Annotated in this window: 55 protein-coding genes (1 of these 55 running past the window's edge); 40 read left to right on the top strand and 15 right to left on the bottom strand. The window is 69.8% G+C overall.

What is annotated here, in order from left to right; genetic code table 11:
- Window positions 1–1018: the 3' portion of an MFS transporter gene (locus VPH46_RS00275; protein WP_416607831.1), read on the top strand. The gene continues 227 nt to the left of window position 1, outside the view; 1018 of the gene's 1245 nt are visible here — the last part of the coding sequence; its start codon lies beyond the left edge, outside the window; the stop codon is at window positions 1016–1018.
- Between the two features lie 105 nt (window positions 1019–1123).
- Here VPH46_RS00275 and VPH46_RS00270 read toward each other — a convergent pair whose 3' ends face one another.
- A complete protein-coding gene (locus tag VPH46_RS00270; protein WP_416607829.1) occupies window positions 1124–2872 on the bottom strand; it encodes a class I adenylate-forming enzyme family protein in 1749 nt (582 codons plus the stop codon).
- Between the two features lie 114 nt (window positions 2873–2986).
- On the opposite strand from VPH46_RS00270, the gene VPH46_RS00265 reads away from it, so the two are divergent.
- Window positions 2987–3856 (top strand): acyl-CoA thioesterase, encoded by an 870-nt coding sequence (locus VPH46_RS00265; protein ID WP_416607827.1) that lies wholly within the window; start codon window positions 2987–2989, stop codon window positions 3854–3856.
- Between the two features lie 151 nt (window positions 3857–4007).
- On the opposite strand, the gene VPH46_RS00260 is transcribed toward VPH46_RS00265, so the two are convergent.
- Entirely contained in the window at window positions 4008–5006 is a 999-nt protein-coding gene (locus VPH46_RS00260) for a phosphotransferase family protein (protein ID WP_416607825.1), read from the bottom strand.
- Between the two features lie 205 nt (window positions 5007–5211).
- On the opposite strand from VPH46_RS00260, the gene VPH46_RS00255 reads away from it, so the two are divergent.
- From VPH46_RS00255 to VPH46_RS00190, 14 genes are all read left to right on the top strand, one after another.
- Window positions 5212–5907 carry a glutathione S-transferase N-terminal domain-containing protein gene (locus VPH46_RS00255; protein WP_416607823.1) on the top strand — a complete coding sequence of 232 codons (696 nt, stop codon included), beginning with the start codon at window positions 5212–5214 and terminating at the stop codon, window positions 5905–5907.
- Window positions 5908–6028: 121 nt separating this feature from the next.
- Window positions 6029–6562 carry an EF-hand domain-containing protein gene (locus VPH46_RS00250; RefSeq protein ID WP_416607821.1) on the top strand — a complete coding sequence of 178 codons (534 nt, stop codon included), beginning with the start codon at window positions 6029–6031 and terminating at the stop codon, window positions 6560–6562.
- 83 nt (window positions 6563–6645) lie between these two features.
- The gene (locus tag VPH46_RS00245) at window positions 6646–7365 is read left to right on the top strand and encodes a response regulator (protein ID WP_125960095.1); all 720 of its coding nucleotides are present in this window, start codon (window positions 6646–6648) and stop codon (window positions 7363–7365) included.
- Window positions 7362–8723 (top strand): HAMP domain-containing sensor histidine kinase, encoded by a 1362-nt coding sequence (locus tag VPH46_RS00240; protein WP_416607818.1) that lies wholly within the window; start codon window positions 7362–7364, stop codon window positions 8721–8723. Before VPH46_RS00245 ends, VPH46_RS00240 begins: the two co-directional genes overlap by 4 nt.
- A gap of 99 nt (window positions 8724–8822) precedes the next feature.
- Window positions 8823–9518 (top strand): endonuclease/exonuclease/phosphatase family protein, encoded by a 696-nt coding sequence (locus tag VPH46_RS00235; RefSeq protein ID WP_239434089.1) that lies wholly within the window; start codon window positions 8823–8825, stop codon window positions 9516–9518.
- A gap of 82 nt (window positions 9519–9600) precedes the next feature.
- Window positions 9601–10032, top strand: a complete 432-nt coding sequence (locus VPH46_RS00230) for a LapA family protein (RefSeq protein WP_416607816.1) — start codon at window positions 9601–9603, stop codon at window positions 10030–10032.
- Window positions 10029–10703, top strand: a complete 675-nt coding sequence (pyrF, locus tag VPH46_RS00225) for an orotidine-5'-phosphate decarboxylase (protein WP_416607814.1) — start codon at window positions 10029–10031, stop codon at window positions 10701–10703. The genes VPH46_RS00230 and pyrF overlap by 4 nt, the downstream gene beginning before the upstream one ends.
- 81 nt (window positions 10704–10784) lie before the next feature.
- On the top strand, window positions 10785–10991 hold the full coding sequence (locus tag VPH46_RS00220; RefSeq protein WP_416607812.1) for a hypothetical protein: 207 nt from the start codon (window positions 10785–10787) through the stop codon (window positions 10989–10991).
- 100 nt (window positions 10992–11091) lie between these two features.
- The gene (locus VPH46_RS00215) at window positions 11092–11730 is read left to right on the top strand and encodes a phosphoribosylanthranilate isomerase (RefSeq protein WP_416607810.1); all 639 of its coding nucleotides are present in this window, start codon (window positions 11092–11094) and stop codon (window positions 11728–11730) included.
- Window positions 11731–11789: 59 nt separating this feature from the next.
- Complete coding sequence (gene trpB, locus VPH46_RS00210) at window positions 11790–13019, top strand: tryptophan synthase subunit beta (protein WP_416607808.1); 1230 nt, start codon at window positions 11790–11792, stop codon at window positions 13017–13019.
- The gene (gene trpA, locus VPH46_RS00205; protein WP_416607806.1) at window positions 13016–13828 is read left to right on the top strand and encodes a tryptophan synthase subunit alpha; all 813 of its coding nucleotides are present in this window, start codon (window positions 13016–13018) and stop codon (window positions 13826–13828) included. Before trpB ends, trpA begins: the two co-directional genes overlap by 4 nt.
- Complete coding sequence (gene accD, locus VPH46_RS00200; RefSeq protein WP_125960100.1) at window positions 13825–14682, top strand: acetyl-CoA carboxylase, carboxyltransferase subunit beta; 858 nt, start codon at window positions 13825–13827, stop codon at window positions 14680–14682. The genes trpA and accD overlap by 4 nt, the downstream gene beginning before the upstream one ends.
- 81 nt (window positions 14683–14763) lie before the next feature.
- Complete coding sequence (locus VPH46_RS00195) at window positions 14764–16092, top strand: bifunctional folylpolyglutamate synthase/dihydrofolate synthase (RefSeq protein WP_416607804.1); 1329 nt, start codon at window positions 14764–14766, stop codon at window positions 16090–16092.
- Between the two features lie 72 nt (window positions 16093–16164).
- Window positions 16165–16602 carry a DUF6628 family protein gene (locus VPH46_RS00190; protein WP_416607802.1) on the top strand — a complete coding sequence of 146 codons (438 nt, stop codon included), beginning with the start codon at window positions 16165–16167 and terminating at the stop codon, window positions 16600–16602.
- Here the strand turns inward: VPH46_RS00190 and VPH46_RS00185 are convergent.
- Window positions 16599–17954, bottom strand: coding sequence for an AmpG family muropeptide MFS transporter (locus VPH46_RS00185; RefSeq protein ID WP_416607800.1), 1356 nt, complete (start codon window positions 17952–17954; stop codon window positions 16599–16601). The genes VPH46_RS00190 and VPH46_RS00185 overlap by 4 nt on opposite strands.
- 268 nt (window positions 17955–18222) lie before the next feature.
- Window positions 18223–18654, bottom strand: a complete 432-nt coding sequence (locus VPH46_RS00180; protein ID WP_132881943.1) for a response regulator — start codon at window positions 18652–18654, stop codon at window positions 18223–18225.
- A gap of 123 nt (window positions 18655–18777) precedes the next feature.
- On the opposite strand from VPH46_RS00180, the gene VPH46_RS00175 reads away from it, so the two are divergent.
- Together VPH46_RS00175 and rsmD are read left to right on the top strand one after the other, a co-directional pair.
- Window positions 18778–20358, top strand: coding sequence for a pseudouridine synthase (locus VPH46_RS00175; protein WP_416607798.1), 1581 nt, complete (start codon window positions 18778–18780; stop codon window positions 20356–20358).
- Entirely contained in the window at window positions 20358–20921 is a 564-nt protein-coding gene (gene rsmD, locus VPH46_RS00170) for a 16S rRNA (guanine(966)-N(2))-methyltransferase RsmD (RefSeq protein WP_416607796.1), read from the top strand. Before VPH46_RS00175 ends, rsmD begins: the two co-directional genes overlap by 1 nt.
- On the opposite strand, the gene VPH46_RS00165 is transcribed toward rsmD, so the two are convergent.
- Complete coding sequence (locus VPH46_RS00165; RefSeq protein WP_416608326.1) at window positions 20875–22164, bottom strand: MFS transporter; 1290 nt, start codon at window positions 22162–22164, stop codon at window positions 20875–20877. The genes rsmD and VPH46_RS00165 overlap by 47 nt on opposite strands.
- 319 nt (window positions 22165–22483) lie before the next feature.
- On the opposite strand from VPH46_RS00165, the gene VPH46_RS00160 reads away from it, so the two are divergent.
- From VPH46_RS00160 to VPH46_RS00115, 10 genes are all read left to right on the top strand, one after another.
- Window positions 22484–24769: an ATP-dependent helicase gene (locus VPH46_RS00160; protein ID WP_416607794.1), complete on the top strand. Its 2286-nt coding sequence runs from the start codon at window positions 22484–22486 to the stop codon at window positions 24767–24769.
- A gap of 143 nt (window positions 24770–24912) precedes the next feature.
- Window positions 24913–26415, top strand: a complete 1503-nt coding sequence (locus VPH46_RS00155; protein WP_416607792.1) for a glucan biosynthesis protein — start codon at window positions 24913–24915, stop codon at window positions 26413–26415.
- Window positions 26412–28229, top strand: coding sequence for a glucans biosynthesis glucosyltransferase MdoH (gene mdoH, locus VPH46_RS00150; protein ID WP_416607790.1), 1818 nt, complete (start codon window positions 26412–26414; stop codon window positions 28227–28229). Before VPH46_RS00155 ends, mdoH begins: the two co-directional genes overlap by 4 nt.
- Before the next feature lie 62 nt (window positions 28230–28291).
- The gene (locus VPH46_RS00145) at window positions 28292–28561 is read left to right on the top strand and encodes a hypothetical protein (protein ID WP_125960109.1); all 270 of its coding nucleotides are present in this window, start codon (window positions 28292–28294) and stop codon (window positions 28559–28561) included.
- Window positions 28562–28865: 304 nt separating this feature from the next.
- On the top strand, window positions 28866–29216 hold the full coding sequence (locus tag VPH46_RS00140) for a BA14K family protein (protein WP_416607788.1): 351 nt from the start codon (window positions 28866–28868) through the stop codon (window positions 29214–29216).
- 91 nt (window positions 29217–29307) lie between these two features.
- Entirely contained in the window at window positions 29308–29799 is a 492-nt protein-coding gene (locus VPH46_RS00135) for a pyridoxamine 5'-phosphate oxidase family protein (protein ID WP_416607786.1), read from the top strand.
- Between the two features lie 65 nt (window positions 29800–29864).
- Window positions 29865–30722 carry an alpha/beta fold hydrolase gene (locus VPH46_RS00130; protein WP_416607784.1) on the top strand — a complete coding sequence of 286 codons (858 nt, stop codon included), beginning with the start codon at window positions 29865–29867 and terminating at the stop codon, window positions 30720–30722.
- 107 nt (window positions 30723–30829) lie between these two features.
- On the top strand, window positions 30830–32161 hold the full coding sequence (locus VPH46_RS00125) for an MFS transporter (RefSeq protein WP_132881934.1): 1332 nt from the start codon (window positions 30830–30832) through the stop codon (window positions 32159–32161).
- Window positions 32158–33078 (top strand): cysteine synthase A, encoded by a 921-nt coding sequence (gene cysK, locus VPH46_RS00120; RefSeq protein ID WP_125960114.1) that lies wholly within the window; start codon window positions 32158–32160, stop codon window positions 33076–33078. The genes VPH46_RS00125 and cysK overlap by 4 nt, the downstream gene beginning before the upstream one ends.
- 9 nt (window positions 33079–33087) lie before the next feature.
- On the top strand, window positions 33088–34419 hold the full coding sequence (locus tag VPH46_RS00115; RefSeq protein ID WP_416607782.1) for a cell wall hydrolase: 1332 nt from the start codon (window positions 33088–33090) through the stop codon (window positions 34417–34419).
- A 73-nt stretch (window positions 34420–34492) separates the two neighbouring features.
- Here VPH46_RS00115 and VPH46_RS00110 read toward each other — a convergent pair whose 3' ends face one another.
- The 3 genes from VPH46_RS00110 to hisI form a co-directional block, all read right to left on the bottom strand.
- Window positions 34493–34816, bottom strand: coding sequence for a hypothetical protein (locus VPH46_RS00110; RefSeq protein ID WP_125960116.1), 324 nt, complete (start codon window positions 34814–34816; stop codon window positions 34493–34495).
- A 648-nt stretch (window positions 34817–35464) separates the two neighbouring features.
- Window positions 35465–35953: a hypothetical protein gene (locus VPH46_RS00105; protein ID WP_416607780.1), complete on the bottom strand. Its 489-nt coding sequence runs from the start codon at window positions 35951–35953 to the stop codon at window positions 35465–35467.
- Window positions 35950–36309, bottom strand: coding sequence for a phosphoribosyl-AMP cyclohydrolase (gene hisI / locus VPH46_RS00100; protein WP_416607778.1), 360 nt, complete (start codon window positions 36307–36309; stop codon window positions 35950–35952). Before hisI ends, VPH46_RS00105 begins: the two co-directional genes overlap by 4 nt.
- A gap of 131 nt (window positions 36310–36440) precedes the next feature.
- On the opposite strand from hisI, the gene purF reads away from it, so the two are divergent.
- On the top strand, window positions 36441–37898 hold the full coding sequence (gene purF / locus VPH46_RS00095) for an amidophosphoribosyltransferase (RefSeq protein WP_416607776.1): 1458 nt from the start codon (window positions 36441–36443) through the stop codon (window positions 37896–37898).
- A 47-nt stretch (window positions 37899–37945) separates the two neighbouring features.
- On the top strand, window positions 37946–38656 hold the full coding sequence (locus VPH46_RS00090; RefSeq protein ID WP_416607774.1) for an SDR family NAD(P)-dependent oxidoreductase: 711 nt from the start codon (window positions 37946–37948) through the stop codon (window positions 38654–38656).
- 102 nt (window positions 38657–38758) lie between these two features.
- On the opposite strand, the gene VPH46_RS00085 is transcribed toward VPH46_RS00090, so the two are convergent.
- On the bottom strand, window positions 38759–39997 hold the full coding sequence (locus VPH46_RS00085; protein ID WP_416607772.1) for a class I SAM-dependent methyltransferase: 1239 nt from the start codon (window positions 39995–39997) through the stop codon (window positions 38759–38761).
- Window positions 39998–40050: 53 nt separating this feature from the next.
- Window positions 40051–40950 (bottom strand): histone deacetylase, encoded by a 900-nt coding sequence (locus VPH46_RS00080; RefSeq protein WP_416607770.1) that lies wholly within the window; start codon window positions 40948–40950, stop codon window positions 40051–40053.
- 110 nt (window positions 40951–41060) lie between these two features.
- Here VPH46_RS00080 and VPH46_RS00075 point away from each other — a divergent pair, with 110 nt between their 5' ends.
- The 7 genes from VPH46_RS00075 to VPH46_RS00045 all read left to right on the top strand — a co-directional run bounded on the left by VPH46_RS00075 (window position 41061) and on the right by VPH46_RS00045 (window position 47287).
- Entirely contained in the window at window positions 41061–41978 is a 918-nt protein-coding gene (locus tag VPH46_RS00075) for an alpha/beta hydrolase (RefSeq protein ID WP_416608324.1), read from the top strand.
- Window positions 41979–42020: 42 nt separating this feature from the next.
- Complete coding sequence (locus VPH46_RS00070) at window positions 42021–42509, top strand: RNA pyrophosphohydrolase (RefSeq protein WP_416607768.1); 489 nt, start codon at window positions 42021–42023, stop codon at window positions 42507–42509.
- 62 nt (window positions 42510–42571) lie between these two features.
- A complete protein-coding gene (locus VPH46_RS00065) occupies window positions 42572–43492 on the top strand; it encodes a DUF481 domain-containing protein (RefSeq protein ID WP_339538384.1) in 921 nt (306 codons plus the stop codon).
- Between the two features lie 42 nt (window positions 43493–43534).
- Entirely contained in the window at window positions 43535–44743 is a 1209-nt protein-coding gene (locus VPH46_RS00060) for a hydrolase (protein ID WP_416607766.1), read from the top strand.
- A complete protein-coding gene (locus VPH46_RS00055; protein WP_416607764.1) occupies window positions 44740–45756 on the top strand; it encodes an arginine N-succinyltransferase in 1017 nt (338 codons plus the stop codon). Before VPH46_RS00060 ends, VPH46_RS00055 begins: the two co-directional genes overlap by 4 nt.
- Window positions 45756–47012 (top strand): N-succinylarginine dihydrolase, encoded by a 1257-nt coding sequence (locus tag VPH46_RS00050; protein ID WP_416607762.1) that lies wholly within the window; start codon window positions 45756–45758, stop codon window positions 47010–47012. The genes VPH46_RS00055 and VPH46_RS00050 overlap by 1 nt, the downstream gene beginning before the upstream one ends.
- Window positions 47013–47077: 65 nt before the next feature.
- Window positions 47078–47287 carry a hypothetical protein gene (locus VPH46_RS00045; protein ID WP_416607760.1) on the top strand — a complete coding sequence of 70 codons (210 nt, stop codon included), beginning with the start codon at window positions 47078–47080 and terminating at the stop codon, window positions 47285–47287.
- A 36-nt stretch (window positions 47288–47323) separates the two neighbouring features.
- Here VPH46_RS00045 and VPH46_RS00040 read toward each other — a convergent pair whose 3' ends face one another.
- Window positions 47324–47953 (bottom strand): 2-dehydro-3-deoxy-6-phosphogalactonate aldolase, encoded by a 630-nt coding sequence (locus tag VPH46_RS00040; RefSeq protein ID WP_416607758.1) that lies wholly within the window; start codon window positions 47951–47953, stop codon window positions 47324–47326.
- Window positions 47950–48828, bottom strand: coding sequence for a 2-dehydro-3-deoxygalactonokinase (locus tag VPH46_RS00035; RefSeq protein ID WP_416607756.1), 879 nt, complete (start codon window positions 48826–48828; stop codon window positions 47950–47952). Before VPH46_RS00035 ends, VPH46_RS00040 begins: the two co-directional genes overlap by 4 nt.
- Before the next feature lie 212 nt (window positions 48829–49040).
- Here VPH46_RS00035 and ubiM point away from each other — a divergent pair, with 212 nt between their 5' ends.
- From ubiM to VPH46_RS00020, 3 genes are all read left to right on the top strand, one after another.
- On the top strand, window positions 49041–50219 hold the full coding sequence (ubiM, locus tag VPH46_RS00030) for a 5-demethoxyubiquinol-8 5-hydroxylase UbiM (RefSeq protein ID WP_416607754.1): 1179 nt from the start codon (window positions 49041–49043) through the stop codon (window positions 50217–50219).
- A gap of 16 nt (window positions 50220–50235) precedes the next feature.
- Window positions 50236–51747, top strand: a complete 1512-nt coding sequence (locus VPH46_RS00025; protein WP_416607752.1) for an acetyl-CoA hydrolase/transferase family protein — start codon at window positions 50236–50238, stop codon at window positions 51745–51747.
- An 87-nt stretch (window positions 51748–51834) separates the two neighbouring features.
- Complete coding sequence (locus VPH46_RS00020; protein WP_416607750.1) at window positions 51835–52248, top strand: group II truncated hemoglobin; 414 nt, start codon at window positions 51835–51837, stop codon at window positions 52246–52248.
- A 117-nt stretch (window positions 52249–52365) separates the two neighbouring features.
- Here VPH46_RS00020 and dxs read toward each other — a convergent pair whose 3' ends face one another.
- From dxs to VPH46_RS00005, 3 genes are read right to left on the bottom strand one after another with little or no spacing between them, the layout of a single operon-like run.
- Window positions 52366–54291, bottom strand: a complete 1926-nt coding sequence (gene dxs / locus VPH46_RS00015) for a 1-deoxy-D-xylulose-5-phosphate synthase (RefSeq protein WP_416607748.1) — start codon at window positions 54289–54291, stop codon at window positions 52366–52368.
- Window positions 54292–54351: 60 nt separating this feature from the next.
- The gene (locus tag VPH46_RS00010) at window positions 54352–54810 is read right to left on the bottom strand and encodes a Fur family transcriptional regulator (RefSeq protein ID WP_125960134.1); all 459 of its coding nucleotides are present in this window, start codon (window positions 54808–54810) and stop codon (window positions 54352–54354) included.
- 47 nt (window positions 54811–54857) lie between these two features.
- Entirely contained in the window at window positions 54858–55235 is a 378-nt protein-coding gene (locus VPH46_RS00005) for a MerC domain-containing protein (RefSeq protein WP_125960135.1), read from the bottom strand.
- Window positions 55236–55415 lie beyond the last annotated feature (180 nt).

Below are 55415 nucleotides of genomic sequence, written 5' to 3'. Positions count from 1 at the left end.
CCTGCTGGCGCTGGCGATCTTCGTCGCTGGCGCCTTTTCGCAGATGGTGCCCAGGCGGGGGCTGATGTTCGTGTCGATGGCGGGAGCCGCCGTGCTCAACCTTGCCGCGGCGCTGACGCCGAGCTTCTCCCTGCTGCTCGCGGCGCGCGCGCTGGTTGGGCTGGTGCTGGGCGGCGTGCCCGCGGTGGCGATGGCCTATCTGGCCGAGGAGATCGAGCCCGCCCACCTGGGCCGTGCCATGGGCCTCTATGTCGCGGGCACGGCGTTCGGCGGCATGGCGGGGCGCGTCGGCATGGGCCTGGCGACGGACCTCACCAGCTGGCGCGGGGCGATGGGGCTGCTGGGGGCACTCGACCTGGCGGCGGCGGTGGGTTTCGTGCTGCTGCTGCCGGCGTCGCGCAACTTCGCGGTGGTGCGCGGCTTCGATCCCGGTTTTCACCTCCGCACGTGGCGGGCGCATCTGCGCGATCCCCGGCTGCTGCGCCTGTTCACGCTCGCCTTCCTGCTGATGAGCGTGTTCGTGGCGCTGTTCAACTATGCCGGCTTCCGACTGGCGGCCGCGCCGTACGGCCTGGGGCAGGCCGCCACGAGCATGATCTTCCTGACCTATGCGCTCGGCATGGTCGCCTCCTCCAGCGCGGGGCGGCTCGCCGACCGGCATGGCCGTGCGCGCACGCTGGGCGTGGGGCTGGCGTTGCTGCTCGCCGGAATCGCGCTCACCCTGTCGGCGAGCCTGGTGTGGATCGTGGCCGGCATCACGCTGCTGACGATCGGCTTCTTTATCGGCCATTCGGTGGCGAGCGGCTGGGTCGGGCGGGTGGCGCAGGGCGCCAAGGGCCATGCGGCGTCGCTGTACCTGCTGTTCTACTATGTCGGGTCGAGCGTGACGGGGACGCTGGGCGGATGGTTCTGGGAGCATGGCGGCTGGCATGCGCTTGCGGCACTGACGGCGGTGCTGACGCTGCTGGGGTTCTGGGTGCTGGTGTCGCTGGCGCGGTTTAGCCGGGTGGATCGGTAGCGAGGGAGCAGCACCCGGGGTACGGGATTGAGGATCCTGGACTTCTGTCCGCGGGCGTCGGCGTTCGTGACCCTGGATTCCTGCCTTCGCAGGAGCGCGGTGGCGTCAGCGCTCGGGGGCGAACATCTCGCGGAGCGTTTGCTTCAGGATCTTGCCGTTGGGATTGCGGGGGAGCGTGGCCTCGACGAAGCGGATCGCGACCGGCACCTTGAAGGCCGCGAGGCGCGCGCCGACCCAGGCTTGCAGTTCGGCCTCGTCGGCCTGCGTGCCCGGCGCGAGATGGACGACGGCCGCCGGCTGTTCGCCGAGCGTGCGATGCGGAACACCGACCAGGGCGCAGTCGGTGACCGCCGGGTGCGCGTAGAGCACGTCCTCCACCTCGGCCGCGTAGATGTTCTCGCCGCCGCGGATCACCACGTCCTTTAGCCGATCGACGATGTGGCAGAAGCCGTCCGCGTCCAGGCGGGCGAGATCGCCGGTGCGGACCCAGCCTTCCACGAAGCTGGCGGCGGTTTCCTGCGGCCGGTTCCAATAGCCCTGCACCACCATCGGCCCGCGTGCCCAGAGTTCGCCGACTTGACCGTGCGGAAGCGGCTCGCCGGTTTCAGGGCAGAGGATCTTGAGGTCGGCGGTCGCGACCGGCGGGCCGCAGCTGGTCGGGCGCGCTAGATACTCCTCGGCCGCGTTGCTGGCGACCGTCGCCATCGTCTCCGTCATGCCCCAGCCGTTGCTCGGCATGGCCCCGAGCTCCGCGTGGATGCGGCGGGCGAGCTCGGGCGCGGCCGGCGCGCCGCCATAGGCGGTGCGGACGAGCGAGGAGAGATCGTGCGCGGGGCGATCGGGGTGCTCGAGCAGCTGCCAGGCGATGGCGGGAACGCCGCCGATCGCTTCGATCCGCTCCCGCTCGATCAGCGCCATGGCGGCGGCAGGGTCCCATTTGGGCATCAGCACGATCGTGCCGCCGGTCGCCAGCGCAATCATCAGGAAGGCACTGCACGCGGTGACGTGGAACAGCGGGATTGGCAGCAGCACCGTCTGCGCCGGCGAGCGCTCCGGCAGCGGCGCCCCGCGGCGCAACAGCGTGCGGGCAGACACGAAGCCGGACGAGAGAATGTTGCTCATCAGGTTGCGGTGGGTCCCGACCGCACCCTTGGGCCCGCCGGTGGTGCCGCTGGTGTAGAAGATGGTGACGGGATCGTCGGGGGCGACCTCGACCGCGGGGAACGGAACCTCGGGAAGGTTCGCCCAATCGCCGGGGGTTCCGATCAGGGCCTCAAGCGGTTCCGCGTGGCCAGGAAGCGGGTCCTGCCAGCCGGAGACCAGCACTGCCTCCAGCGCCGGCAACTCCGCGTAGTGGTCGAGCAGCCGTTCGTGACGGCGCGCGTCGGCGATCAGCAAGCGGGCGCCGGTATCGGCGAGCGCGAAGGCGAGTTCGCCGCCGGTCCACCAGGCGTTGAGCGGCACGGCGATGGCGCCCAGGCTCGCGATCGCCATCAGCGCGATCGGCCATTGCGGGCGGTTGCGCATCGCAATCGCCACCCGGTCGCCCCTAGCGATGCCGCGGGCGGCGAGGGCTGCGGCGAGCGTGGCGACCGCGCGATAGCTCGCCTCGAAGGTGACGCGTTCGTCCTCATGGATCAGGAACAGGCGATCGCCATAGGCACGGGACGCCTGGGCGAGCGCGGCGAGGCTGCGGGGTGCGTGCTTCCAGGTGCGGGTCGGCACGCCGCGGATCGCCACCGTCTCCATCTCGTACCGGGCGCCGGGTGCGGTGAGCCGCGCCGTCGCCTCCGCGAGGGTGCAGGCGGGCCAGGCTGAGCCCGGCGGCGGTTCGATCGGTTGGTGCGTGGACACGGCGCGGCTTCAAGACCCGGCAGCCGGCGCCGTCAAGCGGGGCGGATAAGTGCTTGCCGAATACGTAAAGCATGTGCCTATTGGTGCGATCGGATCGAAGGAACGACTATTCCCATGACCTACACCCCGGAACGACTGGTCGAGACGCTGACCGCGCTGCTCGACCTGGAGGAACTGGACACGGACCTGTACCGCGGCGCGCGGCTCCCTGGCGGGCGCGGACGCGTGTTCGGCGGCCAGGTGATCGGCCAGGCGCTCCAGGCGGCGCAGCGCTCCGTCGACGATAAGATCGCCCACTCGCTCCACGCCTATTTCATGCGCGCAGGCGATGCCGAGCATCCGATCATCTTCCGCGTGACCCGCGACTTCGACGGGCGGAGCTTCGCCACGCGGCGGGTGATGGCGTTGCAGCGCGGGCAGCCGATCCTGGTGCTCGCCGCCTCCTTCCAGCACCAGGAGGAAGGGCTGCACCACCAGGACGCGATGCCGGACGTGCCGCCGCCCGAGGCATTGGGATCCGAAGCGCAGGTGCAGGCGGAAATGGCAGGCGAGCTGTCGGACCCGGTGCGCAAGTTCCTTGCCCAGCCGCGCCCAATCGAGATGCGGCCGGTGGCGCCGGGCGACTGGCTGCGCTCCGAGCCGCGGCCGCCGGTGCAGCACAGCTGGTTCCGCACGGTCGCTCCCCTGCCCGACGATCCCGCGCTGCACCGGGCGGTGCTCGCCTATGCCAGCGACATGCTGCTCCTGGGCACGTCGATGATGCCGCATTCGGTACGGCTGGGCGATCCGCGCATGCAGACGGCGAGCCTGGACCACGCGCTATGGCTGCACGAGCCGTTCCGGTTCGACGACTGGCTGCTGTACACGACCGACAGCCCCTGGGCGGGCAACGGGCGCGGGTTCAACCGCGGGCGCATCTTCACGCGGGACGGCCGGCTGGTGGCGAGCGTCGCGCAGGAAGGGCTGATCCGCAAGCGGGGGTGACGGCCAAGCAGAGCAACGACTTGCGGTGCTTGGAACCCTGGGCTCCTGCCTTCGCAGGAGCACGGGGGAAAGCGGCCGACATCACTGCCGCCTTCCCAACTGGGCCCCGGCCTTCGCCGGGGTACGGGATCGTCCGGGTGGGAAAGCGGCCCTATGCGCCGGCGCGCTGGGCGTAGGTCCAGGCGGTGGCGGCCAGGGTTGCGCTGTGGGCGGGGGCCTCTTGCTGCTCCAGGACTGCGAGGCGGAAGAGCGTGTAGGCGAGATGCCAGTCGAGGGCTGCGCCCGCCTGGCGGCCGCTCCCGTGGCAGTAGCGCGCCACCATCTCGTCTGCCGAGGGGATGCCGCTTTCGGGGCCGGCGCGTTCGTCGAGGCCCGGATGCAGCTCCGTGCCGCTCACCCAGCGCGCGAGCACATAGGCAAGGTCGATGCGCGGGTCGCCGACGCCGGCCTGGTCCCAGTCCAGCACCGCGGCCACGCGGACGCCGTCTTGCGAGAAGAGCAGGTTCTGGAGACGGAAGTCGCCGTGGACGATCGCGGGCGGCGCGCGGTCCGGAAGCGCGGCCGGGAGCCAGTCGGCAAGGCGGGCGAGCTCGGGCGTCGCGCGGGCCGCCGGCTTAGTCGTCCAGTGGCCGAGCTTGCGGTCGAGCTCGCATTCGGTGAAGCCGATGGCGTCCAATGCGAGCGGCGCCGGGTCGATCGCATGGAGCGCCGCGAGCGCGTCGATCCATGCGTCATAATGTTCGCGGCGATGGGCGGGCGTCATGCCGGGCATGGTCTCGTCCCAGAGGGTGCGACCCTCCACAAGTTGCATCACGTAGAAGGGCTCGCCGAGCACGGAGGCATCGGTGCAGAGAGCCAGTGGACGCGGCGCGGGGAAGCCGGTCGTCTGCAGCGCCTGGAGCAAGCCGAACTCGCGCTCGAGCGGATGGATAGCCCCCTGCGGCTCGAACGGGCGGCGCCGGAGCACATAGGCGCGCTCGGGCGTGTCGATGCGGTAGGTGCGGTTGCGGCGCCCTCCGGCGAAGCGGACATAGGCGAGCGGCCCTTCGAACCCCTCGACCGCCTGTCCCATCCACTGCGCAAGCGCGGGGCCATCGAGGTCGTCGGCCGGGCGGGTCCCCAGCATCTGCGAGGTGTCGTGGGTGGTCATGCGCGCCCTCCGCGCCAGGACCGCAAGGGTAAGGGCTGCGCCCCTGCTGCCGGGCTGCCGTTCGCCATCGCGCTCTCCCCTTACCGCGCGCGACCGTCACCGCCGCGCCTGGGAACCATACGCGCACGGCCTGTGCGCGTTCCCTCGCCTTGCGCGTGCCAGCCCGCCCGCCCATGTCTCCGCACCGAAACAAGGAGCCCTGCCGATGATCCATCTCCACTATTGGCCGACCCCGAACGGCCACAAGATCACGCTGTTCCTGGAGGAGACCGGCCTCCCCTACACCATCCATCCGGTGAACATCGGCAAGGGCGAGCAGTTCGCGCCCGACTTCCTGAAGATCGCGCCCAACAACCGCATGCCCGCGATCGTCGACGACGAACCGGCGGACGGCGGCGCACCGATCAGCATCTTCGAATCCGGCGCGATCCTGCTCTACCTGGCCGAGAAGACCGGACGCTTTCTGGGGCCCGACCTGCGCACCCGCGTCGAGCAGACGCAGTGGCTGATGTGGCAGATGGGCGGGCTCGGCCCGATGCTGGGGCAGAACCATCATTTCAACCGCTATGCGCCCGAGAAAATCCCTTACGCTATCGAGCGCTACCTCAAGGAAACCAACCGCTTGTACGGCGTCCTTGACCGGCGGCTGGAAGGACGCGCGTTCATCGCCGGCGACTATTCGATCGCCGACATGGCCGCCTATCCCTGGATCGTGCCGCATGAAGCGCAGGGCCAGGACCTGACCGACTTCCCCAACGTCCAGCGGTGGTTCGAGGCGATCCGCACGCGGCCTGCGACTGAGCGCGCCTACGCGCTCGGCGAGACGGTGAACGCGAGCAGCGGCGAGATGACGGAGGAAGCGCGCCGCAACCTGTTCGGCCAGACGGCGAAGCGGGACTGAGTGCCGGGACAATTTGCGACAGTTTTCCGGTCGCGCGACATACCGGTGCGACAGGCCGGGCCCAGATAACGAGCCATCGCCGCGGCACCCTGCCCCGGCAAGCAATGCAGAGGCTTTTGCGATGAAGAAGTTCGTAGTTGCGGCAGCGCTGGGCGCCACCATGCTGACCGGCGTCGCCCAGGCGGGCCAGCAGGACACCCCGGCACCGCGCCGCGCCGGCCCGATGGCCATGATCGACGCCAACAAGGATGGCGTCCTCACCCGCGAGGAGGCGCTGGCAGCCGCCGACGTCCAGTTCGCGCGCATGGACCAGAACAAGGACGGCAAGGTCGACGCGACCGAGATGCGCCCGCCGCATCGTCGTGGCGGCGGAAATGCCCCGGCCGATGCCAACGCCCCGGCCGGCAAGCCTGCACCGGGCATGCACCGGCGCGGCGGCATGGGCGAGCGGATGCTGGCGCGCGTCGACGCCAACAAGGATGGTGCGATCAGCCGGGAGGAGTTCCGCGCCGCGGCAACCACGCGCTTCGAGCGGATGGACGCCAACCGCGACGGCCGCATCGACGCCGCCGAGCAGAACGCGCTGCGCGAGCGGATGAAGGCGCGCTCGGGCCGTCACGCCCCGCCGGCAGCCGCCGAAGGCGCAAACGACTGACGTTCCCCGCCGGGCGGTGCCACGCCGCCCGGCGCTTTCCGCCCGGCTGTCGCCGGGCGGGGAGTGTGATAGGTCCCCTTTCCATGGCCGATATTCCCCACCTGCTGCTGGTCGACGACGAACGCTCGATCCGGGAGCCGCTTGCCCAGTATCTGACCAAGCAGGGCTTTCGCGTGACGCAAGCCGGCGACGCCGAGGGAGCACGTGCGCGCATGGCGGCGTACGCGATCGACCTCGTCGTGCTCGACATCATGATGCCGGGCGAGGACGGGCTGTCGCTGTGCCGCCATATCCGCGAGACCAGCGACACCCCCGTGATCCTGCTGACCGCACGCGCCGAGGAGACCGACCGCATCGTCGGGCTGGAGATGGGCGCCGACGATTATGTGGTGAAGCCCTTCTCGCCGCGCGAACTGGCGGCGCGGATCAAGGTGGTGCTGCGGCGCCTGGCCGCGGGTGGCGTGCGCCAGCATGCGCCGGAAAGCGGCTCCTTCGCCTTTGCCGGTTGGGTGCTGAAGAGCGGCGAGCGCAGCCTGGTCGACCGCGAGGGCGTGTCGGTGCCCCTGTCGACGGGCGAGTACAACCTGCTCCACGCGCTGGTGACGCGGCCCCGCCAGGTGCTGACCCGCGACCAGCTGCTCGACCTGACCCAGGGGCGTGAGGCGGCCGCGTTCGATCGCGCCATCGACAACCAGATCAGCCGCCTGCGCAAGAAGATCGAGACCGACCCCAAGAACCCCGAGATCATCAAGACCGTCTGGGGCGGCGGCTATACGCTGGCCAGCGAGGTCACGCGGCTTTGAACCGGCTGTGGCCCCGCAGCCTCTCCGGCCAGATTGCGCTGCTGGTCGCGATCGCGCTGTTCGTCGCGCAGGCGATCAACTTCGGCATGCTGCTGCGCGAGCGGCGCGCCGTGCGCTTCGCCCAGGTGACGGTGCCCGCCGTGACCCGCATGGTGGACGCGGCGGAGCGCCTGCGCGGCGGCCGGCCCGTGGACCCGCGCGGACCCGATCGGGACCGCCCGCGCGCTGTGCGACTGGTGCCGGACAACCCGCTGACCCACCAGGAACCCAGCGACGGCGAGTTCGAGGCGGCGGTTCGCAGCGCCTTTGCCGACGCTGGGCTTCAGGTGGGCCGCATCGAGACGGAGATCCGGCTGGTCGATCCGGACAGCCCGGTCGTGCGCCGGATGGACCGGGTCCACGCCGAGCGTCTTCGCCGTTTCGGCGCCACGCTGAAGGTGGCGGCCGAGATTCCGGGCCAAGGCTGGCTGGTGCTGGAGACGCCCTGGCCGAACACCCAGCAGGGGCTGGTGTGGCAGCTCGTGGCACAGACGCTGATCCTCTACGGCTTCGTGCTGCTGCCGGTGCTGTGGATCGGGCGCCGCATTTCCAAGCCGCTGCGGGCGCTGGCGCAGGCGGCGCATGACTATCGCCCGGGATCGGCCGCCAACACGGTCGAGGAATCGGGGCCGGGGGACGTGCGCGCCGTGATCGCCGCCTTCAACGGCATGAGCGTGCGCGTGAGCGGCATGCTGGAGGAAAAGGACCGGATGCTGGGTGCGATCGGGCACGACCTGCGCACGCCGCTCGCGGCGCTCCGCGTCCGCATCGAATCGGTCGAGGACGATGCCGACCGTGCCCGCATGGCCGAGACCATCGACGAGATGAACCGCACGCTGGAGGACATCCTGTCGCTCGCGCGGCTGGGCCGTCCGAGCGAACCCGAGACGCAGGTGGACCTGGCGGCGCTGGTGGACGCGGTGGTCGAGGACTTCCGCGACTTGGGCGCGGACGTTTCGTTTGAGGAGGCGGAGCGCCAGCGGCTGCGCCTGCGGCCGACGCTGATGCGGCGCGCGATCCGCAACCTGATCGAGAATGCGGTCAAATATGCGGGCAGCGCGGAGGTGCGGCTGGTCGCCGATCCGGCGCGCGTGCGCATCGAGGTGGCCGACCGTGGCCCCGGCATCCCGCCGGACCAGATCGCGCGGGTGTTCCAGCCGTTCACCCGGCTGGAGACGTCGCGCAACCGCGAGACCGGCGGCATCGGCCTGGGCCTGGCGCTCGCGCAGGCGATCGTCGGCGATGCCGGCGGCGAGATCGCGCTCGCCAATCGCGAAGGCGGCGGGCTGCTCGCCACCATCACCCTGCCGCGCGGATGAGCGGCCGGGCCGCCTCAATCCTTTCGGACGCGGAACCAGTTCGGCGCCGCCGCACTTGTTTCGCATCCCTTCCCGCACTTTCCCCAACAGGCACCCCGGATGATCAAGATCGCGAGCTACAACATGCGCAAGGCCCTGGGCACCGATCGGCGCCGCCGGCCGGAGCGCACGCTGGAGGTGCTGCGCGAGATCGACGCCGACGTGATCGCCCTGCAGGAATGCGATCGCCGCTTCGGTCAGCGCATGGGCGTGATCCCCGAGCATATGCTGGAGGAGCATACCGACTGGCGTGCCGTCCCCTTGGCGGCACGCGCGCAGAGCATGGGCTGGCACGGCAACGCCCTGCTGATCCGCAAGTCGGCGCAGGTGCTGGATTGCGAGCGGATCGAGCTGCCCGCGCTGGAGCCGCGCGGCGCCGTGTCGGCGGACCTCCGCATCGGCGGGATGCTGCTGCGCGCGGTCGGCATGCACCTGGACCTGTCTGGCCTGTGGCGGCGCAAGCAGGCGGCGGCGATCCTGAGCCATTGTGACAGCGCAGCGCGCGCGATGCCGACGGTGCTGATGGGCGATCTCAACGAATGGAGCGCAGCGTCGGGCTGCCTGCGCGACTTTGCGCGGCACCACCGATTTGCCGCGACCGGCCCGAGCTTCCACGCGCGCCGACCGGTGGGCAAGCTCGACCGGATCATGGCCTCCCCCGAACTGCAGATCGTGGACGCCGGCGTCCATGACACGGCGGCGGCGCGCACCGCCTCCGACCACCTGCCGATCTGGGCGGTGGTAGAGCGGGCCTGAAGCGCCCGCTCCCGGCCCTCCCTTGCCCGCGCGGCGCTCCCCGCCTAAGCAGGCGGCGACCGCAAACCATAGGGGCACGGCCATGCAATTCCTGAAAACCCTGTTCTGGGCGCTGCTCGTCGGGGTCGTGGTGGCCTTCAGCCTCAACAACATGACGATGGTGCCCGTCCGCCTGTGGGGCAGCGTCGTGGCGGACGTGAACCTGCCGCTGCTGCTGATCATCACCTTCCTGCTGGGCTTCGTGCCCGCCTATCTGTCGCTGGTGACGGTGCGGTGGCGGGCGCGTCAGCGGATCGCCGCGACCGAGCGGGCGCTGGCGGACCTGCGCGCCGCACAGGCGACGCCGCCGGCCGCGCTGGCGCCCGGCGACCTGCCTGCCGCGCGCGTGGTACCAGCCCCTGCCCCGGCCGTGACCCCGGTCCATGCCGTGGACGCGCCGGTGACCGACAACGCGCTGGGCGAGCACCCGATCACGCCGGGCACCCCGGGCACGATTACCCAGGACCGTTCATGACCTCTCCGATCTACGTCGCTCTCGATACTCCCGATCTCGAACGTGCCAAGGCGCTGGCCAAGCGCGTCCAACGCCACGTCGGCGGCATCAAGCTGGGGCTGGAATTCTTCATGGCGAACGGCCGCCAGGGTGTCCGCGAGATGGCGGACATCGGCTTGCCGATCTTCCTGGACCTGAAGTTCCACGATATCCCGAACACGGTCGCCAAGGCGATCCAGGCGCTGGGGCCGATCAAGCCCGCGATCCTGACCGTCCATGCCGCCGGCGGCCGGGCGATGCTGGAGGATGCCAAGGCGGCAGCGCCGACGGGTACCAAGGTGGTGGCGGTGACGATGCTCACCAGCTTGGACAGCGACGACCTGCGCTCGATCGGCTTGTCGCCGGACCCGCACGAACAGGTCGTGCGGCTGGCGGAACTCGCGAAGTCCGCGGGTGTCGACGGCATCGTCTGTTCGGGCGAAGAGGCGCGCGCAGCGCGTGCCGCCTGGCGCGACGGCTTTTTCGTGGTGCCGGGCGTGCGTCCGGCGCAGGGCAAGGTCGGTGACCAGAAGCGGGTGGTCACCCCGCGCGCGGCGCTGGACTCCGGCGCCTCGATCCTGGTGATCGGGCGGCCGATTACCCAGGCGGAAGATCCGGACGAGGCGGCACGCGCGATCGGCGCGACCCTGTAAGCCCTCCCGGCCAGTATCATCGCGGCGGCGGGCCGGCTCCGTCTGGTTGACAGCCGGACGGTCGAGGCGCAGCTTCGAACGATGCTGGCAGTCGTCCTGGCGCTCCTTGCGAGCCCGCAAAGCTGTGTCGAGGTACAGCAGCAGTGCCGTGCCTGCACGACCGTCGCAGGGCGGCAGCAATGCTCCAACATCGGCATCGCCTGTCAGCCGGTGCGGCGGATCTGCCGTGCGCCCGACAAGCGCCAGACCCCAGCGACTCCCCCGAAGGAGCGTGCGGAGCGGCGCTAAGCGGCCGTTCGCGGCAGAGCTCCCCACCCGCTCAAGGCCGTGAAGCCCATGTGCGCGCTTTCCCCTCGCGCCCACCGTCCGGCTGTTCTATCGGGCTGCCATGCCAGTTTCCGCCAAGATCTGCGGCCTCTCGACGCCCGCCACGCTCGATGCGGCCGTGGCCGGCGGGGCGAGCCACGTGGGGTTCGTGTTCTTCCCGCCCTCCCCCCGCAACGTGGGGCTAGACCTGGCCGCGGGGCTGGCCGCGCGGGTGCCGGCGCAGGTGCGGCGCGTGGGCGTGTTCGTCGATCCGGACGACGCGCTGCTCGACGCGGCCGTGGCGGCAGGGCGGCTCGACTCGATCCAGTTGCACAAGACCGCGCCCGAACGGGTGGCGGCGATCCGCAGCCGGCTGCGCCGGGACACCTGGGCGGCGGTGGCGGTGAAGACCCGCGCCGACCTGGATGCCGCGCGCAGCTATGCCGGGGCGGCGGACCGCATCCTCTATGATGCGAAGACGCCGCCGGGCGCGGCACTGCCGGGGGGCATGGGGCTGCGCTTCGACTGGACGCTGCTCGACGGGTTCCGGCACCCGCTGCCCTGGGCATTGTCGGGGGGGCTCGATCCGGCGAACGTGGCCGAGGCGATCGCGCGAACCGGCACGCCGTTGGTCGACGTCTCGTCCGGGGTCGAGGAGGCGCCTGGCGTGAAGGATTCGGCGCGGATCGCCGCCTTCCTGGGGGCCGTCACCCGCGTCTGAGGGTGGCATGCGCGCGGAAAGGGGTTGAGGGCGTCCCCGCCGCTGCTAAAGCCGGGGCCATGAACGCGCCCAACACCTTCCGCGCCCAGCCCGACGAACGCGGCCATTTCGGCCAGTTCGGCGGCCGCTATGTCGCCGAGACGCTGATGCCGCTGATCCTGGACCTGGAACGCGAATATCGCGCGGCCAAGGCCGATCCGGCGTTCCAGGCTCAGTTTGACGACCTTCTCGAACATTATGTCGGGCGCCCCAGCCCGCTGTACTATGCCGAGCGTCTCACCGAGACGCTGCGCGAGAACGCGGAGCCCGGCATGGGCGCGCAGGTGTGGTTCAAGCGCGACGAGCTCAATCACACGGGCGCGCACAAGATCAACAACTGCATCGGCCAGATCCTGCTCGCGATGCGGATGGGCAAGACCCGCATCATCGCCGAAACGGGTGCTGGCCAGCATGGCGTGGCGACCGCGACCGTGTGCGCGCGCTTTGGCCTGCCCTGCACCATCTTCATGGGTGCCAAGGACGTCGAGCGGCAGCAGCCGAACGTGTTCCGCATGAAGCTGCTGGGGGCGGAAGTCCGCCCGGTGGCGAGCGGCGCGGCGACGCTGAAGGACGCGATGAACGAGGCGCTGCGCGACTGGGTCGCGAACGTCCACGACACCTTCTACATCATCGGCACCGCGGCGGGGCCCCACCCCTATCCGGAGCTGGTGCGCGACTTCCAGTCGGTGATCGGGCGCGAGGCGCGCGCGCAGATGCTGTCGCGCATCAACCGCCTGCCCGACCTGCTGGTGGCGGCGATCGGTGGCGGCTCCAACGCGATCGGGCTGTTCCACCCGTTCCTGGACGACGCCGAGGTGGCGATGCTCGGCATCGAGGCCGCGGGACATGGCCTGGACAAGCAGCATGCCGCAAGCTTGGCGGGCGGTGCGCCGGGCATCCTCCACGGCAACAAGACATACCTGCTGCAGGACGAGGACGGTCAGATCGCCGAGGCACACTCGATCTCCGCGGGACTCGACTATCCGGGCATCGGGCCGGAGCACAGCTGGCTGCACGAAATCGGCCGCGTGAAGTACGAGGCGGTGACGGACGTGGAGGCGCTCGACGCCTTTCAGCTGCTGTGCCGGACCGAGGGCATCATCCCCGCGCTCGAACCCTCGCACGCGATCGCAGCGGTGTCGCGCAAGGCACAGGAAATGCGGGAAGATCAGATCATCCTCGCAAACCTGTGCGGGCGCGGCGACAAGGATATCTTCACGGTCGCGGCCGCCCTTGGGGTGGCGATATGAGCCGCATCGCCGACACCTTTGCGCGCTGCCGTGAGCAGGGTCGCGCCGCGCTGGTCACCTTCGTGACCGCCGGCGATCCGAACCCGCAGGCGACGGGCGCGATCCTGGATGCGCTGGTTGCGGGCGGGGCCGACGTGATCGAACTGGGGATGCCGTTCACCGATCCGATGGCGGACGGGCCGGCGATCCAGCTGGCCAACATCCGCAGCCTGGGCGCGGGCACGACCACTGCCGACATCCTGGCGATCGTGCGCGAGTTCCGCAGCCGGCACGCCGACGTGCCGCTGGTGCTGATGGGCTATGCCAACCCGATGGTCCGCCGCGGTGCCGACTGGTTCGCGGAGGCGGCAGCGGATGCGGGCGTGGACGGCGTGATCTGCGTCGACATCCCGCCGGAAGAGGACGACAGCCTGGGCGTGGCGCTGCGCGCGCGCGGCATCGCGCCGATCCGGCTCGCCACCCCCACCACTGACGTGGCGCGACTGCCCGCGGTGCTCGATGGCGCCGACGGCTTCCTCTACTACGTGTCCGTCGCCGGCATCACCGGCAAGCAGCAGGCAGCGCAGGCCTCGATCGACGAGGCGGTGGCGCGGCTGAAGCAATCGACCGACCTGCCGATCGCGGTGGGCTTCGGCGTCCGCACGCCCGAACAGGCAGCCGCGATCGGCGGCGTGGCCGACGGCGTGGTGGTCGGATCGGCGATCGTGGAGATCGTCGGCGTACACGGCACCGCTGCGGCGGAGCCGGTGCGCACCTATATTCAGTCGCTCGCCGCCGCGCTGGCGAGCGCCCGGAAGGAACTTGCATGAGCTGGATTACCCGCGTTCGCAACGCGCTCCCCTTCGTCGCCCCGCGCCAGACGCCCGACAATCTGTGGCACAAGTGCAAGGGCTGCGGTCAGATGGTCTTCACCAAGGAATTGGAGGAGAACCAGTATGTCTGCCCGATGTGCGATCATCACGAGCGCATCGGCCCCAAGGAGCGGTTCGCCTATCTGTTCGACGAGGGCAGCTGCGAGACCCTGCCGAGCCCGACCGTGCCGGAGGACCCGCTCAAGTTCCGGGACTCCAAGCGCTATGCCGACCGGCTGAAGGCCGCACGCGCCAGCACCGGTGACAGCGATGCGTGGATCAACGCGCTGGGCACGATCGACGGGCACAAGGCCGTGGTGGGCGTCCAGAACTTCGGCTTCATGGGCGGCTCGATGGGCCAGGCCGTGGGCGAGGCGTTCATCGCCGGCGTGGAGAAGGCGATCGAGCAGAACTGCCCGTTCATCGTCTTCACCGCATCTGGCGGCGCGCGCATGCAGGAAGGCATCCTGAGCCTGATGCAGATGCCGCGCACCACCGTGGCGATCGAGATGCTGCACGACGCCGGCCTGCCGTACATCGTCGTGCTGACCGACCCGACCTCGGGCGGCGTGATGGCGGCCTATGCGATGCTGGGCGACGTGCAGATCGCCGAGCCGAAGGCGACGCTGGCCTTCACCGGCCGCCGCGTGATCGAGAGCACGATCCGCGAGAAGCTGCCCGACGATTTCCAGACGTCGGAATATTATCGCGATCATGGCCTGATCGACATGGTCACGCATCGCAAGGAACTGCGCAGCACGCTGGCCGAGCTGATCGACTTCCTGTGCGCGGGCAACAAGCAGGCGGCGTGATTCGCGGGCGCCGGCTCCCCGACGCGAGCCGGCGCCACTTCCCCCGCGACGGCGGCGCCAAGCGGCGCTAAGGGCGCTGCCATGCCCGACCATGCCCGTTCCGCCGACCCCGCCGTACAGTTCCAGATCGACCGCCTGATGGCACTGGGCCCAGGGGCCGACGTGCTGGGGCTCGACCGGATCACCCGGCTGCTCGCGCGGCTCGGCGATCCGCAGCAGGCGCTGCCGCCGGTGATCCATGTCGCCGGAACCAACGGCAAAGGGTCGACCTGCGCCTTCCTGCGCGCGGCGCTGGAGGCGGCGGGCAAGACCGTCCACGTCTATACCAGCCCGCATCTCGTGCGCTTCAACGAGCGGATCCGGGTCGCCGGGCGCCTGATCGGGGACGCGGAACTGGCAGCGCTGCTGTCGGAGGTGCTGGACGCGGGCGCGGACATCGGCGCGAGCTTCTTCGAGGTGACGACGGCGGTCGCCTTCCTCGCCTTCACCCGCACGCGGGCGGACGCCTGCATCATCGAGGTCGGGCTTGGCGGGCGGCTGGATGCCACCAACGTAATCCCGCCCCCCGCCGCGACCGCCATCGCGCAGCTGGGCATCGACCACCAGGCGTTCCTGGGCGACACCGCCGAGGCGATCGCGCGGGAGAAGGCGGGCATCGCCAAGCCCGGCGTGCCGCTGATCACCATGGCCTATCCGCCGACCGTGGCCGAGGCGGTCGCAGCCGTGGCGGCCACCGCCGGCGCGCCGCTCTTCCCGCGCGGCAGCGACTGGTCGTTCCGGGTCGAAAGCGGCGAGCTGTGCTACCGCGACGCGAAGGGCACGCTGGTGACGCCGCTCCCCGCGCTCGCCGGGCCGCACCAGCCGGCCAACCTGGCGCTCGCGATCGCCACGCTGCGCCACCAGACGAGCATCGCCGTTCCCGACAGCGCCTTTGCCGCAGCAGCGCGGGAGGCGCGCTGGCCCGCGCGGATGCAGCGCCTGGCGCGCGGCCCCCTGCTCGCGCTGCTGCCCTCCGGGTCCGAGTTGTGGCTCGACGGCGGGCACAACCCGGCGGCGGCCGACGCGGTGGCGGACACCATCGAGCGGGTCGCGCACGGGCGGCCGATCCACCTGGTGCTCGGGATGCTTGCCAACAAGGATGCCGAGGGGCTGCTGGCGCCGTTCGCCCCCTTCATCGCGAGCCTGACGGCAGTGCCGGTGCCTGGGCACGCGGATCACAGCCCGGCCGAGCTGGTGGAGACGGCACATCGCCTGGGCATCACGAGCACCGCGGTCGCGAGCGAGGTTCCGACGGCGCTACGGATGGTGGCCGGACGGGCAGACGTAGGGGAGCCGCCGGTGGTGCTGGTGCTAGGCTCGCTCTACCTGGCGGGCACCGTTCTGGAGGCGAACGACGAACTGCCGGATTGATGCGTCTTATTGATATTGACTTGCAATAGAGGTCGTACGAACCTGCTGCCACCCACGCGGCAGGAGACTCGCATGACCACCGCCCAGCCCCTTTTGCATTCCCTGTCCGAGATGTTGCCGCATGGCTGGCCCTCGCATGAGGACCGGCTGCTGCTCCTCTATGGCATCCGCCGCACGGGGGCACACGGGCTTCACGACGCGGCGGCGGCACACGCGTACATGACCGCGTTCGGCCGTGAGTTCCGCCGGCCCCTGCTGCTGCTGCGCGCGTTGATGGCGGAGGTGTCGAAGACGTCGGCCAACCCGATCCAGATCGCCCCCTGCTGCTGCCCGCGCATGACCTCCGGAGAGGCCGCGCTGGTGGACGTGCTCGGCTCCGTCGAGACGCAGCCCGAACGGGCGGAGCTGCTGCTGCGCGACCTCCTGGGCGTACGGCATGCAGGCGGGCTGGTTGCCACCGCCCACCTGCTCGCGCTGGCGTTCCGCGACGGCGGGCGGCCGCTCGACTAGGCGGCGGGCGCCTCGTCCGGCACCTTCTCGGTGCCGGGCTGGCGGACGTTCTGGACGACGAAGCCGCGCCGCCACAGCAGGCCCAGCAACAGCAGGCCCGGCAGCGCCACCACCATGGTCAGCAGCCAGAAGCCGACCCAGCCGAGCGCATCGGCGGCCAGCCCCGCGGGTGCGGCGAGCCACGTCCGCCCGACCGCGGCGAAGGAAGACAGGAGCGCGAACTGGGTGGCGGTGTAGGCGAGGTTCGAGAGACCCGAGAGATAGGTCACGAACACGGTCAGGCCGATACCGCTCGTCACCTGCTCGGTGGCGACGGCGATCGTGAGCCAGGTCACGGAATGGCCGTGCATGGCGAGGATCGCGAAGGTCAGGTTGCTCAGCATCATCAGCACGCCCGAGGCGATCAGCGCCCGGCCCATGCCGAGCCAGGCCATGAACGGTGCGGCGAGCGCGGTGCCGACGATCAGGCCCCAGAAGCCGACCACCTTGTTGATGGCGATGAACTCGGTGTCGGAGAAGCCGAGCTCGACGATCATCGGGTTGAGCATCGCCTGCCCCATCGCGTCACCGAGCTTGTAGATCAGCACGAACAGCAGGATCAGCACCGCGCCGCGGCGGCGCAGGAACTCCCGGAACGGACCGACGACGGTGTCGCGCAGCCACTGGCCGTGCGATCCTTCGCGCGCCACGGTGGCGTCGTGGCGGCCGGGCCCGGCAACCAAGGCGCCCAGCATCGCCGGCACGACGCAGAAGGCGGTCAGGCCATAGCCGAGCGCCCAGCCGAGGCCCCAACCCTCCGGCGAGGCGATGGCGATGGTGCCGACGCCGGCGATGAGGTTGCCGATGCGATAGCCGAACTGGTTGTTGGCGGTGCCGAAGGGCAGCTCCTCGTCGGAGAGGATCTCGATGCGATAGGCGTCGATGACGATGTCCTGGGTTGCGGACAGGAAGGCCGTCACGATCGCCCAGAAGGCGAAGAGCCCCAGATGCAGTTCCGGCTGGCTGGCGCCGAGCATCCACACGGACACGAACAGGAGCGCCTGGACGAAGAACAGCCAGGCGCGGCGCTGCCCGACCAGCCGCGTGAGCACCGGCAGGCGCAGCCGGTCGATCAGCGGCGCCCACAGGAACTTGAGCGTGTAGGGCGTGGTGAGCCCGATCGCGAAGCCGATGGTCTTCTTGTCGATGCCGACCTTGGCCAGCCAGAAGCCCATGGTACCGAGCAGCAGGGTGAGCGGAAAGCCGCTGGCGATGCCGAGCAGGAAGGCGACCAGCGGCTTTGGCCGCACATAGGGCGCCATCGCTGCCACGCGGCGCCTGCCCCCGTTGCGCTCGCCGGCGACCTCAACCATTGCACTTCCCTCGAAACGCCGCCCCGGCAGCAAACCGCGCGCACCCTAACGCCCGGCGCGCGCTTTTGAAGGGGCGCATGTCGGCCTGCCGCAAATCCCCCTCATTCGGCTGGGGTTCATCTCCAGGGAGTGATAGAAGAAGGGTCGACGACGAGGCTCCGGGGACGGAGCGTCGGTACGTCACCCGTCGTCCCGCGTGTCTTACGGACAGCAACCATGCACGCGGGACGTCGGGACTATCGCCCGACCGACCGTCCAGCGAACATGCTCAAGCGAGCTTCGCGAAGAGGCTGAAACTGGTCGGCAGCTTGCGCGGAGTCTTGCCGTCCAGCAGCGTTTCCAGCGCCTCGATCGCGGCGAGCAGGTCGCGCTGGGGATAGGGCTTGGCAAGACAGCCGACCGCGAGCTCGCGTGCGCCCTCCGGGCAGGCACCCGTCACGAACATCACGGGGATGCCGCGCTGCCGGGCCGCGCGCGCGACATCGATGCCGCTGCCGTCGCTCAGCGACACGTCCACCAGCACCAGGTCGATCGGGGCGTCACTGTTCACCGCGGCGAGGCCTTCGCTCACCAGATCGGTAGTGGCGACGATCTCGAATCCCGAATCCGCCAGAAGATGTTCGGCGTCGAATGCGACCAACGGCTCATCCTCCACCACCAGGATGCGCTGGATCCGCCGCTTCTTCTTGCCAAACAACATCCGCCGCTCGCTTCCCTCTCTACGGGGTCTGCCCTATAGCGTAGAAACACCCGAACCGATCGAACGATCACCGCCGCCGCACGATTTCGTCGCGCAGGCGTAACAGGATAGCATTTCCCCATCGTGTCGACGTCCAAGACCAACGAACCGCAGCGAATCGCAAAGCTGCTCGCCCGCGCCGGGGTTGCCTCCCGCCGCGACGTCGAACGGCTGATCGAGGCGCGCCGCGTCGCGCTCGACGGCGTTCCGATCGAGACGCCCGCGACGCTGCTCACGTCGCTGCGCGGCATCACCGTGGATGGGGAGCCGGTGCAGGCCGCCGCCCCCACCCGGCTGTTCCGCTATCACAAGCCTTCGGGCGTGCTGACCGCCGCGCGCGATCCGCACGGCCGCCAGACGATCTATGACCGCATGCCCGGCGACCTGCCGCGGCTGATGCCGGTCGGCCGCCTCGACCTCAACACCGAAGGGCTGCTGCTGCTGACCACCGACGGCGAGTTGAAGCGCCAGCTGGAGCTGCCGGCGACGGGCGTCGAGCGCACCTATCGTGCGCGTGCCTATGGTGACGTGAGCCAGGCGCAGCTCGAAGAGCTGATGCTGGGCGTCGAGATCGAGGGCGTCCGCTATGGCCCGATCAACGCCAACATGGAGCGGCGGACCGGCACCAACGTCTGGATCGAGATGACCCTGACCGAGGGCAAGAACCGCGAAGTGCGGCGCGTGCTCGAGTATCTAGGCCTCCAGGTCTCGCGCCTGATCCGCACCCGCTATGGCCCCTTCTATCTCGAAGACATGCCGATCGCGTCGGTGGACGAGATCCGGCAGCACGACCTGGTCGCGTTCCGCAAGACGCTGAAGGACCGGCCGACCAGCAAGCCGACGCCCGAGGGCGCCGATCCGGCCGCGCTGAAGGCATGGCGGCGCGAACCCTCGCGCGATCGGACCGCGCCGGCACGTCCACGTCCTTCCCCGGTACCCTATGGCGAGCGGGTCGCGCGCGAGGTGCAGCCGCACCCGCAGGCGTTCCGCCGCACCCGCCCGGCGGACGAAGACACGGGCGAGGCGCCGCGCGGGACTGGCTTCGGCAAGCGCACGGCCGAACGCGGGCCGCGCCGCAAGGACGGTCTTGCCGGCCGCCGCGACGAGGCCGGCGCACCGCGCAGCCCGCGTGGGCAGCGCGCAGCGGCCTTTGCCGACCGCACCGGCCGCAAGCCGGCCGCCGAGCGGGGGGAGCGTCCCACCGAGACCGGCCGTGGCGACAAGCCGCGCCGTACGCTGTCCGCAGCCTTTGGTGGCGAACGCCCGGCGCGCGACGATCGGCGTCCGCCGCGTGGCGACCGTACGGAACGGCCGCAGCGGGGCGAGCGTCCGCAGCGCGCGGACGGGCCGCGCAGCGCATTCGGCAAGCCGAGGTCCGGGAACTATGGCGGTGACGCCCCTCGCGGTCCCCGCGGCGAAGGTCCGCGCACGGCTCGCCCCGAGGGGGCACGATCGCCGCGCGGCGATGGGCCGCGCTCCGGCCACGGCGCAGGTGCGCCGCGCGGGGATGGTCCGCGCGCTCCTCGCGGAGAAGGACCGCGTTCGCCGCGTGGTGACGCTCCACGCTCGCCGCGCGGTGACGCATCGCGTCCGCCGCGGGGTGATGGTCCCGCTCGTCCGCCGCGGGGCGGACGGCCCGGCGGTCCTCCGAAGGGTCGCCGCTGATGCGCATCATTTCCGGCCAGTGGCGCGGGCGTCCGATCGCCGCACCCAAGGGTGAAGCCACCCGCCCGACCGCGGATCGCACGCGCGAGGCGCTGTTCTCGATGCTGGCGAGCCGGGTCGGCAGCTTCGAGGGGCTGGCGGTCGCCGACCTGTTCGCAGGATCGGGCGCGCTGGGGCTCGAGGCGTTGTCGCGCGGCGCCGCGTCGTGCCTGTTCGTGGAGCAGGACCGGCATGCGCTCGATGCACTGCGCGCCAATGTCGAGAAGCTCGGCGCCAAGGGCGCACAGGTGCGGGCGCAGTCGGTGCTGGCGCTGGGCCCGACCTCGACGCCGCTCGACCTGGTGATGATGGATCCACCCTATGCGAGCGGCGCCGGCTGGGTCGCGGCCGACAAGCTGGCACGGCTCGGCTGGATCGGGCCGGCGACCTGGGTGAGCGTCGAAACCGGCCGCACCGAGGATGCCGATGCGCCCGGCTTCGTGATCGATGCCGAGCGCGTCTATGGCAAGGCGAAGCTCACTTTGCTGCGGCGCGCGGAACCAGCCACAGACCCGCAAGACTGAACAGCCCGGCGACGGCGAGGTAGAGCCCCACCGGGGTGAGCCCGCCCGCCTGGGCGAATGCCTCGGCCGCCATCGGCGTCACCGCGCCGCCGATCACGCCGCCGACGTTGAACGCCATCGACGCGCCGGTGTAGCGGACGCGCGGCGGGAACAGGCCCGGAAGCCAGGCGCCGAGCGGGCCGTAGACGAAGCCCATCGCGAACAGGGCGATCGCCAGCCAAGCGGTGACGGCCGCGATCGTGCCGCCGCCCATCAGCGGCTGCATGAGCAGGCCGGCGACGATCACGCCCCCACAGCCGAAGGCGAGTACGCGACCGGTGCTGCTGCGATCCGCCCACCAGCCGGCAAGCGCGATGCCGGCGGCCATGAACAGGATCGCGAACAGCTGCATCGAGAGGAAGGTGTCGCGCGAGAAGCCGAGCCGCGTGGTGCCGTGGCCGAGCGCGAAGGCCGTCGCGATGTAGTAGAGCGCGAAGCAGGCGACTGCGCCGAACGTGCCGGCGAGCGTTCCGCGAAGATGGCTGCGGAAGAGTTCGGCAAGCGGCACCGACGCGGGCGCTTCGTGTTCCAGGGCGGCGCGGAACTCGGCGGTTTCGGTGAGCTTCAGGCGGACCCACAGGCCGAGGCCGACCAGCAGCGCGCTGGCGAGGAACGGCAGGCGCCAGCCCCAGCTGCGGAACGCGACTTCGTCCAGGCCGAGGCCGAGCAGCAGGAAGAGGCCATTGGCGGCGAGGAAGCCGACCGGTGCGCCCAGCTGCGGCACCGATCCGAAGCGCCCGGCCCAGCCCTTGGGCGCATTCTCCACCGCGAGCAGCGCCGCCCCGCCCCACTCGCCGCCGAGGCCGAGCCCCTGGGCGAAGCGCAGCACGCACAGCAGGAACGGGGCGAGCAGGCCGACCTGGCCGTAGGTGGGCAGAAACGCGATCGCGAGGGTCGAGCCGCCCATCAGCATCAGCGAGGCGACCAGCGTCGACTTGCGCCCCATGCGGTCGCCGAAGTGGCCGAACAGCGCCGCGCCGAGCGGGCGGGCGAGGAAGGCGAGGCCGAGGCTGGCGTAGCTCAGCATCAGCCGCGCCGACTCCGACTCGGCCGGGAAGAACAGCGTGGGGAATACCAGCGCCGCGGCAGTGGCATAGATGTAGAAGTCGTAGAATTCGACCGAGGTGCCGACGAGGCTCGCGAGCAGGATGCGGCGGCTGGAGGGGCCGCCCTCTACGGGCAGAACGGCGGCCGGGATCGGCATGGCGGCGGAGGATGGGGCGGTCATGCGCGCTGGTTGGCGAGGCGATTGCGCGAGGTCAACCTAGCCGCGCATCTTTGTTGCTGATGCCATTCCCGGAGCGCAGCATCGTTACGCACCCTATCTCGTGCTCCTGCGAAGGCAGGAGCCCACGGTTTCGAGCGTGACAGGTCGTTGTTCTGCTTGGCCCTGGATCCCTGCCTTCGCAGGGATACGACAGCTGCCGGGGCGTCTGCTCCGCCTATGCAACGTGCCTTCGGACGCAAGGGATAGCGCGGTTCAAGCCTTGCCCCGGCGGGCTTCGTTCCCTAGCTGTTCGCGCATGACCGTGCCGCAGACGACCCCCTCGCCCCAGGACCCGCCGTACCTGCGCGGCCTCAACGAACCGCAGCGCGAAGCCGTGCTGACGAGCGAGGGGCCGGTGCTGGTGCTGGCAGGCGCGGGCACGGGCAAGACGGCGGCGTTGACCGCACGGCTCGCGCACTTGCTCTACACGCGCAAGGCGTGGCCGTCGGAAATCCTGTCGGTCACCTTCACCAACAAGGCTGCGCGCGAGATGCGCGAGCGTGTCGGGCGGCTGGTCGGCGACGCGGTCGAGGGGATGCCGTGGCTCGGCACCTTTCACGCGATCGGCGCGAAGATGCTGCGCCGCCATGCCGAGTTGGTGGGGCTGCAGTCGAACTTCACCATCCTCGACACCGACGACCAGCTGCGGCTGATAAAGCAGCTGATCGTGGCGGCGAACCTGGACGAGAAGCGGTTTCCCGCGCGCCAGCTCGCCGGCGTGATCGACAGCTGGAAGAACAAGGGGATGACGCCCGCAGACGTCGATGCGGGCGAGAGCGAGCGCTTCGCCAACGGTCGCGGCGGCGAGCTGTACCAGCAGTATCAGGACCGGCTCAAAGCGGTGAACGCCTGCGACTTCGGCGACCTGCTGCTCCACGTGCTGACCATTCTGCGCACGCATCGCGACGTGCTGGAGCACTATCAACAGTGCTTCCGCTACATCATGGTGGACGAGTATCAGGACACCAACTCGGTCCAGTATCTGTGGCTGCGGCTGCTGGCGCAGGAGCGCAAGAACATCTGCTGCGTCGGCGACGACGACCAGTCGATCTATTCGTGGCGGGGCGCGCAGGTGGAGAACATCCTGCGCTTCGAACGCGACTTCCCGGGCGCCAAGGTGATCCGGCTGGAGCAGAACTACCGCTCCACGCCGCACATCCTGGGCGCGGCCGGCGGCGTCATCGCCAACAACAGCGGGCGGTTGGGCAAGCAGCTGTGGACCGAGCTCGACGCGGGCGAGAAGGTGCGCGTGATCGGCGTGTGGGACGGTCCCGAGGAAGCGCGCCGCGTCGGCGAGGAGATGGAGGCGTGCCGCCGGTCGGGCAAATCCTATGACGAGATGGCGATCTTGGTGCGCGCGCAGCACCAGACCCGCGAGTTCGAGGACCGCTTCATCGCGATCGGCCTGCCCTACCGCATCGTCGGTGGCCAGCGTTTCTACGAGCGGATGGAGATCCGCGACGCCATCGCCTACCTGCGCGTCGTCAACCAGCCGGCCGACGACCTGGCGTTCGAGCGCATCGTCAACGTGCCCAAGCGCGGCCTGGGCGACAAGGCGGTGGCGACCGTGCACCGCTATGCGCGCGCGACCGGCAGCCCGCTGATGACGGCGGCGGCGCGCATCCTCGATACCGACGAGTTGACCGGCGCGGCGCGCAAGTCGCTCGGCCGGCTGGTCGGCGACATCGCCCGCTGGCGCGACATGGCGCGCGACCTGCCCCACCCCGAGCTCGCCCGGCAGCTGCTCGACGAGAGCGGCTATACCGCGATGTGGCAGGCGGAGAAGTCGGCCGAGGCGGCCGGGCGCCTGGAGAACCTCAACGAGCTCGTCCGTGCGATGGAGGAGTATGACAGCCTGGGCGCGTTCCTGGAGCATGTCAGCCTGGTGATGGACAATGAAGGTGCTACCCAGGAGCCGCAGGTCACCATCATGACGATCCACGCCGCCAAGGGGCTGGAGTTCGACACCGTGTTCCTGGCCGGCTGGGAGGAAGGCCTGTTCCCCTCGCAGCGCTCGCTGGACGAGGGCGGGCTCGCCAGCCTGGAGGAGGAACGCCGCCTCGCCTATGTCGCGATCACCCGCGCCCGCCGGCTGGCGGTGATCCTGCATGCGGCCAACCGCCGCATCTATGGCCAGTGGACCTCGTCGCTTCCCAGCCGCTTCGTCGGCGAGCTGCCGGCCGAGCATATCGATGCGGAAACCACCATGGCCGGCGGCGAGAGCCTGTGGCGCGCCAACTGGTCCGAGCGCGCCGATCCGTTCGCAGACGTCAGCCGCGGCACCGGGCGTGGGCCGGGCTGGCAGCGGGCGGCAAGCAGCGGCTCCACCTTCACCCGCGATGCGCCGCGCGTGATCGAAAGCCGCGCGAGTGCGGTCAGCCTGGGCAACAAGGGTCGCAGCGACGTGAGCGTCGGCCTGCGCGTGTTCCACCAGAAGTTCGGATACGGCACGATCGCGGCAATCGAGGGCAACAAGCTGGAGATCGACTTCGAGACCGGCGGGCGCAAGCGCGTGCTCGACAGCTTCGTAACGATCGGCTGAGTGGGCGTGGCGGACGCGGCCTTGCTGTCGCTCCGCTTCTCTGCACGGCCGGCCGCGTCGGGGATTTGAACCGATCGGCGTGCCCTTGCGTTCAGGCATCTGTTGCGCTGCAACAAATTGCCCGATCACGGCTTGGAGCCCGCATGCGATACCCGACCCGACGTGAGATCGTCGCCACTGCCGGCCTGGCAGCCCTTTTCGGCGGCCCGTTTGCCGCCATGGCGCGCAGGACGCAGAGCCCGGCCCAGCCCTTTTCCTGGGAGGCACTGCAGGAGCGCGCCGCGACTCTCGCGCGCCAGCCCTATCGCGCGCCCGAGCGCGTCGCGGCGGCCGCGGCGATCGACTATGACGCGGTCGGTTCGATCCGCTACCGGCCGGACGAGACGCTGGCGGGCGGCATCCGCCTGTTCCCGCTCGGCCGCTATGCGCCGACCCCGGTCAAGATCAACATCGTCGAGAACGGCCAGGCGCACGCCGTCCCCTTCTCACGCGACCTGTTCCAGGCGGTGTCGGGCCACGCGCCGCCGCTCGGCATCGCCGGCTTCCGCGCCATGGTGCCCGGCAAGGAGAGCGACTGGATGGCGTTCCAGGGCGCGTCCTATTTCCGCACCGCGGGCTCGCAGGACCAATATGGCTTGTCGGCGCGTGGGATCGCGATCAACACCGGCATTTCTGGGCGCGAGGAGTTCCCGGACTTCACCGAGTTCTGGATCGAGCGCACCGGTGCAGACGCCTATACCGTCTATGCGCTGATGGACGGCGCCAGCGTGACCGGCGCGTATCGCATCGCCAGCCGCCACCAGAACGGCGTGCAGCAGGACGTGTCGGCGGTGCTCCACCTGCGCCGCGACGTCGACCGGCTGGGCATCGCGCCCGCCACCAGCATGTTCTGGTATGGCGAGGGCAACCGCGGCGCGGCCGTCGACTGGCGCCCGGAGATCCACGATTCCGATGGTCTCGCCCTGCTGACGGGACGCGGCGAGCGCATCTGGCGACCGCTCGTCAATCCGCCGCGCGAAACGCTCGACAGCTTCGCCGACGAGAACCCGCGCGGCTTCGGCCTGCTCCAGCGCGACCGCAACTTCGACCATTATCAGGACGATGGCGCCTTCTACGACCGCCGGCCCAATTTGTGGGTCGAGCCGCGCGGGCAATGGGGCCGCGGCAACGTGGTGCTGTTCGCCTTCCCGACCGCGGCCGAGACAGTCGACAACATCGTCTCCTTCTGGGTGCCGGCAGAGGCGCCCAAGGCGGGCCAGCGATTGCAGTTCGACTATGGCCTGCGCTGGGGATCGGACGATCCGACGCTGTCGCAGGCGACCGCGCATGTGGTCGACAGCTGGACCGGTGTGGCCGGGCGACCGGGCGACGCGCCGACCAAGGGCGCGCGCAAGCTGGTCGTGGACTTCGAGGGCGCGGGCCTTGCCGGTCTCGACCGGTCGAGCGGGGTCTCGCCCGCGATCGACGTCGCGCGCGGCAAGCTGATCGCGAGCGCCGCCTATCCAGTGGTCGGGCAGAAGAACCGCTGGCGGATCACCGCCGACATCGCGCCCGAGGGCAATGGTCCGGCCGACGTGCGGCTGTTCCTGAAGCGGGGCGACCGTGCGCTCAGCGAAACGCTGTTGTTTCCGGTGTTCAACGGGTGAAGCAGCCGGCTCGCCTCCCGGCAGAGGCCCCCATCGACATGCCGGTCCAGCAGTTCGACGGGCCGCCGCCCCCGCGCAGGATTCCCGAACCCTGGTCGGGTCCCAGCGAGGATGGCGGCGACTTGCTCGCGCGGCGCGTGCTGCTGGTGCTGCTCACCGCGATGCTGGCGACCGCCGCCTCGACCGCGCTCAAGGAGTCGCTGGTCGCGGATGGCTGGAGCGTCACCGACGCGCTGCTGCTGGTGATCTTCTTCCCGCTGTTCGCGCTGATCTCGTTCGGGTTCATCAATGCGTCGATCGGCTTCCTGCTGCTCATCACCGGCCTGCGTCCCGGCTTCATGCCGACCCCGCGCTGGTCGGCGCCGCTGAAGGGCCGCACCGCCATCCTGATGCCGGTCCACAACGAGGACGTGGCGGCGGTCTATGGGCGCATCGCCCAGATGGCCGAGGCGATCGCCCAGGGCGGCATGGCCAAGCACTTCGACTTCTTCATCCTGAGCGATTCCGCGCCCGAGGCGGAGGCGGAGGAAGTCGCGGCATGGCGGGCGCTGGCGCAGCAGCTCGACTGCGCGCTCTACTATCGCCGGCGGACGCAGAACGTCGGCCGCAAGCCGGGCAACGTCGCCGAATGGATCCGGCGGTTCGGCGGCGCCTACGACTATATGCTGATGCTGGATGCCGACAGCCTGATGGGCGGCGACACGATCATCGGCATGGCGCAGGTGCTCGACCGGCGGCCAGCGGTGGCGCTGCTCCAGACGGTGCCGATGGTGATCGGCGCGACCACGCTGTTCCAGCGCTGGATGCAGTTCGCAAGCCACCTCTACGGCCCGATCTCCACCGCCGGGCTGGTGTGGTGGTCCGGCTCGGAGGCGACCTTCTGGGGCCACAATGCGCTGATCCGGATCGAGGCGTTCGCCGCCTGCTGCGGGCTGCCCGAGCTTCCCGGCGGACCGCCGTTCGGCGGCACCATCATGAGTCACGACATGGTGGAGGCGGCGCTGCTGCGGCGGCGCGGCTGGCGCGTGCACATGGTGCTGACGGATGCGACCTTCGAGGAATATCCGCCGACGCTGATCGATGCCGCCGTCCGGGACCGGCGCTGGGCGCAGGGCAACATCCAGCACCTGCGGCTGCTTGGCGCCTCCGGCTTTCACTGGATCAACCGGTTGCAGCTGTTGCTGGGGGCGTCCGCCTATCTCGCCTCCCCGCTCTGGCTGCTCTTGATCCTCACCAGCATCGTCCAGGCGCTGGTGGGTGAGCCGAGCCTGATGAACCGGGGCACCTCGGCTGTGGTGCTGGCGGTGACGCTGCTGCTGCTGTTCGGCCCCAAGCTGCTGAGCGTGATCTGGGCGACGGCCGACCGCGAGCGCCGCGAGGCGCTGGGCGGGTGGCGCACGATCGGCCTCTCGGTGCTGCTGGACGTGCCGCTCTCGATGCTGGTCGCCCCGGCGATCGCGTTGACGCAGACGATCGACCTGGTCGGCATCGCCGCGGGCAAGCGGTCCGCCTGGGACCCGCAGAGCCGGCAGCGCGACGGCCTCGCCATGCGCGACATCCTGCCGCGCTATCGCTGGCACCTGGGGTTCGGGATGGTGCTGCTGCTCCTGTCGCCCCTGATGCCGGTGACGGCGCTGTGGCTGCTGCCCGTCACGCTGGGGCTGCTGCTCTCGCCGCTTGCGGTTCAGTGGACCGCGAGCGCGCGCGCGGGTGCCTGGGCTGCACGGCACGCGATCTTCGAGCCGCGCTATGGGCAGCTGAGGACGGCGCCGCTTCCCGAACAGCGCGTGGGGCCCGCGCCGACCCCGGTCTGACGGCGCCGGTGCACCGTTTTTCGGGCCTGGCGCGTTGCGGCTCCATCAAGAGGAGGTGAGCCATGGAAATCATCCGATTGCCGAGCGGAGAGGTCGCGCCGGGTGACGTCGACTGCATCAGCATCGTCGCGCTTTCGGACGGCCGGTATGACCTGTCGGGCGCGGCGCTGGTCGCCTGCGGCGACGGGGACGAGGTGCAGTCGGTGGCGCTGATCGGGCTGCCGCCGTTCGAGACGCGCGAAGCCGCCGAGGACGCGGGGCTCGCCTGGGCGGCGGAACAGTGCGTCGAGCGCATCTATGTGACGGACGTGGAGTTCTGCGTACAGCCCTAGCCGCGGCGGGCGCCGCTTGCCCGGAAGGCCAAGCGGCGGCCGGCGCTTAGCGGAAGAACAGGAAGTAGAGGATCAGCACCACCGGGAGCGGCACGCCCAGCACCCACAGCAAACAGCCTCGCTTCATCGTTCGATCCTTTTTCGTTACGGCCAAACAACGTGGGCTCACCGGTTTAGTTGCCGGGCCGCCGAGATGCCGGCCTGACGCGCCCACCTTTCCCGCTCATCTGCGGGAAACATTCCGCCGGCTAGGGGTTCTGCCCCCGCCGCCAGTGTATCGGCGGACCGAAGGAGTAAAAAGTCCATGCAGAAGTTGCTCGCAGGCGCGATTGGCGCCGTCCTGGTCATGATCGCCCCCGCTGCCTCCGCACAGGCACGACACGATCCCGCACCCCGAGCCCAGGGCCAGCACCAGCAGAGCCGCACGACCGTCCGGACGGTCACCCGCACGACCACGACCACGCGGGGCAACAGCTATGGCAATTGGAACAACGGCTGGGGTGCGCGCCCCGGTGCGCCGACCGCCGCCTATCGCGGCCGCCAGAACGACTGGTACCGCCACGTCCGCGCCTGCCAGCAGCGCTTCCGCAGCTACAACAGCCGCACCGACAGCTACACGCTGCGCCGTGGCGTGACCCGCCGCTGCACGCTCTGACCCATGCCGGAGCCGGGACGCGCGTCCCGGCTCCCCACCGGAACCACCTTGGCGTTCCGCCCGTTGGCGCGGCGAACTGCAGGAGAGCCGCATGCCAACGCCCCAGGAAATCCAGACCCGCTTCTGGAAGGCGCTGAAATCCGATCGCACGCTGATGCTGGGGATCGACGGCGTCGGCGACGGCCATGCCCAGCCGATGACGGGCCAGACGCTGGACGGCGCGGAGCACGGGCCGATCTGGTTCTTCACCACCAAGGACAACACGCTGGTGAAGGAAATGCGCGAGGGCACCCGCGCCACCGCTCATTTCGCCTCCAAGAACCACGAGGTGTTCGCAAGCATCCACGGCGACCTGGTCGTGGAGCAGGATCGCGCCATGATCGACCGGCTGTGGAACCGGTTCGCCGCCGCCTGGTACGAAGGCGGCAAGGATGATCCCAAGCTGGAACTGATCCGGCTGGATGCCGAGCATGCGAAGATCTGGCTGGACGAGTCGAGCCTGTTCGCGGGCATCAAGATCCTGCTGGGCGTCGATCCCAAGGCCGATTACGCCGACAAGGTCGCCGACGTCACCCTCGGCTGACCGCCGCCCCTTCCCTGCCGGCATCCCTTCGCCGGCCGCCCGCTTCCCCGCACAAGGAGTTGCCGATGCCGACTGTCGAGACCCGCGACGGTACCAAGCTGTATGTGAAGGACTGGGGCAGCGGGCCCGCGGTCGTGCTGATCCACGGCTGGCCTTTGTCGTCGGACAGCTGGGACCCGCAGGCGTTCGCGCTCGCCAACGCCGGCTATCGCGTGATCGCCTATGACCGCCGCGGCTTCGGCCGGTCGGAACAGCCGTGGTCCGGCTATGACTATGACACGCTGGCGGACGACCTGGCCGACGTGATGGAGGCGTGCGGCGTCACCTCGGGCGCGACGCTGGTCGGCTTCTCGATGGGCGGCGGCGAGGTCGCGCGCTACCTGTCGCGCCACGGCGGCAAGGGCGTCGCGAAGGCGGTGCTGGTCGGGTCCGTCGTGCCCTACATGCTCCAGACCGACGACAATCCGAACGGCGTGCCCCGCGCGCAGCTGGAGGACATCACCCGGCAGATCGAGGCGGACCGGCCGAAGTTCATGGCGAACTTCCTGGACCAGTTCTTCGGCGTCGGCTTCATCACCAGCCCGGTGAGCGAAGAGCGGCTGCACTGGGCGTGGAACCTGACGCAGCAGGCGGGGCTCAAGCCCACGCTCGCCTGTGCCGAGGCGTTCGCCTTCACCGACTTCCGACCGGACCTCGCCGCGTTCACCGTGCCGACGCTCGTGATCCACGGCACGTCGGACGACACGGTGCCGATCGACGCCACCGGCCGGGCGGCGGCCGCGGCGATCCCCGGCGCCACGCTGATCGAATATGACGACGCCCCCCACGGCCTGTTCGCGACCGATCAGGACCGGCTGACCGACGACCTGCTCGCGTTCCTGGGAGATCCGGTCGCGGCGACCCACGGCGGCACCATCGTCTGATCTCCGGCGCGCGGCGGGATGCCGCCGCGCGTCCCCTGCCCGTGGCATCGCAAGCAGCCCGCAAAGCGTGATTGCCGATGGCGCCGCCCCCGCATAGAGCCCTGAACATGGCCGCCGTCCAGCACCCGTTCGCAATCCACAATTTCCGCGCCTATTTCCTGGCCCGGCTGTCCACCACCCTCGCCCAGATGTCGATGGTGATCGTCATCGGCTGGCAGGTCTATGACCTCGCCCGGAGGACGATGGACGTGAAGGAAGCCGCCTTCTACCTCGGACTGATCGGCATCGCGCAGTTCCTGCCGCTGCTCGTCCTCTCGCTGGTCGCCGGCTGGGTCGCCGATCGCGTCGACCGTCGCTGGATCGCGCGCGGTTCGGTCGCGATCGAGGCGGGATGCGCCATCACCCTGGCGGTCGCGAGCTACCATGAGCATGTCACGCTTGGGCTGCTGTTCTTCGTGGCGGCGCTGCTGGGCGTGGCGCGCGCCTTTGCCGGCCCATCGCTCCAGGCGCTTGCCCCCAATCTGGTGCCCAAGGCGATCCTTCCGACCGCGATCGCGATGAGCTCGGTCTCGTGGCAGGCGGGCACGGTGCTGGGGCCGACGATGGGCGGCTATCTCTATGCCGCCAGCCACTGGCTGCCCTATGCCGTGTCCGGGGCGCTGTTCACCTTCTCCTTCCTGATGCTGTCGCTGATCGGGCGGGTGCCGCACAATTCGGTGCGCGGCACGGCCAACCCGTTCCGCCAGATGCTGGAGGGCCTGTCCTATGTGCGCCAGAACCGTCTGGTGCTGGGGGCGATCTCGCTCGACCTGTTCGCGGTGCTGCTGGGCGGCGCGACGGCGATGCTGCCCGTCTACGCGCGCGACATACTGAAGGTGGGCGCCGATGGCCTGGGCCACCTGCGCGCGGCCCCCGCGGTCGGCGCGATCGCGGTGGCGCTGTGGTTCTCGTGGCGGCCGCTCCGGACCAATGTCGGCGTGAAGATGCTGGCGGCGGTCGCAGTGTTCGGCGGCGCGACGGTGGCCTTCGGCCTCAGCGCGCCGGCGCTGCTGCCGCTGCTCGGAAAGTCGGCGGTGGGGCATGACAGCGCACCGGCGGTGCTGCTGGCGCTGACGGCGCTGTTCGTGCTGGGCGCCGCCGACATGGTGTCGGTCTATGTGCGCCAGTCGCTGATCCAGCTCTACACCCCCGACGACATGCGCGGCCGGGTGGGCGCCGTGTCGACGCTGTTCATCTCCGGCTCGAACGAATTGGGCGAGGCGGAATCCGGCTTCCTCGCGGCCGCGATCGGCCCGGTGGCCGCGGTTGTGGCAGGCGGCATCGGTGCGATATTGGTGACGGCACTGTGGGCTCGCATCTTTCCGGAGCTTCGCCGGGCGCGCACGTTCGAGGCGCCCGCGACGCTGGAATTCACACCCGTCAAGGAGAAGGCAGAATGAAGGCCAACACCATCCTGGAGACGATCGGCAACACGCCGCACGTCCGGATCCAGCGGCTGTTCGGAGACGCCGAGGTGTGGATCAAGTCCGAGCGCTCGAACCCCGGCGGATCGATCAAGGACCGCATCGCGCTTGCGATGATCGAGGCGGCGGAAGCCTCGGGCGACCTGCAGCCCGGCGGCACCATCATCGAGCCGACCAGCGGCAACACCGGCGTCGGCCTGGCGATGGTCGCGGCGGTCAAGGGCTACAAGCTGGTCCTGGTGATGCCCGAAAGCATGTCGATCGAGCGCCGCCGGCTGATGCTGGCCTATGGCGCGAGCTTCGACCTCACCCCGCGCGAGAAGGGCATGAAGGGCGCGATCGAGCGCGCGCAGGAACTGGCCGAGCAGACGCCGGGTGCCTGGATCCCGCAGCAGTTCGAGAACCCCGCCAACGTCGACGTGCATGTCCGCACCACGGCGCAGGAAATCCTGGAGGACTTCGCCGACACGCCGATCGACGTGCTGATCACCGGCGTCGGCACCGGCGGGCACATCACCGGCGTTGCCGAGACGCTCAAGAAGCAGTGGCCGCAGCTGAAGGTCTATGCGGTGGAGCCGGAGCTTTCGCCGGTGATCTCCGGCGGGCAGCCGGGGCCGCACCCGATCCAGGGCATCGGCGCGGGCTTCATCCCGGCCAACCTCCACACCCAGGCGATCGACGGCGTGATCAAGGTGGACGCAGCCGTCGCCAAGGACATGGCGCGCCGTTCGGCAGCCGAGGAAGGCATGCTGGTCGGCATCTCGTCCGGCGCGACGCTCGCGGCGATCCTGCAGAAGCTGCCCGACCTGCCGGACGGGGCGCGGGTGCTGGGCTTCAACTACGACACGGGCGAGCGCTACCTGTCGGTTCCGGACTTCCTGCCGGAAAGCTGAGCGATCCACATGCTGGTGTCCCGCGGCGCGCGTGCGCCTGATTCCTCAGGCGTGCGCGCGGCGCCGCTGGGCACGGGCTCGCACGTGCTCGACGGAGTGCTGGCGGCCGTGGCGCTGGCGGCGGTGCTGGTGCCGGCATGGGCAGTGACCCACGCGCCGCCGATGCCGCCCCAGGCCAGCCGCGCGATGCGGCATGCGGCACCGCGGCGCGTGCTGCCCCCCGCCGAACTGCCGGCCGTGGAGCCGATCGAGTTCCAGGACATGACGGCGGACGAGGCGCGGGCGTTCAACGCCGGCATCCCGTTCCATGCCGGCCCCAACCCCGCCGCCCGCCCCTTCCGTTTCGGTGGCCCGGACGAGGACCGGGCGCGGGCGAGCGACTGCCTCGCCGCGGCCGTGCTCTACGAGGCGGGCGACGATCCGGAGGGGCAGAAGGCGGTCGCCCAGGTGGTGCTGAACCGCGTCCGCCATCCGGCTTTCCCGAAGACGGTGTGCGGGGTGGTGTTCCAAGGCTCGGAGCGGGCCACCGGCTGCCAGTTCACCTTCACCTGCGACGGGGCGCTGGCGCGCTGGTATTCCGACCCCTTCTGGGAGCGCGCGCGCAAGGTCGCGGACGCGGCGCTGGCGGGGGCGGTCTACAGGCCCGTCGGCCATGCCACCCATTACCACACCGACTGGGTGGTGCCGTACTGGAGCTCCAGCCTCGACAAGATCGTGGCGGTCCACACGCATCTGTTCTTCCGCTGGACCGGCTGGTGGGGAACCCCGCCCGCGTTCCGCTTCGCCGCCACCGGCAGCGAGCCGCGCGTGGCCCAGCTTGCCGCGCATTTCGACGCGCACAAGCTGCCGGAGGTACTGGCGGCCGAGACGCAGGCGCTGGCGATGCAAAAGGCGATGGCGCTGCCGGCTTCGGCGCTGAAACCCTCGGCGGACGAACCCAACACTTTCCTGATCCATGTCGATGCCAAGGATGCGGCGAGCTTCCCGATCCTGGCGGATCGTGCCTGCGGCGAGCGCCCCTATTGCAAGTTCATGGGCTGGACCGACCCACGCCAGCTGCCGGCGAGTGCCAAGGGCACGCTGTCGCCCCAGCAGCTGACCTCGATGTCGTTCAGCTACCTGCGCGACCGGCCCCGCAACCTGGAACGCGCGCTGTGGAACTGCGCGGACTTCCCCCAGCCCAAGCCGCAGTGCATGCGCCGCGCGCCACAGCCGATCGCCTCCCCCGCGCCGGCCGTGGCCGGGGAAGAAGGTCCGGCAGGGTTGAGCGGCGTGCGACGCAAGCCTGCCTCGCAACCGGCGGCGGCGCTTGCGGCACCGGAGGCACCAGTCGCATCGTAGTTCCTTTGAAAGCCGGGCAGCACTGGCGAATGACCGACATTGGGTGGCTTTGAGACCGTCCGCTAATGGACGCTTATGAAGGAGAAGCAGTCGGTCCTGCTCCACCAATCTGCTCAAGGAGCACCGCCTCAACCGGGTCGCCGGGCGCATGAGGCCAGTGACGGATTGCTGTTTCTCCATTGCTGAAGCGATAGCTTTCATAATGATCATCGTAGATCGCGATCTCGAAGTCGCAGCCAATCCAATGGAGAGATATGCCGCCGTCGTAGGGATTGACTGTGATCGATTGGGGCGCGTTCAGCGCGTCGGCGGCATTGATCAAGTCTCTAAGGTTAGCGCGTTGAGGGGCCGCACAATCCATTGCTTCGGCTTCAACTGCTATGTCTTCCCAGCCCATAAATGCCTTCGTGCCAGGATGAACAAGCGTCGGCAATTAGAAAGCGGAACGCTAGCTCGGAGTGGCGGAGACTGGGCGTTTCCTGCCGTTCGCTCGTAGCCGCTTCCGAACAGCCGGTGGTGTGCGGGAAGCGGACCTTCGTTGCTGCTCCCATCTCTGTTAGTTGCTATGCTCCTTTGATGGCTGTTATTCGCTTGGTCCTCATCAGTTTGGCGGCGGCCCTCGCGGGCTGTTCGGCTGGATCAATCTTACTTTTTGCTGAGCTCAACCGTACGAGTCTTGTCGCTCTGCCGTTCACCTGTATGGTGTCACTACTGCTACTTATGCCATTCTACGCAGCAGCGCGTGAAGCTGGCGTGGCACTCGGCGGGCGTTATGCTCGGCTCTTGGTAGCCGGAGGTGTTGCGGGAGCCTTGTTCGCAGGTTTCATATTTCTCGCGAGCAATCTCCTCAAAGGGGCAGCGATCGGGTCCAGCTACGGTGCGCTGACGGCGATCTGCTGGATCACAATACATGCCGCGACGAAGCGGCTCGCCACCTTGATCGCGTGACGTCCGCAACTGGGCGCTAGCCGGCCTCGCACTCGCCTATGTCATCTCGGCGTAGGCCGGGGTCATCTCATCACCTGCGCCCGGGGCGTGCTGGGTCCTACCCCCCACACACCGCGCGGCCGCGGTGGTCGCGGAGGGCGGCGGCTTCGGAGAGGACGTCGCTCATCCGCTCGACGCGCAGGCCGCTGAAGGTGCCGCGGGCGGTGCATCGCTGCGCGCATTGCGGCGGCAGCTTGGCGGGGAAGATGATGCGCGCGCCCTCGACCCGCGCCTCCAGCTCGCAGGCGTTGCCGAAGTCGATCCGGAGGCGATCGCCCGAACGTTTGGCCGTCCCGCTCGCGCTGCAGCCGAGGCGGCCGCCGCTGAGAACGAAGGCGCCGACCAGCAGGTCCTCCCCCTGCGGCACGAGGCAAAGCCGGTCGCCGCCCCGCTCGTAGAGCCCGGTTAGGGAGTCGTCGCCGGGATCGCCCACCACGCCGCGCTCGATCGCGACCGTCTCCAGGTCCGGTGCCTCGGTGTTCGCCGGGTCGCCGCCTCCCGAACAGGCCGCAAGGGCGAGCGCCAGCGCCGCGACGCGTCGCCTCATTCGACGGCGACCAGCCGGCCGTCCTCGATGCGGCGGAAGAAGCAGCTGCGCGCGCCGGTGTGGCAGGCGGGGCCCGCGGGCTCGACGCGAAGCCAGAGCGCGTCCTGATCGCAGTCGATGCGCACCTCCACCACGCGCAGGACATGGCCGGAGGTCTCCCCCTTCTTCCACAGCCGGTTGCGGCTGCGCGACCAGAAGGTCGCCTCGCCACTCGCAAGCGTCGCCGCCAGCGCCTCCGCATTCATATGGGCCACCATCAGCAGCTCGCCGGTCGCAGCGTCGGTCGCCACGGCGGTGACGAGCCCTGCGGCGTCGTACTTGGGATCGAGGGTGAGGCCGGTGTCGCGCGCGTCCATGGGCGGCGGCTTACCGGGGAGGCGGCCGCGCGGCAATCGGGGGCGATCGCACATTCTTCGTGACAGAAGGGCGACAAACCCGGAATCGCTCCCTATATGGCGCTCGCATCTCAGCGAACCCCGTGGGGCCGATGTTTAGCACCAATCCTTTCGACGACGACAAGCTGCGCGAAGAGTGCGGCATCTTTGGCGTTTCCGGCGCGGACGGCGCGGCAGCACTGGTGGCCCTGGGGCTCCACGCGCTGCAGCACCGCGGGCAGGAAGCCGCCGGCATCTCCAGCTTCGACGGGGTGCAGTTCCACACGCACCGCGCGATGGGGCATGTGGCGGGCAACTTCGACCGGCCCGACGTGATCGAGGCGCTGCCGGGCGCGGCCGCCGTCGGCCACGTCCGCTACGCCACCTCGGGGGATACGGCGCTGCGCAACGTGCAGCCGCTCTATGCCGAACTGGCGAGCGGCGGCTTTGCAGTGGCGCACAACGGCAATCTCTCCAACGCCCTGCGCCTGCGCAAGGACCTGGTGCGGACCGGTTCGATCTTCCAGTCGACGTCGGATACCGAGGTGATCATCCACCTGGTGGCAACGTCGAACTACCGCACGCTGCTCGATCGCTTCATTGATGCGCTCAAGCAGGTGGAGGGCGCTTATTCGCTCATCTGCATGACGCCGGAAGGCATGATCGCCTGCCGCGATCCGCTGGGCATCCGTCCGCTGGTGATGGGCAAGCTTGGCGATTCGGTGATCTTCGCGTCGGAGACGGTGGCGCTCGACGTGGTCGGGGCCGAGTACGTGCGCGACGTGGAGCCGGGCGAGCTGGTGATCGTGAAGGGCACCGAGCTGCGCTCGATCCGCCCCTTCACGCCGAACGCGCCGCGGCCGTGCATCTTCGAGTACGTCTATTTCTCGCGGCCCGATTCGATCTCGGGCGGCAATTCCGTCTATTCGGTGCGCAAGGCGATCGGTGCCGAGCTGGCGATCGAGAGCCCCGTCGATGCCGACCTGGTGATCCCGGTCCCCGATTCGGGCGTGCCGGCGGCGATCGGCTATGCGCAGCAGTCGGGCATCCCCTTTGAGCTCGGCATCATCCGCTCGCACTATGTGGGCCGCACCTTCATCCAGCCGGGTGACAAGGTCCGCCACCTGGGCGTGAAGCTGAAGCACAACGCCAACCGCAAGCTGATCGAGGGCAAGCGGATCGTGCTAATCGACGATTCGATCGTGCGCGGCACCACCTCGCTGAAGATCGTGCAGATGATGCGCGATGCCGGCGCTGCCGAGGTGCACATGCGCATCGCCAGCCCGCCGACCAGGCACAGCTGCTTCTATGGCGTCGACACGCCGGAGCGCGCGAAGCTGCTGGCGGCCAAGCTCGATCTGGGTGGCATGACCGAGTACATCCAGGCGGACAGCCTGGCGTTCGTCTCCATCGACGGCCTCTACAAGGCGCTGGGCGAGGCCGAGCGCGCAGCGGTGCGGCCGAAGTATTGTGATGCCTGCTTCACCGGCGACTATCCGACGCCGCTGACCGATCAGGACGAGACCCGCACGGTCGACCAGCTCGCGATGCTGGAGGAGCGCGTCGGCTGATCGCTGGCGCACCCCTGCCCTTTCTTTTCCAAGCTCCAGGATCTTCGATGACCGACAAGCCCCTTGCCGACCAGCTCGCGCTCGTGACGGGGGCCAGCCGCGGCATCGGCGCGGCGACGGCACAGGCGCTTGCCGCGCAGGGCGCGCACGTCGTGCTGACCGCGCGCACGCCGGGCGGGCTGGAGGAAGTCGAGGAGAAGATCCACCAGGCAGGCGGCAGCGCGACGATCGCGCCGCTGGACCTGGCGGAGCCGGACGGCGTGGCGCGACTGGCAGCGGCGCTGGGCGAGCGCTGGCAGGCGCTCGACATGCTGGTGCTGAACGCCGCAATGCTGGGTACGCTGGGGCCGGTGAACGCGATCGACTTCAAGGAGATGTCGAAGCTGTTCACGCTCAACGTGACGGCGCAGGCAGCGCTGCTGGGCGCGTTCGGGCCGATGCTGCGCCAGGCGAAGAACGGTCGGGTCGTGGGGCTCACCTCCAGCGTCGCACGCACCCCGCGCGCGTACTGGGGGCTGTATGGCTCGTCCAAGGCGGCGTTCGAGAACCTGCTGACCGCATTCGGCCAGGAAGTGCGCCAGCTGACGGCGATCCGCACCGCCATCGTCGATCCGGGCGCCACCCGCACGAAGATGCGCGCGCGCGCCTATCCGGGCGAGGCACCGGAGAGCGTCAAGCCGCCGGAGGTAGTAGCGGAGCGGATCACGGCGCTGATGGTGTCAGGGTTCGAGACGGGGCATTTCGAGCGGGTCGACTGAGGTACTCGTGCTACTGCGCAGGCAGGAGCCCAGAGTTTCCGACGGTGACGCTTGTGGCCCTGGGCTCCTGCCTTCGCAGGAGCACCGGCGCGCGACGTGTGACTAGCCGCCCTTGACCAGCGTGACCTGGGCGACGTGAATGCCGCCGCCGCGGAAGCCGCCTTCGCAATACATCAGGTAATAGCGCCACAGGTTGGCGAAGCCGGGCGGGAAATTATCCGGGAGGTCGCCGGCTGCCTCGGCTGCGTCGAAGGCGAGGCGCCAGCGGTGGAGCGTCTCGGCATAGTCCTGGCCGAAGCGGTGCTCGTCCTGCCAGGCGAGGCCCCGCGCCTCGGCAAGCGCACGGAAGCGCTCGGTCGAAAGCAGCAGGCCGCCGGGGAAGATGTAGGCCTGGATGAAGTCGACGTTGTTCGCATAGGCGTCGAACAGCGCGTCATCGATCGCGATATATTGGAGCGCGGCGCGGCCGCCCGGCTTCAGCCGCGCGGCGATCGCGTCCAGGTAGGCCGGCCAATATTCCTGCCCCACCGCCTCGACCATCTCGATGCTGGCGATGGCGTCGTAGCTGCCGGTGGCGTCGCGATAGTCGGTGAGCGACACCTCCACGCCATCGAGCTTCGCATCGGCGATGCGCTGCTCGACGAACCGCTTCTGCTCGGACGAGAGGGTGAGGCCATGGACGCGGCGACCCGCGCGGGCGGCGCGCTCGGCGAAGGAGCCCCAGCCGCAGCCGATCTCCAGGATCGTGTCGCCGGGCTTGGTCCCGGTACGGTCGAGGATCGCCTGGAGCTTGCGGTCCTGCGCCGCCTCCAGCGGCTCGGCGGGATCGGCGAACAGCGCGCTCGAATAGGTCATGCTGGGATCGAGCCAGGCGCGGTAAAAATCGTTGCCCAGATCATAGTGAAACTGAATGTTGCGGCGGGCATTGGCGCGATGGTTGCGGCGCGACCAATGGGCGAAGCGCCGGACGATGCCGGTCAGCCGCCCCGCGCGGCCGACGTTGCCGAGCGCGCGGCCGTTGCGCATGAAGAGGTCGAACAGCGGCACAGGGTCGGGGCTCGACCAGTCGCCCGATACCCAGGCCTCGTACCAGCCCGCAGAGCCGCCGGTCGCGAGCCGCAGCATCGCACGCCAGCGGTGGAGCACCACCACCGCGACCGGCCCCTCGCCGCGCCCGCCGAGCCGGACGGCACGGCCGCTCGGAAGCGTCGCTTCGATCGCGCCGACCTCCAGGCCCCGGTCGATCCGGCCGAGCATCCGTTCGAACACGGGCGCAAGCCAGCGGAGCGGATCGCGCGTTGCGGTCAGGGAAGAGGGTAAGGAGGAGCGAGGCGCGTGCATGGCGCCCTACATGCACCTCCGCGCGGTCACCGCAAGCCGTCCTGCTACCGACCTTATCCGGCGAAGACCCCACCGAGCGTGAGGATCGAGGTGACGTGCCGCTCCGACACCTCCATCGCATCGTCGCCGTAGCCGCCACCCAATGCGCTCGCGAGCGGGATGCCGCGGTCGCGCGCCAGCGTCGCCACCCAGCGATCCCGGCGGACAAGACCTTCGCGGGTGAGCGCGAGCCGGCCGAGCCGGTCGCCCGCGAACGGGTCCACCCCCGCCTGGTAGAGGATCAGGTCAGGCGCGAAGCCGTCGACCAGCGGCACCAGCGTTTCCGCCAGCACCGCGCAATATTCGTCGTCGCCGACGCCATCCGCGAGCGGCACGTCGAGGGTCGAGCGCGCCTTTCGCACGGGGAAGTTCTTGTCCGCGTGGATCGAATAGGTGGCGAAGCCGGGCCGGCCTGCCAGCAGCGAGGCGGTGCCGTCGCCCTGGTGCACGTCGCAATCGACCACCAGCACGCGCGCGGCCGCCCCCTCCTCCACCAGCCGGTTGGCGGCGATCGCAAGGTCGTTGAACACGCAGAAGCCCGCACCGGTGTCCGCCAACGCATGGTGGCTTCCGCCGGCGGTGTTCGCGGCAAAGCCGTGTTCGAGCGCGAGCCGGGCAGCGAGATAGGTGCCGCCGGGAACTGCTTGCGCGCGTGTCGCCACCTCGGCGGTGATCGGGAAGCCGATCCGGCGCGCCTTTTCCGGGGGTACGGCAAGCTCGATCACCTCAGCGACATAGCCGGGTTCGTGCACCGCCTCGATCCAGCGGCGCGGCATGGGATCGGGCTGGTGCCATTCGATCCCGGCTCCTTGCGCGCGCAGCAGGTCGCGGACCAGCCCGTTCTTGTTCCATTGATAGGTGCTGCGCGCGGGTGCGGGCGCGACATAATCGGGGTGGTGGACGACGCGGATCACGCTTCATAGGTAAGCGCACGCACCGCGGCCGCAACGCCGCGCCACAGGAGAGCGCCTTGACCGTTTTCGTCCGCCCCGACGTCCGCGCCTTCCTCGGCTATCCAGAGAACATGCCCGGCCCGCGCATGCATGAGCTGGAGCCGGCCGCCGCACGCGCGCAGCTCCTTGCGACCAAGGACGTGGCGGATCTGCCGACAGGAACGCTGGCGGTGGTCCGCGACTGCACCATCCCCGCGCCGCACGGCGACCTGCGCGCCCGCCTGTTCGACGCGCGTCCCGCGCGGGAGCCCGGGCCCGTGGTGCTGTTCCTGCACGGCGGCGGCTTCGTGATCGGCGACCTCGACTCGCATGCGAGCCTTTGTGCGGAGATCGCGCGGATGCTCGACCTGCCGGTGGTGGCGCTCGACTATCGGCTGGCGCCCGAGCACCCGTGGCCAGCGGCGCCCGACGACGCCGAGACCGCCGCCCGCTGGCTCGCGGCCGGGCCAGCCGTGCTGGAGTGCGGCGTGACAAGCCTGGTGCTGGCGGGCGACAGTGCGGGCGGCGCGCTGGCGATCGTCACCGCCATGGCGCTGCGCGATCGGCCCGCGGCGGCGCCGGTGATCGCGCAGTGGCCGATCTATCCCGTGACGGACATCACCCGCGAATATCCTTCCCACGCCGAGTTCGCCGACGGCTATCTGCTGACCCGCGAGTCGCTTGCCTGGTTCGGCGAGGCGTATCGGGCAGAGCGCGCGAGCCTGCGCGCCTCGCCGCTGCTGGGCGACATGGCGGAGATGCCGCCCGCGCTGGTGCTGACCGCCGGGCTCGATCCGTTGCGAGACCAGGGCCGCGCCTATGCGGCGGCGCTCGCCCAGGTGGGCGTCGCCGTCACCTATCGCGAGGCGCGCGGCAATGTGCATGGGTTCCTCAACCTGCGCCGCGCGATCCCGTCGAGCCAGGGCGACCTTGCCGGCGCGCTGGTGGCGCTGCGCCAGATCATCACCGAGGCGGAAGCCGAGCGCGTCCTGGCGCAGGCGGCTGGCTGAGCCCCTCGACTTGGCCGCGGCCGCACCGCTAGGAGAACTGCCATGAACGACACCACCCTTCCCTACCGGCCCTGCGCGGGCGTCATGCTGATCAACCGCGACGGCCGCGTGTTCGTCGGCCAGCGGATCGACTCGACGCTGGAGGCCTGGCAGATGCCGCAGGGCGGGATCGATCCGGGCGAGGATGCGCTGGAAGCGGCGCTGCGCGAACTGCGCGAGGAAACGGGCGTGCAGCCGGACAAGGTCTCGCTGATCGGCGAGGCGCCGGAAGAGCTCACCTACGACCTGCCGGAAGACATGATCGGCAAGGTCTGGGGCGGCAAGTATCGCGGGCAGCGCCAGCGCTGGTTCGCCTTCCGCTTCGAGGGCGAGGAACAGGACATCGACATCGCGACGCCCGAGCCGGAGTTCCGCGCCTGGCGCTGGGCCGAGCCGGAGGAGCTGCCGGAGGCGATCGTCGGCTTCAAGCGTGCGCTCTACGAGCGGCTGCTCGAGCTGTTCGCCGAGCCGCTGGGTCGGACCGCGCGCTGACGCGACGGAGCGAGTCGGAAGGCGGGTTCACCTCTCGCTGCATTGCAGCTAAGGACAGGCGCGTGATCAAGGCTGCGTATCTTTTCCTTGCCGCACCGCTCCTGCTGGCAAATGCCGCGCCGCCGGCTGCCGCCAAGAAGGACGCGCCGATCCCTGAGCAGCTCAAGATGATGCTCGATGCCGCCATGGCATCGGGCAACGAGGGCGAGGTCGCGACGCTGGTCAAATATTCGCGGATCGCAGCGCCGGACAGCATCGACCTGGTTCGCGAGATCACCGGCAAGTGGACGGCCGACCGCGCCGCCCAACGCACCCGCGAGCTCCAGGAATCCTCGTTCTTCGCGCTGGTGAAGGGGCGGGCCGAACTCGGCGGCTATGCGAGTTCGGGCAACACCGACAATTTCGGCGCGACCGGCGTGCTGGACCTGTCGCGCGAGGGTTTCCGCTGGCGCCACAAGCTGCGCCTGCAGCTCGACTATCAAAAGGCGAACGGCGTCACGAACCGGGAATATTATCTCGCCGCCTATGAGCCGAACTACAAGGTCGACGACCGGCTCTATGTCTACGGATCGACGCAGTTCGAGAGCGACCGGTTCGTCGGGTACAACAGCCGCTTCTCGGCCTCGGCGGGTGCCGGTTACAGCGCGATCAAGCGGCCGGCGTTGACCCTGGACCTGGAACTCGGCCCTGCGTTTCGTCAGACCGACTTCACCGACGAGACCCAGGAAAGCAGCCTTGCCGCACGCGGTTCGGTCGACTTCGACTGGCGCCTGACCCCCGCGCTGACGCTGCGCCAGGACGCCTCCGCCTATCTGGCCGCGCAGGCGAACAGCACGGTCAGCAGCACCACAGCGGTCGACGCCAAGCTGCTGGGGCCGCTCTCCGCGCAGGTCTCCTATGCGGTGCGATACGAAAGCCGCCCGCCCGAAGGCAGCGTCACCACCGACACCACCACCCGCGCCTCGTTGGTCTATTCCTTCTAGGCCCCGTTCCTTCCGGGGCGGAACCGCGCTAGCCTCGCTCCCATGGATGTTCTTACAAGCGCGGAAGCCGCCGTTGTCGAACGGGCGCGCGCTGCCCCGATGCTGGCGCACCTCGAACCCTGGGTCGCGGTCAACAGCGGCACGCGCAATCTCGCCGGGCTGGCGCGGATGGCGCAACTGCTGTCGGACGCCTTTTCCGTACTTCCCGGCGGGATCGCGCTGATCAAGCCGGACCCGGTCGAGGCGATCTCCGCCAGCGGGCGGCTCCAGCCGATCGAGCACGGACGCCACCTGCTGCTGACGGTGCGGCCGCAGGCGCCGATCCAGCTGCTGTTCGCGGGCCACATGGACACGGTCTATCCGGCGGACCACCCGTTCCAGAAGATGCGGGTGCGCGAGGATGGCGCGCTGAACGGCCCCGGCGTCGCCGACATGAAGGGCGGGCTGGCGGTGATGCTCGCCGCGCTCGAGGCGATCGAGAACTCGGGCTTTGCCGGGCGGTTGGGCTATCAGGTGGTCATCAACTCCGACGAGGAGACGGGCTCGCTCTCCTCCGCGCCGCTGATCGCGCGCGCGGCACGCGGCAAGGCCGCCGCCTTCGTCTACGAGCCGTCGCTTGCGGACGGAACGCTGGCGGGAGCCCGCGGCGGCACGGGCAACTTCTCCCTCGCGGTGACGGGGCGCAGCGCCCATGCCGGTCGCAATCCCGAGGAAGGCCGCAACGCGCTGGTGGCGGCCGCCGAGCTTGCGCTGCGGCTGGCGGATGCGGCAGGCGATGGCCTCACCGTCAATCCGGCGCGGATCGACGGCGGCAGCCCCAACAACGTCGTGCCGGAGCACGCGGTGCTGCGCGTCAACTTCCGCCCCGCCTCGCTCGATGCGGCAGCGCGCGCGCAGGCGGCGCTGGACTCGGCCGCGACCGAGGTGGCGGCGGGGCACGACGTGCGGGTCGAGTGCCACGGCAGCTTCAACCGGCCGCCCAAGCCGATCGATGCCGCGGCCGAGCGCCTGTTCGGGCTGGTTCGCGATGCGGGCCAGAGCCTGGGGCTTTCGGTCGGCTGGCGCGACACCGGTGGCGTGTGCGACGGCAACAACATCGCCGCATGCGGCGTGCCGGTGGTCGACACCATGGGCGTGCGCGGCGGCGCCATTCATTCGCCGGAGGAATATATGCTGCCCGACAGCCTCGCCGAGCGCGCCGCGCTGTCGGCACTTTCGATCCTGCGGCTGGTCGAGCGGGGGAGCGCATGAGCTTTCGCATCCGCGCCGCCCGCGACGAGGACCTGCAGCACCTCTATGAAATGGCGAAGCTGACCGGCGGCGGCTTCACCAACCTGCCCCCCGACAAGCCCGCCCTGCGTGCGAAGCTGGAGCGCAGCCACGCCGCCTTCGCGCGCGACGCCGACAGTCTGGAAGACGAGCTGTTCGTGCTGGTGCTGGAGAATGCGGAGACGCAGGAGGTGCGCGGCACCTGCCAGATCTTCACCCAGGTCGGGCAGCACTGGCCCTTCTACTCCTATCGGGTCGCGACCCTCACCAAGCATAGCGAGGCGCTGCGCCGGACCTTTCGGGCCGAGATCCTCAACCTGGTGAACGACCTGGAGGGCGCGAGCGAGGTCGGCGGGCTGTTCCTGCATCCGGGCGAGCGCGCCGGCGGGCTCGGGCTGCTGCTGGCGCGCAGCCGCTACCTGTTCATCAAGGCGCATCGCCAGCGCTTCGCCGACCGCATCCTGGCGGAGCTGCGCGGCGTGATCGACGAGGCGGGCGGCTCGCCCTTCTGGGACGGGGTGGCGGGGCGCTTCTTCGGCATGAGCTTTCAGGAGGCGGACCAGTTCAACGCCATCCACGGCAACCAGTTCATCGCCGACCTGATGCCCAAGCATCCGGTCTACACGGCGATGCTGCCGGAGAATGCGCGATCGGTGATCGGCCTGCCCCACCCATCGGGCCGAGCCGCGATGCGGATGCTGGAGCGCGAAGGCTTCCACTATGAGAACTACGTCGACATCTTCGACGGCGGGCCGACGATGACCGCCCGGACCGACCAGGTGGCGACCATCCGCAACGCGCGGCAGGTGCGTGTGGCCGAGCTGGGCGGCGACGGGGAGCCGATGCTGGTATCGGCCGGGCGGCTGGAGCATTTCCGCGTCGCGCTGGGCCAGGTACGCACGGCCGATGCCGGGGACGTGCTGCTCGACCCCGCCTGCGCCGCGCTGCTGGGCGTCGATGCCGGCGACCAGGTGACGGTGGTGGAGCGCGACTGATGGCGGTGCGGGAGATCAACTTCGACGGGATCGTCGGGCCGAGCCATAATTATGCGGGGCTGAGCCACGGCAACCTGGCCGCGACCCGCAATGCCGGTGCGGTCTCGCACCCGCGCGCGGCGGCGTTGCAGGGCATCGCCAAGATGCACGCCAACCTCGCCCTCGGCCTGGCGCAGGGGATCCTGCTGCCGCACCCGCGACCGGATCACCGCTGGTTGGCGGCGCTCGCGACCGACTATGCGGCGGCACCTGCGCACCTGAAGGCGCAGGCGCTGTCGGCCTCGGCGATGTGGGCGGCCAATGCTGCCACCGTCTCCCCGGCACCCGATACGGCCGATGGCCGCTGTCATCTCAGCGTCGCCAACCTCGTCACTATGGCGCATCGCAGCCACGAGTGGCCCGAGACGCTGGCACAGCTGCGGCTCGCCTTCGCGCATGAGAGCTTTGCGGTGCATCCGCCCGTGCCGGCGCCGTTCGGAGACGAAGGCGCGGCGAACCACATGCGGCTCTCGGCGGGCCATGGCCAGCCGGGCGTCGAGGTGTTCGTCTATGGCGTGGGCGGCGGGCCCTTCCCCGCCCGCCAGCATCGCGAGGCGAGCGCGGCGGTGGCGCGGGCGCATGGCCTGGACCCGACCCGCACCTTATTCGTGCAGCAATCCGATGCGGCGATCGCCGCCGGCGCCTTCCACAACGACGTGGTGGCGGTGGCGAACGAGCGCGTGCTGTTCTGCCACGAGCAGGCCTTCGCCGACGCGCCTGGCTTCTACGCCGACCTCCGCCGGCTGTTGCCGGAGGTGGAGATCGTCGAGGTGCCCGCGGCACGGGTGCCGCTGGAGGACGCGATCGCCTCCTACCTCTTCAACGCGCAGCTGGTGACGCTGCCGGATGGGGTGCAGGCGCTGGTGTTGCCGGAGGAAGCGCGAGCGACGCCGTCGGTGTGGAACTGGCTGCAGGAGCATGTCGCAGGCAATGGCCCGATCCGCCGGCTGGAAGTGGTCGACGTTCGCGAGTCGATGGCGAACGGCGGCGGCCCCGCCTGCCTGCGCCTGCGCGTCGTCGCCAATCCCGCGACGATCGACCCGCGGTTCCTGGTGGACGAGGCGAAGCTCGACCGGATTGCGGAGGTCATTCGCGGCCATTGGCCGGAGACGATCGCGCATGACGCCATCGCGGATCCGGCTCTGATCGAGCAGATCGAAACCGCACGAGGAGCGCTGCTCGAAACGCTCGAACTTGTCGAATTAACTGACAGTTAACTACGCAGTGGCGCGCAGAGGGCGCGGTTTTCTGCCGCTGGCACGGGGCTTGCTACGCGTCGGCCATGTGGAACCGCGTCACCCGCCTGTTCACGATCAAGACCAAGTTCGAGGCCTATCTGGTGATCTACGGCCTCGGCATGGGCGCCGTCGAGCGCGGGCTCAACTATGTCGAGCAATACCCCGGGGCCGGGGGTTGGGCGTTGTTCGCCCTCTGCCCGGTCGCGGTGTTCATGGCCGGCGGGCGCATCCTCGACTCGGTCGAGGCACGCTGAAGACCTCTCACGGACGCGCCGCTGCCGGCATGTATGTCAGCCGGCGCGGGCCGCCTCGAAGCCCTGGACCAGTGCCGCGCCGCGGGCGCGCACATCCTCCACGCTGCGGCCGGGCGCATAGAGCGACGAGCCGATCCCGAAGCCGGCGGCACCCGCCTGGAGGTACGGCCCCATGGTGTCGGGATCGATGCCGCCGACGGGGAAGACGGGGAAGCTCTTGGGCAACACCGCGCGCATCGCCTTCAGCCCCTGCGGTCCGGCGAGTTCGGCGGGGAAGAGCTTGAGCGCGTCGGCACCGACGGCGATGGCGCGAAACGCCTCGCTGGGGGTGAAGAAGGCGGGCAGCGACTGGAGCCCGGCGTCCTTGGTCGCGGCGATCACATCGACGTCGGTGTTGGGCGAGATCACGATCTTGCCCCCGGCATCCGCCACCCGGCCGACGTCCGCCATGGTCAGCACCGTGCCCGCCCCGACGAGCGCGCGATCGCCCACGCGATCGACGATGCGGCGGATGCTGTCGAACGGCTCGGGCGAGTTGAGCGGCACTTCCAGGCAGCGGAAGCCCACATCGAACAGCGCGTCGGCGATCGCCGGCGCCTCGTCCGGGGTCAGGCCGCGCAGGATGGCGACGAGCGGCAGGCCGCCCAGCAGAGTTTCGATCGTCACTTCAGCAATCCTCCAATTCGCCACAGGCCCCGCGCCACCGCATCGGCGCCGTCGACCACGGTCACGCCCGTCACGCCGGCGAGCGCCAGGGCCACCCTGTAATGCGCGGCAAGCACGGCGTTGCAGATCAGCACCACGCCCTGCCCGGCTGCATCCCGCATCGCCGCCACTTCGCCGCCGATCAGCAGGCCCGAGAGATAGCTGGCGACCGCCTGCGGCGCGAGGCTGCCGAGCAGCACGTCGGCGCGCGCCGAGAAGAGCAGCGGCAGCACGCCTGCCGGATTGTCGAGCGCGCGCTGGGCGCCGAGCGTGAAGGCGGCTTCGTCGGGCGTTTCCCCCTCCGCCAGCTGCCCCAGCAGCGAGTTGTTCCGCAGCAGCGCGTACATCTCACCCGTCATGATGGTGGAGAAGCCGGTGATGCGGCCCCCTTCGACGCGCGCCCATTTGCTGTGGGTACCGGGCAGCACGATGATGCCGTCCGATAGCCCGCTGCCGAGGATCTGGGTCTCCTCGCCCCGCATCACGTTGGCGACGCCGCTTGCGTCGCGCGCGGAGAGGCCGGGGACGATGAAGCAATGGGCCGGCGCATCCTCGACCCGCAGGGCGGCGGCGGCGAGCCCGGCCGGATCGGCGGGGCATGGAAGATACGGTGCCTCGTGCCAGCCGGCGCGCGCGCCGACCATGCCGGCGAGCACCACCCGCGTATCCGCCTCCAGCCAGCCTTCGAGCGTGTCGGCCAGCACCTGGGGGAACTCGTCGCGCTTGAGCCGTGCCGCACCGCGCGGGGAGTCGCGCCGGTCGATCACCGTACCATCCGCGCCGAAGCGATAGGCACGCAGGTTGCTCGATCCCCAGTCGACACCAACCAACGTCATGCGCGTGCTCCCAGATCATGCAACGCGCGCCAGGCCGGCGCAGGGGCGTTGCGGGTCATGGCGCTGAAGTGGAGCGCCTGCGCGCAAATGTCGAGCCCGGTGGGGCACTCCAGCGCCCCGAGACGTTTTACGGGCAGGAGCGGGTTGATCGGGCGCAAGGACGGGCGCAGGAGGGCACCCGCATAGCGCCCGGCACACGGGAGGTTCGCGCGATGGATAGTGAGGTAGTGATTATAGGCGGCGGTCCCGCCGGGCTCAGCCTGGCGCGTTCGCTGGCCGATGCGCCACTCCGCGTGACCGTGATCGAGCGCCAGCCGGAGGCGGCGATCGCCGCCCCAGCCTATGACGGGCGCGAGATCGCCCTCACCCACCGGTCGATCGGCACGCTCAAGGCACTAGGCGCCTGGAACCTGCTGCCGGCGGACGAGATCTCGCCGCTCAACGAGGCGCGGGTGCTGAACGGCGCCTCCCCCTTCGCGCTCTCGTTCGAGACGTCCGGCCACGGCGGCGGCCCGCTCAGCCTGATGGTGCCGAACCACCGCATCCGCGAGGCGCTGTACCGGACGGTCGCCGACCAGCCGAACCTGACGCTGCTTGCCGGCACCGGCGTTGCGGCGATCCGGACGGACGCACGGTCCGCCGACGTGACGCTCGACGACGGGCGGGTTCTTTCCGCGCGGCTGCTGGTGGCGGCGGACTCGCGCTTCTCGCGGGTACGCGAGCAGCTGGGAATCGGGGCGGAGATCAACCGGCTCGGCCGATCGATGATGGTGTGCCGGGTCCGCCACGAGGGCAACCATCAGGGCGTCGCCACCGAATGGTTCGATCATCACCAGACGGTGGCGATGCTGCCGCTGAACGGCCGGCGCTCGTCGGCGGTGCTCACCCTGCCCGCGGAAGCCATGGAGCGGATCGCGGCGCTGGACGATGCAGCGTTGGGGGCGGAGCTGACGCGGCGCTACCAAGGCCGGCTCGGCCGGATGGAAGTGGACGCGCCGGCGCACATCTATCCGCTCGCCACTACCTATGCCCGGCACTTTGCGGCGACGCGCGCGGCGCTGATCGGCGATGCGGCCGTGGGCATGCACCCGGTGACCGCCCATGGCTTCAACCTGGGTCTCCAGAGCCAGGCGACGCTGGCGCAGCTGGTGACCGATGCCGCACGACGCGGCGGCGACATCGCGGCGCCCGCGCTGCTGCGCCGCTACGAGATGACGCACCGGCTCGCCAGCCGGCCGCTCTATGCCGCCACGAATTTCCTGGTGCGGCTCTATACGGACGAGCGTCCCGGCGCGCGGCTCGCGCGTCATGCGACGCTTCGGGTCGGCAGCCGCCTGCCGCTGGCCCGCCAGGCGATCACTGCGATGCTGATGCAGCGCCGAACCCCCTAACGGAGAACAGAACCCAATGGTCGACCGTATCGCGTGTCAGGCGCTTCGCGGCAAAATCTGTACCGCCGCCGAGGCTGCGACCCACATCTCGTCCGGCAACACGGTCGGCATGAGCGGGTTCACCGGGTCCGGGTACCCCAAGGCCGTGCCGACGGCGCTGGCCGCGCGGATCGAAGCAGAACACGCAGCGGGCCGGCCGTTCCGCGTCCGCATCTGGACGGGTGCCTCGACCGGGCCGGAGCTCGACGGCGCACTCGCTAAGGCGGACGGCATCGAGTTCCGCCTGCCCTACAACTCCGATCCGATCGCGCGCGCGAAGATCAACGCGGGCGAGATGGACTATTTCGACATGCACCTGAGCCAGGTCGCGCCGATGGCCTGGGAGGGGTTCCTGGGGCCGCTGGACGTCGCGGTGATCGAAGTGTCCGGCATCCGCCCGGACGGCGCGCTGATCCCGTCATCCTCGGTCGGCAACAACAAGACCTGGATCGACCGCGCCGACAAGGTGATCCTGGAGGTCAACCGCTGGCAGGACGCTGGGCTCGAAGGCGTGCACGACATCTACTACGGCACGGCGCTGCCGCCGGCGCGCGTGCCGATCCCGCTGGTGCGGCCGGACGATCGCATCGGCGAACCCTATTTCCGTTGCGACCCCAACAAGATCGTCGCGATCGTGGAGACGGACGCGCCCGACCGCAACCTGCCCTTCAGCCCGCCGGACGCGACGGCGCGCGCGATTGCGGGCCATCTGCTCGAATTCTTCGGGCATGAGGTGCGCCAGGGGCGCCTGCCCGCGTCGCTGCTGCCGATCCAATCGGGCGTCGGCAACATCGCCAATGCGGTGCTGACCGGCCTGGTCGACAGCCCGTTCCACGACATGACCGCCTTCACCGAGGTGATCCAGGACGGCATGCTCGACCTGCTGGACAGCGGGCGGCTGCGCATGGCCTCCGCCACCGGCTTCTCGCTGAGCCCCGAGGCGGCGGAACGGCTCAATGCGAACATGGGCGTCTACCGGACCAAGATGGTGCTGCGCCCCCAGGAGATCAGCAACCATCCGGAACTGGTCCGGCGGCTCGGCTGCCTGGCGATGAACGGGCTGATCGAGGCCGACATCTACGGCAATGTGAATTCGACCCATGTCATGGGATCGCGCATCCAGAACGGCATCGGCGGATCGGGCGACTTCGCCCGCAATGCCTATATCTCGATCTTCATGACGCCTTCGACCGCCAAGGGCGGCGCCATCTCCGCGATTGTGCCGCAGGTGGCGCATGTGGACCACATCAACCAGGACGTGCAGGTGATCGTCACCGAGCAGGGGCTGGCCGACCTGCGCGGGCTGAGCCCCAAGCAGCGCGCGCGGCTGATCATCGAGAATTGCGCGCATCCCGACTACCGCCCGATGCTCGCCGACTATTACGCGCGCGCCCTGAAGGGGAGCTATGGCCTGCACGCGCCGTCGCTGCCGGGGGAGGCGCTGTCCTGGCACCAGCGCTTCATGGACACGGGGACGATGCGGCCCTGAGGACCTGCAAGCGGTTGCGCGAGATCAAGGCGGATCGGGTTCGGTCCGCCTAGTTGCGATCCTGCGCTGCCACGCCTGGAGATGATGATGACCGCCGCCCCCGCCTCTTCTGCCAAGGCTTTGCCGAGCCTGTACGACCGCATCGGCGGGGCGGATGGCGTGCGGCTGGTCGTCGACCGCTTCTATGACCTGATGGAGCATGCGCCCGAATATGCCGAGCTTCGGGCGATGCACGACGCCGACCTGCTGCCGGTTCGGGTGTCGCTGACGCAGTTCCTCAGCGCGTGGCTTGGCGGCCCGAGGGACTGGTTCGTCGCGCGGCCCGGCGCCTGCATCATGTCGCTGCACCGCGAAATGCCGATCACGCGCGAAACCGCCCGGCAATGGGTGCACGCGATGAGCCGCGCGCTCGCCGAGAACCGGGTGGAGCCGGCGCTCGGCGCACAGATCCAGCAGTCGTTCCTGCGCATGGCGCACGCGATGATGCTGCGGGTGGAGTGAGGGGCCGGCGGGACCGGAAACTAGCGCCGTGCTCCTGCGCAGGCAGGAGCACAGAGCCTCAGGCGGAAGCGTTCGTGGCCCTGGACTCCTGCTTTCGCAGGAGTACCGGTTGCCCGCTTAGGCCGGCTTGCGGGTTTCCTCGACGCCCTCGTTCCAGCGCAGCGCCTTCAGCACCGTGTCGACGATCTGCGGGGCGTTCAGGCCCGCTTCGTCATACTGCTTCTCGGGCTTGTCCTGGTCCTGGAAGACGTCGGGCAGGCGCATGGTACGCAGCTTCAGCCCGGCATCGATCAGGCCCTCGTCGCTCGCATAGGTGAGGACATGGGCGCCGAGGCCGCCGATGGCGCCCTCCTCCAGCGTCACCGCAACCTCATGGGTGGTGAGCAGGCGGCGGATCAACGCCTCGTCCAGCGGCTTGGCGAAGCGCAGGTCGGCGACCGTGGTCGACAAGCCCTTGGCCTCCAGCTGGTCGGCGGCCTTGAGCGCCTCTTCCAGGCGGGTGCCGAGCGAAAGGATCGCGACCTTCTTGCCCTCGCGGACCACGCGGCCCTTGCCGATCTCGAGCCGTTCCGCCGTGGTCGGAAGCGGCAGGCCGACGCCGTTGCCGCGCGGGTAGCGCAGCGCGATCGGACCGTCGTCGTAGAGCGCGGCGGTGTGGGTCATGTGGACCAGCTCCGCCTCGTCCGCGGCGGCCATCACGACCATGTTCGGAAGCGTCGCCAGATAGGTGACGTCGAAGCTGCCCGCGTGAGTCGCGCCATCCGCGCCCACCAGCCCGGCGCGGTCGATCGCGAAGCGGACCGGCAGGTTCTGGATCGCGACGTCATGGACCACCTGGTCGTACGCGCGCTGGAGGAAGGTCGAATAGATGGCGCAGAACGGGCGCATCCCCTGGGCGGCAAGGCCGGCCGCAAAGGTGACGGCATGCTGCTCGGCGATGCCGACGTCGAAGCTGCGCTCGGGGAACCGCGTCTGGAACTTGTCCAGGCCGGTACCCGCGGGCATCGCCGCGGTGATCGCGCAGATGCTCGGGTCGCGTTCGCCCTCGGCCACAAGCGCCTGTGCGAAGACGCTGGTGTAGCTCGGCGGCCCCGGCGGTGCCTTGGCCTGGGTGCCGGTGATGACGTCGAACTTCTGGACGCCGTGGTACTTGTCCGCCGACGCCTCGGCCGGGGCATAGCCCTTGCCCTTTTGCGTGACGACGTGGAGCAGGATCGGGCCCTCTTCCGCGTCGCGGATGTTCTCCAGCACCGGGATGAGGTGGTCGAGGTTGTGGCCGTCGACCGGGCCGACGTAGTAGAAGCCGAGTTCCTCGAACAACGTGCCGCCCATCGTCATGCCGCGGGCGAACTCGTCGGTCTTGCGGGCGGCCGAATGCAGCGGGCGCGGCAGGCGGCGGGCGACCTTCTTCAGCGTCTCGCGGATTCCCAGGAAGCCGCGGCTGGAGACGATGCGCGACAGATAGGCCGAAAGCCCGCCCACCGGCGGCGCGATCGACATGTCGTTGTCGTTGAGGATCACGACCAGGCGATTGCCAGCCTGTTCGGCGTTGTTCATCGCCTCATAGGCCATGCCCGCCGACATCGAGCCGTCGCCGATCACGGCGATCGCCTTGCCGGGCCGGCCGGCGATCTTGTTCGCGATGGCGAAGCCCAGCGCTGCCGAGATCGAGGTCGAGCTATGGGCGGCGCCGAACGGGTCGTATTCGCTCTCGCTGCGCTTGGTGAAGCCGGAGAGGCCGCCCCCCTGGCGCAGCGTGCGGATGCGGTCGCGGCGACCGGTCAGGATCTTGTGCGGATAGCATTGATGCCCGACGTCCCAGATCAGCCGGTCGTCGGGCGTGTTGAACACATAGTGGATCGCCGTCGTCAGCTCGACCACGCCGAGGCCGGAGCCGAGGTGGCCACCCGTCGTGCCCACCGCCGAGATGGTTTCCAGGCGCAGTTCGTCGGCAAGCTGGCGCAGCTGCGCAGGCTTCAGCGCCCGCAGATCCTGCGGCGTCCGGACCGTGTCGAGCAGCGGCGTATTAGGAACGTCTACCATCGGCAGGGCTTAGCGCGACCCGCGCGCAGTGTCGATTGCCGGAAACGGAAGGTCGGCGGCCTAGCGGCAGTCCGCGCACTTGCCCCGAACCTCGATCACCGGACGCGTGGGCGCAAAGCCGGCACCGCTCGCTGCCGAGCGCACCGTGCGGGTGATGCTGTCGTCGTCGATGTGCGTGGTCTGGCCGCAGCTGTCGCACACCAGGAAGATGCAGTCGTGCAGGCAATCGGGGTGCGCGTTGGCGACATAGGCGTTGGCGCTCTCGACCCGGCGCGCGAGGTTCGCGTTCACGAACAGGTCCAGGATGCGATAGACGCTGTTCGGGGCGACGCGGCGCCCCTCCGCCTGCGACACCGCATCGGCGATGTCATAGGCCGAGGCCGGCTTCTCGAAGCCCGCCAGGACCGAGAAGATGCGCGCGCGCATGGCCGTCCACTGCTCGCCCGAGCGAACCAGAGTGGCTTCCGCGACGCGCGAAAGCGCCTCGCCCGAATGTTCATGATGGTCGTGCGCGTGCATGGCGATGAGATAAGCCTCCGCCGAGGCCGCGGCAAGCCGCCTGCGGGTCAGGCGATGGCGCGGCGGTTCAGGTCGTGTCCCAGCGCCAGCAGGCCGACGCCGATGATCGTCCAGAAGGTCTCCCCGCCGCCATGCGGCAAGTGAAGCGCGCCCATCATGACGCCGAGGCCGAGGCCGCCAATCGCCGCCGGCATCATATAGCCGTGCGTCATCATGCCGCGGCCAAGCGCCAGCGCGCCGAAGCCGATCGCGAGCGCCAGGCCGACTTCGTGGAACAAGGGGTTCATCAGCGCGCCGGCGGCCGAGGCGAAGAGCCCCAGGAACAGCGCGCTCGCCAGGCAGTGCACCACGCACAGACCCGACAGCCCGATCGCGAACCGATCGAGCACACCGTCGCGCCGCAAGGGGATGCTGCTGCTGGCCATGGACGATGCAGATAGTCCTGCCCGACACACGTTACAACATCACATTTTGATTTTTTCCGCTGCGACCGGTGCGCCCACAGCATCGACGCGCACCGCCGGTGGGCGTAGAGCAGGCGCATGGCACACAGCCCCTCGATCGCGCCCGACGTCGTGGCGCCCACCGCCCGCCCTTCCCGCCCC

It is taken from the genome of Sphingomonas sp. MJ1 (PH-R8), from assembly GCF_048058635.1.
GTDB lineage: Bacteria > Pseudomonadota > Alphaproteobacteria > Sphingomonadales > Sphingomonadaceae > Sphingomonas.
Note: the sequence above shows the minus strand (reverse complement) of the source record. Positions and strands in the feature narration are given on the sequence as shown.

Bases quoted from the DNA above. Each gene is read 5' to 3' on its own strand.
- VPH46_RS00265 (WP_416607827.1), top strand. From the start codon at position 2,987: ATGACCTACACCCCGGAACGACTGGTCGAGACGCTGACCGCGCTGCTC.
- cysK (WP_125960114.1), top strand. From the start codon at position 32,158: ATGAAGGCCAACACCATCCTGGAGACGATCGGCAACACGCCGCACGTC.
- dxs (WP_416607748.1), bottom strand. From the start codon at position 54,291: ATGGTAGACGTTCCTAATACGCCGCTGCTCGACACGGTCCGGACGCCG.
- VPH46_RS00060 (WP_416607766.1), top strand. From the start codon at position 43,535: ATGGATGTTCTTACAAGCGCGGAAGCCGCCGTTGTCGAACGGGCGCGC.
- VPH46_RS00180 (WP_132881943.1), bottom strand. From the start codon at position 18,654: ATGTTGTTTGGCAAGAAGAAGCGGCGGATCCAGCGCATCCTGGTGGTG.
- VPH46_RS00055 (WP_416607764.1), top strand. From the start codon at position 44,740: ATGAGCTTTCGCATCCGCGCCGCCCGCGACGAGGACCTGCAGCACCTC.
- purF (WP_416607776.1), top strand. From the start codon at position 36,441: ATGTTTAGCACCAATCCTTTCGACGACGACAAGCTGCGCGAAGAGTGC.
- VPH46_RS00010 (WP_125960134.1), bottom strand. From the start codon at position 54,810: ATGCACGCGCACGACCATCATGAACATTCGGGCGAGGCGCTTTCGCGC.
- VPH46_RS00235 (WP_239434089.1), top strand. From the start codon at position 8,823: ATGATCAAGATCGCGAGCTACAACATGCGCAAGGCCCTGGGCACCGAT.
- VPH46_RS00135 (WP_416607786.1), top strand. From the start codon at position 29,308: ATGCCAACGCCCCAGGAAATCCAGACCCGCTTCTGGAAGGCGCTGAAA.
- VPH46_RS00005 (WP_125960135.1), bottom strand. From the start codon at position 55,235: ATGGCCAGCAGCAGCATCCCCTTGCGGCGCGACGGTGTGCTCGATCGG.
- VPH46_RS00160 (WP_416607794.1), top strand. From the start codon at position 22,484: ATGACCGTGCCGCAGACGACCCCCTCGCCCCAGGACCCGCCGTACCTG.
- VPH46_RS00020 (WP_416607750.1), top strand. From the start codon at position 51,835: ATGACCGCCGCCCCCGCCTCTTCTGCCAAGGCTTTGCCGAGCCTGTAC.
- rsmD (WP_416607796.1), top strand. From the start codon at position 20,358: ATGCGCATCATTTCCGGCCAGTGGCGCGGGCGTCCGATCGCCGCACCC.
- VPH46_RS00045 (WP_416607760.1), top strand. From the start codon at position 47,078: ATGTGGAACCGCGTCACCCGCCTGTTCACGATCAAGACCAAGTTCGAG.
- VPH46_RS00075 (WP_416608324.1), top strand. From the start codon at position 41,061: ATGCCCGGCCCGCGCATGCATGAGCTGGAGCCGGCCGCCGCACGCGCG.
- VPH46_RS00110 (WP_125960116.1), bottom strand. From the start codon at position 34,816: ATGGGCTGGGAAGACATAGCAGTTGAAGCCGAAGCAATGGATTGTGCG.
- VPH46_RS00255 (WP_416607823.1), top strand. From the start codon at position 5,212: ATGATCCATCTCCACTATTGGCCGACCCCGAACGGCCACAAGATCACG.
- VPH46_RS00165 (WP_416608326.1), bottom strand. From the start codon at position 22,164: ATGCCGATCCCGGCCGCCGTTCTGCCCGTAGAGGGCGGCCCCTCCAGC.
- VPH46_RS00190 (WP_416607802.1), top strand. From the start codon at position 16,165: ATGACCACCGCCCAGCCCCTTTTGCATTCCCTGTCCGAGATGTTGCCG.
- VPH46_RS00215 (WP_416607810.1), top strand. From the start codon at position 11,092: ATGCCAGTTTCCGCCAAGATCTGCGGCCTCTCGACGCCCGCCACGCTC.
- VPH46_RS00070 (WP_416607768.1), top strand. From the start codon at position 42,021: ATGAACGACACCACCCTTCCCTACCGGCCCTGCGCGGGCGTCATGCTG.
- VPH46_RS00260 (WP_416607825.1), bottom strand. From the start codon at position 5,006: ATGACCACCCACGACACCTCGCAGATGCTGGGGACCCGCCCGGCCGAC.
- VPH46_RS00105 (WP_416607780.1), bottom strand. From the start codon at position 35,953: ATGAGGCGACGCGTCGCGGCGCTGGCGCTCGCCCTTGCGGCCTGTTCG.
- VPH46_RS00185 (WP_416607800.1), bottom strand. From the start codon at position 17,954: ATGGTTGAGGTCGCCGGCGAGCGCAACGGGGGCAGGCGCCGCGTGGCA.
- VPH46_RS00025 (WP_416607752.1), top strand. From the start codon at position 50,236: ATGGTCGACCGTATCGCGTGTCAGGCGCTTCGCGGCAAAATCTGTACC.
- VPH46_RS00245 (WP_125960095.1), top strand. From the start codon at position 6,646: ATGGCCGATATTCCCCACCTGCTGCTGGTCGACGACGAACGCTCGATC.
- VPH46_RS00145 (WP_125960109.1), top strand. From the start codon at position 28,292: ATGGAAATCATCCGATTGCCGAGCGGAGAGGTCGCGCCGGGTGACGTC.
- VPH46_RS00140 (WP_416607788.1), top strand. From the start codon at position 28,866: ATGCAGAAGTTGCTCGCAGGCGCGATTGGCGCCGTCCTGGTCATGATC.
- VPH46_RS00125 (WP_132881934.1), top strand. From the start codon at position 30,830: ATGGCCGCCGTCCAGCACCCGTTCGCAATCCACAATTTCCGCGCCTAT.
- VPH46_RS00035 (WP_416607756.1), bottom strand. From the start codon at position 48,828: ATGACGTTGGTTGGTGTCGACTGGGGATCGAGCAACCTGCGTGCCTAT.
- VPH46_RS00155 (WP_416607792.1), top strand. From the start codon at position 24,913: ATGCGATACCCGACCCGACGTGAGATCGTCGCCACTGCCGGCCTGGCA.
- pyrF (WP_416607814.1), top strand. From the start codon at position 10,029: ATGACCTCTCCGATCTACGTCGCTCTCGATACTCCCGATCTCGAACGT.
- VPH46_RS00130 (WP_416607784.1), top strand. From the start codon at position 29,865: ATGCCGACTGTCGAGACCCGCGACGGTACCAAGCTGTATGTGAAGGAC.
- trpA (WP_416607806.1), top strand. From the start codon at position 13,016: ATGAGCCGCATCGCCGACACCTTTGCGCGCTGCCGTGAGCAGGGTCGC.
- VPH46_RS00090 (WP_416607774.1), top strand. From the start codon at position 37,946: ATGACCGACAAGCCCCTTGCCGACCAGCTCGCGCTCGTGACGGGGGCC.
- hisI (WP_416607778.1), bottom strand. From the start codon at position 36,309: ATGGACGCGCGCGACACCGGCCTCACCCTCGATCCCAAGTACGACGCC.
- VPH46_RS00220 (WP_416607812.1), top strand. From the start codon at position 10,785: ATGCTGGCAGTCGTCCTGGCGCTCCTTGCGAGCCCGCAAAGCTGTGTC.
- VPH46_RS00115 (WP_416607782.1), top strand. From the start codon at position 33,088: ATGCTGGTGTCCCGCGGCGCGCGTGCGCCTGATTCCTCAGGCGTGCGC.
- VPH46_RS00195 (WP_416607804.1), top strand. From the start codon at position 14,764: ATGCCCGACCATGCCCGTTCCGCCGACCCCGCCGTACAGTTCCAGATC.
- VPH46_RS00250 (WP_416607821.1), top strand. From the start codon at position 6,029: ATGAAGAAGTTCGTAGTTGCGGCAGCGCTGGGCGCCACCATGCTGACC.
- ubiM (WP_416607754.1), top strand. From the start codon at position 49,041: ATGGATAGTGAGGTAGTGATTATAGGCGGCGGTCCCGCCGGGCTCAGC.
- accD (WP_125960100.1), top strand. From the start codon at position 13,825: ATGAGCTGGATTACCCGCGTTCGCAACGCGCTCCCCTTCGTCGCCCCG.
- VPH46_RS00085 (WP_416607772.1), bottom strand. From the start codon at position 39,997: ATGCACGCGCCTCGCTCCTCCTTACCCTCTTCCCTGACCGCAACGCGC.
- VPH46_RS00230 (WP_416607816.1), top strand. From the start codon at position 9,601: ATGCAATTCCTGAAAACCCTGTTCTGGGCGCTGCTCGTCGGGGTCGTG.
- VPH46_RS00050 (WP_416607762.1), top strand. From the start codon at position 45,756: ATGGCGGTGCGGGAGATCAACTTCGACGGGATCGTCGGGCCGAGCCAT.
- trpB (WP_416607808.1), top strand. From the start codon at position 11,790: ATGAACGCGCCCAACACCTTCCGCGCCCAGCCCGACGAACGCGGCCAT.